This is a genomic window from Pseudomonas sp. GL_139_B (genome assembly GCF_057834475.1).
Genome location: NZ_CM174403.1, coordinates 177501 through 235171, shown reverse-complemented (window position 1 = coordinate 235171; position 57671 = coordinate 177501). Strand labels below are relative to the sequence as shown.

Genomic DNA, 57671 nt, shown 5'->3' with positions numbered 1-57671 from the left:
CGTTCGCCAATAATCGCGGTTTCACCGATTACCACACCCGTCCCGTGATCAATGAAGAAGCTGCGACCGATCTGCGCGCCAGGGTGAATGTCGATACCGGTGGCCGAGTGGGCGATTTCCGAACTGATCCGTGCCAACAGAGGTAAACCGGCTCGATACAAATGGTGGGCCAGACGATGGTGAATCACCGCCAGAATGCCTGGGTAGCAGAGCAACACCTCATCAACGCTGCGCGCCGCCGGGTCGCCGTGATAGGCCGCCAGCACATCGCTATCCAGCAACCTGCGCAGACCCGGCAAGGCGAGCGCGAAGTCCTGAATGATCTGAATGGTGTTGGCCTCGATCTCAGCGTCCGCCTGCTGACTGTGGCGAGCGGCATAGCGCAATTCGAGCCGTGCCTGCGCCAGCAGCGCGTTCAACGCCACATCAAGAGTGTGGCCGACGTAGAAGTTTTCACTCTCTTCGCGCAAATCCACCGGCCCCAGACGCATCGGGAACAACGCCCCGCAGAGCGCTTCAAGAATCTCCGCCATGGCCGCACGCGACGGTAATTCACGCCCGCCCTGCTCGGTACTGGCACGACCATTTTGTGCACGCCACTCGTCACGCGCCGTGCGCAGTTGGCTGACGATGGTCTGCAATTGCCAATGACTGGAACGCTCGATCACGGTAAAAAACTCCTCACGGGCGGCCGGACTGTCTGGCCGCGCTGACGGCGTTTACTTTACGGCAAGGTCTTGAGGCCGAATTAAGAACCAATTGTGCAGAGCTCAGAATCTTTGGCTATAAGCGATTGGCGGTTGCCCAGGCAAATGGGCGTGCCTATAGTCCTGACATCTTTCTGCGCCAGTACGGACCCATGATCAAACAACAGCTCGCTCGCTTTAACCGTCTCGATTTACTCGGCCACCCCACTGCCCTGGAAAAACTTGAACGTTTGTCGACCTGGCTGGGCCGCGATGTGTACGTCAAACGCGATGACCTGACGCCGCTGGCAATGGGCGGCAACAAGCTGCGCAAGCTTGAATACCTCGCCGCCGATGCACTGGCACAAGGTGCCGACACGCTCATCACGGCTGGCGCGCTCCAATCCAACCATGTGCGCCAAACAGCGGCCATTGCCGCCAAGCTGGGCCTGGATTGCGTTGCGCTGCTGGAAAACCCGTTAGGCACCGACGACGCCAACTATCTCGGCAACGGCAATCGCCTGTTGCTGGACCTGTTCGATGCCAAGGTCGAGCTGGTGGAAAACCTCGACAACGCCGACGAGCAATTGCAGGCCCTGGCCGAGCGCCTGCGCAATAACGGCAAGAAGCCGTACTTGGTGCCGATTGGTGGTTCGAATGCCTTGGGCGCGTTGGGTTATGTGCGCGCCGGGCTGGAACTGGCCGAGCAGATCAAGGACACCGGCCTGAAGTTTGCAGCCGTGGTCCTGGCATCGGGCAGCGCCGGCACCCACAGCGGTCTGGCGCTGGCGCTGAGTGAAACACTGCCGGATTTGCCAGTGATCGGCGTCACGGTTTCCCGTAGCGATGAAGATCAACGACCGAAAGTCCAGGGGCTCGCCGAACGTACGGCCGAACTGCTCGGCGTGCAGTTGCCGGCGAGTTTCAAAATTGAACTGTGGGACGAATATTTCGGGCCGCGTTATGGCGAGCCGAATGCCGGAACACTGGCGGCCGTGAAGCTACTGGCGAGTCAGGAAGGTTTGTTGCTGGACCCGGTCTACACCGGCAAAGCCATGGCCGGGTTGCTAGACGGGATCGGACGTGGGCGCTTCGATGAGGGGCCGATTATCTTCCTCCACACCGGTGGGGCGCCGGCGTTGTTTGCCTATAAAGACTTTCTGTAGCCGATCAACTATACGATTGGGGAATAACTAGAGCAATATTCAGTATTTTCCAATCTAAAGGCGTCGTCATATAGTCGCGCCGCAGGCGAATTTGCAGCGAGACGCATATGCTGCTTTAGGGCAGGATATCGCAGTCGTCGAAATCCCGAATTTGCCAACTTTCCTAAAGCGTCTTCAATAAGAAAACACAGGGGCTTGTCATGAATTTTTCCGCACTACGTCGAAACCTGCTGGTTGGTTCACTGGGCCTGGCGCTGAGCGCCGGTTTGCTGGGCCAGGCGGTTGCCGGTGAGCAACTGCAAAAAATCAAAGACGCTGGCGTGATCAACGTCGGCCTGGAAGGCACTTATCCACCGTTCAGCTACGTCGACGCCGACGGCAAACTGTCCGGCTTCGAAGTCGATCTCTCCGAAGCATTGGCTCAAAAGCTGGGCGTCAAAGCCAAGATTCAGCCTACCAAATGGGACGGAATCCTCGCCGCACTGGAATCCAAGCGCCTGGACATAGTGGTCAATCAGGTAACCATCTCCGACGAACGTAAGAAGAAGTATGACTTCTCCGAGCCGTACACCATCTCCGGGATTCAGGCACTGGTGCTCAAGGACAAGGAAGCCGCGCTGAACATCAAGAGCGCCGCTGACCTGGCCGGCAAGAAAGTCGGTGTAGGCCTGGGTACCAACTACGAACAGTGGGTCCGAGCCAACGTGCCGGGGGCTGACGTGCGCACCTACGACGATGATCCGACCAAGTTCGCTGACCTGAACAACGGCCGTACCGACGCCATCCTGATCGACCGCCTGGCTGCGCTTGAATACGCCAAGAAAGCACCGAAAACCGTCGCTGCCGGTCAAGCGTTCTCCCGCCAGGAAGCCGGTATTGCCCTGCGCAAAGGTGAGCCGGAACTGCTGGCAGCCGTGAACAAGGCCCTCGATGAGCTGCGTGCCGACGGCACCCTGAAAAAGCTTTCGGAAAAATACTTCAGCGCTGACGTCACTCAATAATGGAAGAAGCTTTCCAACTCGCACTGGATTCCGCGCCCTTTCTGCTCAAGGGCGCGTATTACACAGTGATCCTCAGCCTGGGCGGAATGTTCTTCGGCCTGGTGATGGGTTTCGGCCTGGCACTGATGCGCCTGTCGCGCTTCAAGCTGGTGAGCTGGATCGCCCGCATCTACGTGTCGTTCTTTCGCGGCACGCCGTTGCTGGTGCAACTGTTCGTGATCTATTACGGCTTGCCGCAACTGGGTATCGAACTTGATCCGCTGCCGGCGGCCCTGATCGGCTTCTCGCTGAACATGGCTGCCTACGCCTGCGAAATCCTCCGTGCCGCGATCAGTTCCATCGAGCGTGGCCAGTGGGAAGCTGCCGCAAGTATCGGCATGACCCGTGCGCAAACCCTGCGCCGGGCCATCATCCCGCAAGCGATGCGCACGGCCTTGCCGCCGCTGGGCAACAGCTTCATTTCGCTGGTCAAGGACACGGCGCTGGCCGCCACCATTCAGGTGCCGGAGCTGTTCCGTCAGGCGCAGTTGATTACCGCCCGGACTTTCGAAGTCTTCACCATGTATCTTGCCGCCGCGCTGATCTACTGGATTCTGGCCACGGTGCTGTCGCACCTGCAGAACACGTTGGAAGCGCGGGTCAATCGGCACGACCAGGAGTCCTGACCCCATGATTGTCGTGGAAAAACTGACAAAGCAGTTCAAGGGTCAAGTCGTGCTCAACGGCATCGATCTTGAAGTGAAGGAAGGCGAGGTCGTGGCAATCATCGGGCCCAGCGGCTCGGGGAAAACCACATTCCTGCGTTGCCTGAATTTTCTCGAAGAACCCACCAGCGGCCGGATCAAGGTCGGCGACATCGAGATCGATGGCAGCCGCCCGCTGAACCAGCAGCAAGGTCTGGTTCGACGCCTGCGCCAACACGTCGGCTTCGTGTTTCAGAACTTCAACCTGTTCCCCCACCGCACCGCCCTGGAAAACGTCATCGAAGGCCCGATCATCGTGAAGAAGATCCCGCACGCCGAAGCCGTTGCCCTGGGTAAAAAGCTCTTGGCCAAGGTCGGTCTGGCGGGCAAGGAAGATGCTTACCCGCGACGACTGTCCGGTGGTCAGCAACAGCGTGTGGCGATTGCCCGTGCGCTGGCGATGGAGCCGGAAGTGATCCTGTTCGATGAGCCAACCTCGGCGCTCGATCCGGAACTGGTCGGTGAAGTGTTGGCGACCATCCGCGGCCTGGCCGAGGAAAAGCGCACCATGGTCATCGTCACTCATGAAATGGGTTTTGCCCGGGACGTGGCCAATCGTGTGGTGTTTTTCGACAAGGGTGTGATCGTTGAACAAGGTGAATCAAAAGCGTTGTTTGCCAACCCGAAAGAAGAACGCACCAAACAGTTCCTCAGCAAGTTCTTGAACAACGCCCACTAAAATATCGCTTCACTACTTGTTAACTTCCATGGATGGAAGTGACAACTACCTCGCCAACAAAATCCCCTTATGCCTACTTTCAGCCCCCCTACTTTAAATAATTCAGTCCATGCCTTGTGCGGTACATATATATGTCCTGCAACAGATCTTTCTCGCCTAATATTTTCAAAACCCAACGCTCGACATGGAGCAAGCCTCAGCCATCAGCAGCGTGGTTGAGCGGTTAAAATCGTCGACATGTTCGACAGCGCGCAGCACCTTATTAACTTCAACCCGTAGGATTATTCTGAATAACAGGTGATCCAACACTTAACTAGCCAACTCTATTGACACCTATTCAAGCGCACTCTTATCTAGTCGCCAACAGGCGCCAACCTTTGCACTTCGGCTTTATTCAGCTTCCAAGTAACAAGCCGATTTGTTGCCGGGTAATGCGCGCCTTTGAACTTTCAGAAACGGAACTTCGCTGCAAGGCTTCAAGGAGAAAAACCATGACAAGCACTTCGAACACACCCGAACTTGCGGCCCCGACCCTGGCGCAATCGCACAAGGCCGGGGTCAACATGATCTCGGCGACTCATCTCATGATCGACGTGGCGCCCTACCCCGGCATGGACGCAGGCGACCTGATCGAACTGTTCTGGGACAACTGCTACGTTGCATCCCGCGTGCTGGGCGCCGACGACATCGGTGAAATGATCTGCCTGCGCGTGCCGGAAAGCTTCATTGCCAACGGCACTGCACGCATTCATTACAAGGTCATGCAGGTAGGGCAAGGGCCCGCGTTGTCACCGACGACGCGGGTCCAGATCAAGCTGGATTGCCCTGGTGGCCCGCTACCGGCCCAGTGTGGCGACGAAAATCAAAGCCTGGTGCCGGTGGGCCTCCCCGAATCCATCCGCCGCCAAGGGGTCAATCCGAACCAGATCAAGCGTGGCGTACCTCTGACCATCGAGCCTTATTTGAACATGGCCGTCGACGACGAAATCACCCTGCGCTGGGGCGATGTGCGCATGGACCTGCCTCGGCTCAAGGCAGACGAAGTGGGCCAGCCGATTCAGGTCTGGGTGCCCCCGGCAATCATTCTCGAAGCCGGCGAAGACCTGCGGCTGGAAGTGACGTATTGCATCCTCGACCGCGTGGGTAACAACTCGCGTTGGGCGCCGCCGCGCTGGCTGAAGATTGGCTGCGCGAATCCCTATCTGAAGGCGCGGCCGAAGGAGCTGCTGATGGCGGCCGAACCCCGTAAACGCTGAGATCTCTGTGACACTGGACGACTCGATCCTGTAGCAGCTGGCGAAGCCTGCTGCTACAGGGGTATGTGCCAGCTCATAAAATGGGTGTGCGACACCCCTTCTATGAATATTCCTAAAAGTTAGTTTATTAATTTTTTATACGCGTTTAGGGTATATGCACCGGACCACCGGACATTCTTGTTTTTATTCGTCGCAACCCACGCGACGATCCCATGAGATGTGAGGTAGGTATGGTCCGGAACACAATCACCCCAGTGCAGATCGCCAGGGCATTGCGTGCAGCCAAGGAGCGGCACTGATGTCCAGTCTGACAGATGCAATTGTCCACAGTGATCTGGACGTCGCCCCGTTGCTGTTGCCCGCACAGGTGTTGCGCAACGATGCTCAAGCCATCGAAGCCGCCCATGAACTGGCGCACGTCGCTCGTCTTCACGCGGCCAAACGTGACCGGCAGCGCAAGTTGCCATGGTCGGAAATCGAACAGTTCACCCGCAGCGGCTTAGGCAGCATTGCCATCCCGCGCGAATACGGCGGCCCACAGGTTTCATTCGTCACAGTCGCCGAGGTGTTCGCGATCATTTCCGCGGCAGACCCGGCATTGGGGCAGATCCCGCAGAACCAGTTCGGCATTCTCAACCTGGTGCTGGGCAGCGCCACTGAAGCGCAGAAAAAACAGCTATTCAATAGCGTGCTCAACGGCTGGCGCATCGGCAATGCGGGGCCCGAGCGCGGCACAAAAAACACCCTGGAACTCAAGGCGCGAATCACCGCTGACGGCGACGGTTTTGTCCTCAATGGGCAGAAGTTTTACTCCACCGGCGCGCTGTTCGCCCACTGGGTCGCAGTCAAGGCGCTGAACGATGACGGCAAGCAAGTGCTGGCCTTCGTCCGTCGAGGCACGCCGGGGTTGCGCATCGTTGATGACTGGTCGGGCTTCGGTCAGCGCACCACCGCCAGCGGCACTATTTTGCTCAACAACGTGCGGGTCGATGCCGAACTGGTGGTGGATAACTGGAAGATCAACCAGAAGCCGAACCTCCAGGGCGCCGTGTCGCAATTGATCCAAGCGGCAATCGACGCAGGGATCGCCCGGGGCGCCATCGACGACGCCATCGAGTTCGTGAAAACCCGCGCGCGTCCATGGATCGACGCCAAGGTCGAACGGGCCAGCGATGACCTGTACGTGATTGCGGATATCGGCAAGTTGAAAATCGAATTGCACGCTGCTGAAGCACTGCTGCGCAAGGCCGGGCAAGTACTGGATCAGGTCAACGCCGCTCCCGTCACCGCCGAGTCGGCCGCCCGCGCCTCGATTGCGGTGGCCGAAGCCAAAGTGCTGACCACCGAAATCTCGTTGCTGGCCAGTGAAAAACTCTTCGAACTCGCCGGCAGCCGCGCCACCCTCGCCGAATTCAACCTCGACCGCCATTGGCGCAACGCCCGCGTGCACACGCTGCACGACCCGGTGCGCTGGAAATATCACGCAGTCGGCACCTATCACCTCAACGGCACGCTGCCGGCGCGGCATTCCTGGATCTGACGACCAGTTCTCTGGAGAAACACATGACTTATTCCCACCACGTCGCGGTCATCACCAGCGACGAGCAAGCCCTGGTCGTCGCCAGTGATCTGGCCGAAGACTTCAAACGCGACAGCGCCCTGCGTGACCGCGAACGCCGTTTACCGCACCCGGAACTGGAGGTGTTTTCCCGCTCGGGCCTTTGGGGTATCAGCGTACCCAAGGAGTACGGCGGGGCCGGGGTGTCCAACGTGACGCTGGCCAAGGTGATCGCCTTGATTGCTCAGGCTGACGGTTCGCTTGGGCAAATCCCGCAGAACCATTTCTATGCCCTCGAAGTGCTGCGCGTGAACGGCAGCCATGAGCAAAAACAACGCCTGTATGCCGAAGTATTGGCCGGCCAACGCTTCGGCAATGCGCTCGCCGAACTCGGCACCAAAACCGCTCACGACCGCGTCACCAGCCTCAAGCGCGACGGCGACGGCTATCGCATCAACGGTCGCAAGTTCTACGCAACTGGCGCGATTTACGCGCAACGCATCCCCACTTCAGTGGTGGATGAAAACGGCGTGCAGCAACTGGCATTTGTACCGCGCGACAGCCAAGGCCTGACGGTTATCGACGACTGGAGCGGCTTTGGCCAGCGCACCACCGGCAGCGGTTCGGTAGTGTTCGAAGACGTGTATGTGGCAGCCGAGGACGTGATCCCATTCCAAAGCGCTTTCGAACGCCCGACCACCGTCGGCCCGCTGGCGCAGATTCTTCACGCGGCCATCGACACCGGTATCGCCCGTGCTGCGTATGAAGATGCGCTGCATTTTGTGCGCACCAAAACCCGGCCGTGGATCGACGCCACCCATGAAAAAGCCACCGACGACCCGCTGACGATCAAGAGTTTCGGTCACTTGAGCATTCGCCTGCACGCCACCGAAGCCCTGCTGGAACGCTCCGGCGAATTCCTCGACAAGGCTCAAGCCGATACCAACGCCGAGACTGTCGCCGCCGCCTCGATTGCGGTTGCCGAAGCCCGGGCCATCAGCACCGAGATTTCCCTCGCCGCCGGCAGCACACTGTTCGAACTGGCCGGCAGCCAGGCGACACTGATCGAACATGGCCTGGACCGGCACTGGCGCAACGCCCGCGTGCATACTCTGCACGACCCGGTGCGCTGGAAATACCACGCCGTGGGCAACTACTACCTGAACGATGAAAACCCTCCATTACGAGGGACCATCTGATGGCCGACGCGAAAAAGAAAATCCTGCTCAACGCGTTCAACATGAACTGCATCGGGCACATCAACCATGGCCTGTGGACGCATCCAAGGGACAATTCCACGCAGTACAAGACCCTCGAATACTGGACCGAACTGGCGCAACTGCTGGAGCGCGGGCTGTTCGACGGGTTGTTCATCGCCGACATCGTCGGCGTCTACGACGTCTACCAGAACTCGGTGGATGTGCCGCTGAAAGAGTCGATCCAGCTACCGGTCAACGACCCGCTGCTACTGGTGTCGGCCATGGCCGCCGTAACAAAAAACCTCGGCTTCGGCCTGACCGCCAACCTGACTTACGAACCGCCATACCTGTTCGCCCGGCGCATGTCGACGCTCGATCACCTGAGCCGTGGCCGGGTTGGCTGGAACATTGTCACCGGCTACCTCGACAGCGCCGCCAAGGCCATGGGCCTGAGCGAACAGGTCGAGCACGACCGTCGTTACGACCAGGCCGATGAGTACCTGGAAGTGCTCTACAAACTCTGGGAAGGCAGCTGGGAAAACGGCGCGGTACTCAACGACCGCGAGCAACGGATCTACGCCCAGCCGGAGAAAGTGCACAAGGTGGAGCACAAGGGTGAGTTCTATCAGGTCGAGGGTTATCACCTGTGCGAGCCGTCACCGCAGCGCACGCCGGTGTTGTTCCAGGCCGGCAGTTCCGATCGCGGTTTGTTGTTCGCCGGTCGGCATGCCGAGTGCGTGTTCATCAGCGGCCAGAACAAACCGTCGACCAAAATCCAGGTGGACAAGGTGCGCGCCAGCGCCGTCAAGGCCGGACGCAACCCCGAGGACATCAAGGTGTTCATGGGCCTGAACGTGATTGTCGGCGCCACTGAAGACTTGGCCTGGGCCAAGCACGCCGAGTACCTGAGCTATGCCAGTGCCGAGGCTGGCGTGGCGCATTTTTCGGCGTCTACCGGCATCGATTTTTCCGAATACGCCATCGACGAACCGATCCAGTACGTGAAGAGCAACGCGATCCAGTCGGCGACCAAAAACCTGCAAAACAACGACTGGACCCGGCGCAAATTGCTCGAACAACACGCCCTCGGTGGCCGCTATATCACGGTGGTCGGCTCGCCTGTGCAAGTGGCGGATGAGCTGGAATCGTGGATCGCCGAAACAGGGCTGGACGGCTTCAATCTGACACGGATTATCACGCCGGAAAGCTATGTGGATTTCATTGAGCTGGTGATTCCGGAGTTGCAGCGCCGAGGGTCGTACAAGACCGCTTATGACGAGGGCAGCTTGCGGGAGAAGCTGTTTCACGCAGAGGCGCATTTGCCCGAGCAACACACTGGTTCGGCGTTTCGACGCTAAAAGCATCGCGAGCAGGCTCGCTCCCACAGGGATTGTATGAACACCAAAAATCCACTGTGGGAGCGAGCCTGCTCGCGAAGACGCCGTACCTAACACCACAACTTTAATGCACTGACTGGAAACCTCATCATGACCAAGACCTACCTCTCTCACCCAGTCAAAGCACTGGCCCTGGCCCTCGGCCTGTTCAGCTCGGCGGTATTCGCCGCCGACGCGCCTTTGAAAATCGGCACCACTGCCGCCTTCGCCATCCCCCTGGAAGCCGCCGTCGAAGAAGCCAAAAAACAAGGCCTGCAAGTCGACCTGGTGGAGTTCAGCGACTGGATCGCCCCCAACGTGAGCCTCGCCGCCGGTGACATCGACGTGAACTATTTCCAGCACATCCCGTTTCTGGAAAACGCCAAGGCCGCTTCCGGTTTTGACCTCGTGCCGTTCGCGCCGGGGATCATCAATAACGTCGGCCTCTACTCGAAGAAATACAAAAGCTTCGACGAACTCCCACAAGGCGCCAGCGTCGCCATCGCCAACGACCCGATCAACAGCGGTCGCGGTCTGCAACTGCTGGCCAAGGCAGGAATGATCACGCTCAAGCCGGGTGTGGGTTACAAGGCCACCGAAGAAGACATCATCGCCAACCCGAAGAAGATAAAAATCCTCCAGGTCGAAGCCGTGCAACTGGTGCGCGCCTACGACGATGCTGATCTGGTCCAGGGCTACCCGGCCTACATCCGTCTGTCGAAGACCTTCGATGCTGGCTCTGCGCTACTTTTCGACGGTCTCGACCACAAGGAATATGTGATCCAGTTCGTGATCCAGCCGAAGAGCAAAACCGACCCGCGCCTGATCAAATTCGTCGACATTTATCAGCACTCGCCGGCCGTTCGCGCAGCCTTGGACAAGGCCCACGGCAAGCTCTATCAAGCCGGTTGGGAAAGCTGAGCATGACGGCCGCCACCCTACGGCGACTGGAGATTCCAGAGCCTCACAATGCTGAACAAACTGAACTGCACCCAGACCTGAACCGCGCTCACGTGCGCTTCATCGGTCTGGGCAAAACCTACGACGGCCAGCAAGGCCCGGTGGCAGCGTTGCATGGCATCGACCTGGCGATCCAGCGCGGCGAAGTGTTCGGCATCATCGGCCGCAGCGGTGCCGGCAAATCGTCGTTGATCCGCACCATCAACCGTCTGGAGCAACCCAGCACCGGGCGTGTGCTGATCGATCAGGTAGACATCGGTGAGTTCGATGAAGACCGTCTGGTGGCGCTGCGTCGGCGAATCGGCATGATCTTCCAGCACTTCAATCTGATGTCGGCCAAAACCGTTTGGCAGAACGTCGAGTTGCCGCTGAAAGTGGCCGGTGTGCCCAAGGACAAACGCGAGCAGAAGGTGCGTGAACTGCTGGAACTGGTAGGCCTGCAAGGCAAGCACAAGGCCTACCCGGCGCAGCTTTCCGGCGGGCAGAAACAGCGCGTCGGCATCGCCCGTGCGCTGGTGCATGACCCGGCGATTTTGCTGTGCGACGAAGCCACTTCAGCGCTGGACCCAGAGACCACTCAATCGATCCTCGGCCTGCTGCGCGAGATCAACCAGCGCCTGGGTCTGACCATCGTCCTGATCACCCACGAGATGGCGGTGATCCGCGATATTTGCGACCGTGTCGTGGTGCTCGAACACGGGAAAATCGTTGAGCAGGGACCGGTGTGGGAAGTGTTCGGCAACCCGCAGCATGAGGTCAGCAAAACACTGCTCGCGCCGCTGCAACACGCCCTGCCGGAAGAACTGCAAAGTCGCTTGCGTCCGCAATCGCCAAGCCCGGGTGCCGCGGTGGTGCTGCGTTTGCAGTTCACTGGCAGCGCCAACGATGAGCCGGATCTGGCGGCATTATTCGCCGCCCTCGGCGGACGGGTGAAGTTGCTGCAGGGTGGCGTCGAACGGATTCAGGGCCATGCGATGGGGCAATTGTTGTTGGCGGTGAGCAGTTCGCCGTTCGATGCCGAAGACCTGCGCCAACGCGCCAGCCAATGGGCACAACAGGTGGAGGTGCTGGGTTATGTGGTTTGATCGCTTGCTGCAAGGCTTCATCGACACCTTCCTGATGGTCGGCGTGTCGTCATTGATCGCGCTGCTGGTGGGCATTCCGCTGGCGGTGTTTCTGGTCACCAGCTCCAAGGGCGGCATCTACGAAGCTCCAACACTGAACCGCGCATTGGGTGCGTTCGTGAACCTGTTCCGCTCGATCCCGTTTTTGATTTTGATGGTGGCGCTGATTCCGTTTACCCGGCTCATTGTCGGTACAACGTATGGCGTCTGGGCGGCGGTCGTTCCACTGACCATCGCCGCGACTCCGTTCTTTGCGCGGATTGCCGAAGTCAGTCTGCGCGAGGTGGATTTCGGCCTGATCGAAGCCGCGCAAGCAATGGGCTGCCGGCGTTGGCACATTATTTGGCATGTGTTGCTGCCCGAGGCGCTGCCGGGGATTGTCGGGGGTTTCACGATTACGCTGGTGACGATGATCAACTCGTCGGCCATGGCCGGGGCGATTGGTGCCGGCGGATTGGGCGACATTGCCTATCGCTATGGTTATCAGCGCTTCGACAGCCAGATCATGCTGACGGTGATTGTGTTGCTGGTGGTGTTGGTGGCGGTGATTCAGCTCAGTGGGGATCGTTTGGCGCGGGGGCTCAACAAGCGTTGAGTGAGCATTTCGCCCTGCCAATCGGGAAGTTTTCGTACAGAAAAATCAGAGGTTCCGAAGGTCCGTTCCCTTTCCTTTGCAGGACGTTTCCTAGATCATTCTGCTCGCTTGCGCCTGCCAAATTCCATGGCTAGTCTCGGTCCGTCACTGCTCATCAGTGATCGGGTTTAGTCGCCCGGATATCGTTGGGCGCACAGCGTCACCTCTTCTCAGGTGTTTTTTATCACCTGAATTTTATGGTGGCTGTGCGCAGGGCACCCTTGGGTGCGCCGGTGTTGCCTGACGGCCGGTCGACTAACCTGTGTGCAGCCGCCACCCCTGTTCGTTTAGTCGCGATATCGGTTGGCTCCAACTAACGGTCAGGAGTTTTACCAATGAAGAAATCCGTACCCGATCCACCTCCCGAAACCTCAACCAACGAAACCGCCACTGAAGTCCCGCCCAGGGATCGATCAGCGCTCTACCGTGCCATTGATTTCTACCTCACTGGCGATCAACCCTCACCGCCCGATGAACTGCGCTTCTACAACGTCAGCAAAGACGTGAGTTTCGAAAACACCCAGCTCTATGTCGCCGATCTGCTGCGCTGTGCTTCGGTGACGGCGTATCAGTGTGGCGATCACCTCAAAGGGGCGGAGCGCGCCATGGTGTTTTCGGTCTGGCATTTGCTGGAGATTGCCAAGGCCATGGTTGATCGTTCGATTGATTGCCTGGGGATGAAGCAGGCCGAGTGATGGGTTGTCAGTGATACCGCTTTCGCGAGCAGGCTCGCTCCCACAGTGGATTTTTGTCGAACACACGTTTGGTGTTCACTGCAGATCAACTGTGGGAGCGAGCTTGCTCGCGATTGGCTGCGCAGCAGCCACCGGCATCATGGCGTATATTCGGCAAACCCCAATTGCCTGCGCAGCCGCCCATGAAACAGACCCCCGACGACCTCCAGCAGATCACCGCCACCACCCTGGGCCATTACAACTCGGTGGCTGAAAGTTTTCGTGAGGGCACTCGCGATCACAATGTCAGCCAGAACATCGATGCCCTGTTGCGGCATATTCAGGGCGCGGCACCGTTTGACATTCTCGACTTCGGCTGCGGTCCCGGCCGCGACCTGCAAACCTTCACGCGCATGGGCCATGCCGCCGTCGGCCTCGACGGGTCGGAAAAGTTTGCGCAGATGGCGCGTGAGGACAGTGGTTGCGAAGTCTGGCAGCAGGACTTCCTGAAGCTTGATTTACCGGCCGAGCGTTTCGACGGAATTTTCGCCAATGCGGTGCTGTTTCACATCCCGCGCCAGGAATTACCACGGGTGTTGAAGCAACTGCGCGGGGCGTTGAAACCGGGTGGGGTGTTGTTCAGTTCCAATCCGCGTGGGGAGAATCAGGAAGGCTGGAATGGGCCGCGGTATGGGGCGTATCACGATCTTGCGGCGTGGCAGCAACTGCTGACCGAGGCGGGGTTTGTGGAGTTGGAGCATTACTATCGGCCGGCGGGGCTGCCGCGGGAGCAGCAGCCTTGGTTGGCGAGTGTTTGGCGTAAGCCGGTGTAGTCAGTTCGGACGCCTTCGCGAGCAGGCTCGCTCCCACAGGGGTACGCGGTCACTGTGGGAGCGAGCCTGCTCGCGATGTGCGCGATGAGCGCGAAGCGCGCGCCTTTAAGCCGCCTCTTTCTTCGGCTCGCGAATCTTGTACCAGGCCACATACAGCGCCGGCAAAAACAGCAGCGTCAGCAAGGTAGCGATGACGATCCCTCCGATCATCGCGTAAGCCATCGGCCCCCAGAACACTTCCCGGGCAATCGGGATCATCCCCAGGCTCGCCGCCGCAGCCGTCAGCAAGATCGGACGGCGTCGATGTTCGGTGGCCTGTACCACCGCGTCCCACGGCGCATAGCCCTTCTTCTCGTACTCATCGATCTGTGTCACCAGAATCACCGAGTTACGAATGATGATGCCGATCAGCGCCAGAATCCCAAGGATCGCCACAAAGCCCATCGGCGTACCCGTCGGCACCAGCGCGAGCACCACACCGATGAGGCCCAACGGCGCGACGCTGGCCACGAGGAACAGCTTCTGCACGCTGTGCAGCTGGATCATCAGGAACGTTGCCATCAAGAACAGCATCAATGGCACCACCTTGGCAATCGGCCCTTGGGCCTTGCCACTTTCCTCCACCGTACCGCCGGTGGCGACTTTGTAGCCCGCCGGCAATTTGGCAGCGAAGGCGTCGATGGACGGCTTGAGGATTTTCACCAGGTCCGTCGGCTGGATCTCATCGCGTATCGCCGCCTTGATGGTGATGGTCGGCAGGCGATCGCGACGCCACACCAGCGGCTGCTCCAGTTCGTAGCGCACCGTGGCGAATGCCAGCAACGGAATCGAGGTGCCGCTCGGCGTGAGGATTTGCAGGTTTTGCAGGGTTTCCGGCGTACCACGCTCGGAGTCCACGGCACGACCGACCACGTTGATCAGATAGATGTCGTCGTCGACCTGGGTCACCGACTGGCCGCTGACGATGCCGTTCATCAGTTTTGCCACGTCTTCGGAAGACAGCCCTAACTGCCGCGCCTTGTCCTGGGCGATGTCGATGCGCAGCACTTTGCCCGGTTCGTTCCAGTCGTAGATGATTTCGCCAATGTGCGGGTTCTTGTCCAGCTCCGTGGCCAGGTCGATGGCGTGCCGGCGAACCTGGTCGATGTCTTTGCCGCTGACGCGGTACTGGATCGGGCGCCCTACCGGCGGGCCCATTTCCAGCGCCTGGACATAACCGCCGATGCCGACGAAGTCATTGCGCAACCGCTCGCGAAGCTTCTGCATCATGGCCTCACGGGTCTTGCCTTTGCTGACGATCACCAACTGCGCATAGAACGGGTTTTGCAGTTGCTGGTCCAGTGGCAGGTAGAAACGGATCGCGCCCTGACCGATGTAGGTGCTCCAGCGCACGATGTCCGGATCGTCCTTGAGCGTGGCTTCGAGGCGATCGACAGCCCGGCGGGTTTCGTCGATCGAGGCGTTTTGCGGCAGGTTCAGGTCCACCAGGATTTCCGGTCGATCGGAAGACGGAAAGAACTGGTTCTGCACGAAGCGCATGCTGAATAGCGCCAACGCAAAGCACAGCACGGTGATGCCGATGGCCCACCAGCGATTGCGCATGCACCACAGTAAGCCGCCATTGAAGGCTTTGCCGATGCGTCCGGGTTCACCTTCGTGAGGCTTCACGTTGGTGCTGAGGATGTGCACACCGATCACCGGTGCAAACAGCACCGCCACCACCCACGACACCAGCATTGCACAGGCAATCACCGCAAACAGGGTGTAGGTGTACTCACCCGCGGAGCTGGCGTTCAAACCGATCGGCACGAAACCCGCCACCGTCACCAGCGTACCGGTGAGCATCGGGAACGCCGTGGAGGTGTAGGCGAACGTGGCCGCTTGCTCCTTGGTCTCGCCCATTTCCAGGCGCGTGACCATCATTTCCACGGTGATCATCGCATCGTCCACCAGCAGGCCGAGGGCGATGATCAGCGCACCGAGGGAAATCCGCTGCATGGTGATGCCGCTGTATTCCATGAACACGAAGACCATCGCCAGCACCAACGGGATCGAGCACGCCACCACCAGCCCGGCGCGCACGCCAAGGCTGACGAAGCTGACCAGCAGCACAATCACCACCGCCTCGAACAATGCGCTGGTAAAGCCGCCGACGGCTTCCTCCACCACCACAGCCTGGTCGGAGACGTTGTAAATGCCGACGCCCACCGGCAGGTCGGCGGTCAGTTGGTTGATCCGCTCATGCAAGGCCTTGCCGAAGGCCTGGACGTTGCCACCCGTCTGCATGGCAATCGCCAGGCCGATGGCCGGTTTGCCGTTGTAGCGGAATTCCGGCGAGGCCGGATCGACGTAGCCACGGCTGATGTCGGCAATGTCGGCCAGACGATAATAGCGGTCGTTGAGCTTGAGGTTGACCTCGGCCAGGTCTTTCTCCGATGCGAACTTCCCTGAAGTGCGCACCGAAATCCGCTCCGGCCCGGCCTCGATCACCCCCGCGGGGGTCACGGCGTTCTGGCTTTGCAGGCTCTGCACCACCTGACGCTCATCGATGCCCAGCGCGGCGAGTTTGCGCGTGGAGAAGTTCAGGTACAGCACTTCGTCCTGCTGGCCGACCATTTCAATCTTGCCCAGACCCGGCACACCGCGAATTTCCATGCGGGCCTGTTCCACGTAGTCGCGCAACTGACGCAAGGTCAGGCCGTCGGCAGTAAAGGCATAGATCGATCCGAAGACGTCACCAAACTCGTCGTTGAACGACGGCCCCTGTATGCCTTGCGGGAACTGGTATTTGATGTCGTTGATTTTCTTGCGTACCTGGTACCAGATCTCCGGAATGTCCTTGGAACTGGTGGTGTCGCGCAGGTACACGTACACCGTGGACTCGCCCGGCCGCGTGTAGCTTTTCACGTAGTCGAGGGAATCAAGCTCTTCGAGTTTTTTCTCGATCCGGTCAGTGATCTGCTTGAGGGTTTCCTCCTGGGTCGCCCCCGGCCATTTGCTCTGGATCACCATGGTTTTGATGGTGAACGAAGGGTCTTCTTCGCGCCCCAGGTTGAAATACGAGAACACACCCATCAGCAACGCGACGAACATCAGATACCAGACGAACGACTGATGCTTGAGGGCCCATTCGGAGAGGTTGAAAGGCCCTTTCATTGACTGTCCTCGTCAAATTTCACTGGTTGCCCCGGTTTGAGGCTGTTTACGCCGGCCGTGATTACGCGCTCGCCGTTCTTGACGCCGCCGGCCAGCACCACGGTGCTGTCGGTACGGCTGATGACCTTGACGTCCCTGGGTGCCACGGTCTTTTTCTGTGTATCAATCACCCAGATGCGGGGTTTGCCGTCGACCTCCTGCAACGAAGTGATAGGCAGTTCGATGCGCGGCTTGATCGCCGAACTCAGGGTGACGCTGATCGCGGTGCCCAAACGAAAGCCTTCTGGCGTTTCAGCGAGGGTCAGGCGCGCGCGACGGGTGCGCGTGGCACTCTGCGCTTGGGGTTCGATTTCGCGGATGATCGCGGTGGTGTTGGTGTTCGGGTCGAGTTGGGCGGCGACCTGAAACACCACATCCTCGGGCAGTTGATCGACCAGGGTATCGGGCAGGTCGATTACCGCTTCCTTGATGTCCGGTTGCGCCAGGGTCACCACTTGCTGGCCGGCGGTCACCACTTGCCCGGCCTCGGCGCTCCATGCAGTGACCACGGCTTTGTGGTCGGAACGCAGCTCGGTATACGTCAACTGATCCTGGGCTTGGCTGACCGTCGCCTGGGCTTGATCGAGGGAGGCCTGTGTGGTTTTCAGATCGGTCAGGGCGGCGTCCAGCTGCGCCTGCGCGCCCACTCCGCGATCAAACAGGGCCTGCTGGCGCGACGCACTGGCTTTGGCATTGATCAGTTGCGCGAAGATTTTCGCCAGATCGCCCTGAGCCGAACGCAACTGGTTTTGTTGATCGGAAGGGTCAAGCGTGGCCAGCAGCGTGCCCTTCGTGACCTCGGTCCCGACATCCACGTTACGACTGGCGATTCGCCCACCCACGCGAAACCCGGTATTGCTTTCGTAGCGTGCCTGGATGCTGCCGGCAAACCGGCCCAGATCCTCTTCGTTCAAGGCCTTGACCTTGACTGACAGCACCGGGCGTACCGGCTCCGGCGGTGGCTCGTTTTTCGAGCAGGCGCTCAGCACCAGCCCAAGGGACAATCCAAGGGGCAATGCCCAAAAAGGCTTCATGGCTTGGCTCCCCAACTCAGATCCTTATAAGTATTTTCGGCAATTTCGACTTCCATGCCCGGGTGCAACAACTGCCCTCCGGCGACGATGACTTTGTCGCCCTCCTGCAGGCCTTGGCTGATAATGACCCTGCCCGTCAGATAGCGTAAAACAGTGACCGAGTGCAACTGGGCCTGGCCCTTGTCGTCGACCAGCCAGACAGCGGGCTCGCTGATGTTTTTGGTCAGGGCCGACCATGGCAGCTCAATCGCCGACTTGCCCGAGCCTCTGGCCGTGGCGCTCACCACCGAACCCAGCTGCATGCCGTCGGGCAGGCTGTTGAGGCCAACCTTGACTTGCACAGTGCCGGACTGAGCGGACACTGACGGGGTCACTTCGCGCACGGTGCCAGTAGTTTTGATGGAGGGGTTGTCGAGCAGACTGAGGACAATGGTCTGATCCGCCGGCTTCTCGGCCAGCAACGATTCGTAAACATTGAACACCGCATCCCGATCGCCATCGCGAGCCAGACTGAAAACCGGCATTGTCGCTTGCACAACCTGGCCGACTTCTGCCTGACGCGCAGTAATGATGCCGGGAGCATCGGCGATCAGTGCGGTGTAGCTCAGTTGATCGCGGGCATTGGCCAACTGCGCCTGAGCAGCGGTCAACGCGCTCTGACTGCTGCGCAAGGCTGCTTGCGCCGAGTCATATTCGCTCTGGCTGGTATAGCCCTTGGGCAGGAGTTTTTGCTGGCGCACGAACGCCGCGGCATTCTGTTTGACCAGTGCCTGTTGGGCAGCCACCTGGGCCTGTGCCGAATCGACATTGGTCTGCAAATCCTTGGGATCGAGCCGCGCCAGCACTTGCTTGGCGGTCACCCGATCACCGACATCCACAGTACGCTGGATGATCTTGCCGCCGACGCGGAACGACAGCTCGGTCTGGACCCGAGCCTGAATGTCACCCGTCAGCGTCACCGAGGCCGCGTAATCCGCCGGTTTGACTACTTGTACGAATACCCTTGGCAGGTATTCCTGAATCGGTTTTTTCTCGTCGCACGCCGTCAGCAGGGTTGCGACACTCAAGGCCATGATGACTTTCAATCCGGGAACCGCCATGCAAACTCCTTGGCCTTTTTTTTGGACAACACGACAGAGAGCTTAGAACAGAGTTCTAACCTTGCACCCCCACTTATTAAGTAAAAAATTGTAATGAATCCAATTGAAAAGGCCTGCCTTAGACCGCTGCATGTACCTGACAATACCCCCGTTTGATCCCGCCCAAGGACCCCACATGCTCCATACCCTCGCGGTGGCCAATTACCGCTCGATCAATAAATTGGTGATCCCGCTGGGTCGGCTGAACCTGATTACCGGCCCGAATGGCAGCGGCAAATCCAACCTTTACCGCGCCCTGCGCCTGCTGGCGGAAACCGCTCAGGGCGGCGTGGTCAATGCGCTGGCCCGCGAAGGCGGGCTGAATTCGACCTTCTGGGCGGGGCCGGAAAACATTACCCGGCGCATGCGCAATGGTGAAGTCCCGGTCGAGGCATCGGTGAGACATGGCGTCAAACGACTACGGCTGGGATTTGCCGGTGCAGATTTCAGCTACTCGATCAGCCTCGGGCTGCCCGATTCCAACGGCCACTTCATGCTGCCCGAACACCCTCACCCTATTCCGTCGCGTTTCGGCCTCGACCCGCAAATCAAGCGAGAATGCGTCTGGGCCGGGCCGATCTATCGTCCAGCCAGTCTGTTGGTGGATCGCAATGGCCCGATGATCCGCGCTCAAGCCAATCGCAGCTGGGATGTACTGGCCCAACACACGCCGAATTTCGACAGCCTGTTCGATCAGGTCGGCAGTTTGCGTTCTTCGCCGGAGGTTCTGGAGCTACGTGAGTTCATCCGTCGCTGGCGCTTCTACGATCACTTTCGTAGCGACGCCGACGCCCCCGTGCGCCAACCACAACTCGGCACCCGCACGCCCGTGTTGCACCACGACGGTCGCGACCTGGCGGCAGCGTTGCAGACCATTATCGAAATCGGCGACCCCGAGGCATTGCGAGCCGCGATCAGCGACGCCTTTCCCGGTGCGAGACTTCACATCGAACCGCTGGCCGGCGGACGGTTTTCCATCGAGTTTTATCAGGACGGGTTGTTGCGGCCGTTATCGGCGGCGGAATTGTCGGATGGCACGCTGCGCTATTTGCTGCTGATCGCCGCGCTGCTGACACCACGACCGCCGACGCTGATGGTGCTAAACGAACCGGAAACCAGCCTGCATCCGGACCTGTTGCCAGCGTTGGCGCGCTTGATTATCCGGGCCTCGGAGCAGTGTCAGGTGTGGGTGGTGTCTCATGCCCGCCGATTGATTTCGGCGTTGCAGGAAGACCCGCAATGCAACTGCATCGTGCTGGAGAAAAACCTCGGCCAGACCGGGATTGTCGGGCAGCGGATGCTGGATGAGCCGGCGTGGAACTGGCCGGACTAGCCCTGAACCGCAGTTCGATATTGCCTTCTTCACCGCCTGCGCAATCGGTGCTTCGGCGCCCATTCTTGGTCAGCCAGATGTCCGCCGTTGTACCGGTGGTGGCGATGGTGGTGGTGCGCGTCGCCAGGTCATTGAGGTCCTTCACCGTGCTGGCCTGGGGGACCAACGCTTGCACCGCGACCTTGAGGTTCGGGTTGGTGATCTCCACCGCTTCCTGGTCCGCCACAGCACGGGCGAAGGCCATTTCGTGGGTAACGATCAACAGGGTCATGTCATCGCGGGCCAGGCCCTGTATGACTTCCAGCACCACCTTGACCATTTCCGGGTCGAGGGCGGCCGTGACTTCATCGAAAAGCATGACCTGAGGGTTCATGCACAGGGAACGGACGATAGCGATGCGTTGCTGCTGGCCACCGCAGAGCTGACGCGGGAACGCATCGCGCTTGTCCGATGATGAAATGTGCGCACAAAAAAAAACGCCGACGCTTTATCAGCCGTCGGCGTTTGAAACCTTGAAAGGTTTTGATGCTGCGTCGAATCAGAACGCGGGCAGGACCGCGCCGCTGTACTTCTTCTCGATGAAGGCTTTCACTTCTGGACTGGTCAATGCCTTGGCCAGTTTCTGGATGGCAACGCTGTCCTTGTTGTCTGGACGAGCCACCAGGAAGTTCACGTAAGGCGAATCTGCACCTTCGATGACCAGCGCGTCTTTAGCCGGGTTCAGACCCGCTTCCAGCGCGTAGTTGGTGTTGATCATGTCCAGGTCGACTTGATCCAGCACACGCGGGAGCATGGCCGATTCCAGTTCCTTGAACTTGAAGTTGTGCGGGTTCTTGGCGATGTCTTTCGGAGTCGCCAAAGCGTTTTTCGGGTCTTTCAACTCGATCAGGCCAGCCTTCTGCAGCAGGATCAGGGCACGACCGCTGTTGCTGCCTTCGTTAGGGATGGCAATGGTTGCGCCATCTTTGAGCTCAGCCAGGGATTTGACTTTCTTCGAGTAGCCGCCGAACGGTTCGACGTGCACGCCGACCACGGTCACCAGGTTAGTGCCTTTACCTTCGTTGAAGCTTTTCAGGTATGGCAGGGTCTGGAAGTAGTTGGCGTCCAGACGCTTCTGATCAACCTGTACGTTTGGCTGTACGTAGTCGGTGAAGACTTTGATTTCCAGGTCCACGCCTTCTTTGGCGAGGGCTGGTTTGATCAGTTCGAGAATTTCGGCGTGTGGGATCGGGGTCGCCGCAACCACCAGTTTCTCGCCAGCCTGGGCCAGGCCCGCGGTCAGGGCAGCCGCCAGTGCGGTGAACAACAGAACCTTTTTCATGCAGTGTCCTTATCGAAAATCACGGTCGTCGTCGACGACGGCTTCAAATACAAGTGCCAGTGATGTGCTATCGCTGACGTGACGCGGACAATACCGGGATTTTTTATTCCCGAATAATATCTTTTATTCACTTTCATATTCCATTTTGCTCATACAGCTCTAACTCGCACTTTCCGTGGGAGCTGGCTTGCCAGCGATGGCGTTCTTTCAGAAAGCCGTGTGAACCGCATCGCGAGCAAGCTTGCTCCTACAAGAGCCCGGTGTTTTTCAAGAGCTGTTTCAAGGCTTCTTTATCGGCGGCAGTGCCGCTGCCGAGAATCCGCTTGAGCTGCTGTTCAATTTTCCCTAACCCCTCATCAGGCAAATTCAGATGCTCGGGCAAAATCTCGTCGCCGGTGCTCACCAGCAATGCAAAGTGAATGACGTTTTCCAGCTCGCGGGTGTTTCCCGGCCAACTGTGCCGCTCCAGCACAAGCTGCGCGGCCTCACTGATCAACGGCACCGGCAGGTCGAGGCGATGGCTGTAGATGCCGAGGAAGTACTCGGCCAGCGACAGAATATCGCCCACGCGGTCACGCAATGCCGGCAGCTCAAGCTGACCTTCACTGAGGTAGTGATAAAGCCGCTCATGAAATTTACCGGCGGCCACGGCTTGGGCCAGATCAATGCTGGTGGCGGCGACCAGACGCACGTCCACCGGGCTCGGTTGGTGCGCGCCAACACGGGTCACCTCATGGTTTTCCAGCGCCGCGAGCAGCTTGATCTGAATTGGCAGGGGTAAATCACCGATCTCATCCAGATAGAGCGTCCCGCCATTCGCTGAACCGAACCACCCGGCGCGACTGCTCGCCGATCCGCTGAAGCTGCCAGCGGCATAACCGAACAATTCGGCATCGGCGTAAGTCGGACTTATCGCCCCGCAATTGACCGAAACGAACAATCCACCACGATCACTGGCGCGATGGATATGGCGCGCCAGCAATTCCTTGCCGGTGCCGGTTTCGCCGCGGATGAGCACCGAGATCGAACGCGGTGCCAGTTGCTCCAGGTCCTGCCGCAACTGACGCGAGCGCGGATCGACAAACACCAGCGCCTTGGCGCGGATACTCAGGGGGCTCTTTTCTGCATCGGGGAAGGTCAGCAGTGGCTGACCGAAGTGTTCAAGGCTCATGGCAGACTCCCGCCAAAGACCGCCGGGAGACGGGTTGGCGTTTAAAAAAAACAAAAGGTTCAAGCGCGTCGCAGGGCGTTATGTTCCATGCGGTTCTGCAAGCGATAGAGGTAGGCAAAACCCTGCTCCCAACGTTGGTGGCCGGACTTGACGTTGATATGCCCGGCCCCCGACAAAATCCCCGCCTCGGCCCCCCAGTTGCGCGCGAACTCAAGGGCTCGCGGCGCACTCACGGCGCTGTCGTTGTCGGAGCTGACGATCTGGCTCGGGAACGGCAGCAAGTCAGTTGGAATCGGTGCAAAATTACGCAACGCCGGCGCACACGCCGGGCGCTCGACATCCGCTGGCGCGACCAGCAAGGCCCCGCGTACTTGACGCAGAAACTGTACGGGTGCCGTAGCGGCCCAATGGGCGACAGTGATGCAACCCAAGCTATGCGCGATCAGGATCACCGGCGTGTTATCGGCGGCAATCGCCTCGGCCAGCGCCGCAACCCAGTCTTCACGACGCGGTGTCAGCCAGTCCGCCTGCTCCACCCGCGCGCTGTTCGGCAGGTTGTTCTGCCAGTGGCTTTGCCAATGATCGTCTGGCGATCCTTGCCAGCCCGGCACAATCAGGTAGCGAATTGATTCGTTGCGCATGGGGGCGCTCTCCTGCTGCGTGTCTGTTCCTGGTCGAGTATAGGGAGGAGAGTTATATTCGTTAAGGAATAAGAAGCTATTTATTAAGACCAATAAAGAATATAAGACCTATCCCATATCTTTAGCCGATAGGCACTTTTTTCAGGGCAAAAAAAAGGACCGCACCCTGCCAAGGAGACGGCCCCGGAAACTCAAACTCTGTGAAGCGATGATTGATTGAAACGATTATCTAATAAAGGAATATTTAATTACTTTATTAGATCAAAAAAACATATGAAAATTAGCGGCACGCTGACCGCCCAGCCTCTCCCTGCTTGTGCTTTAACGTATCGCCTCATTAGGTCAAATTGATGACGAGCGCCTTTGTCATCGCTTATTTCGAGATTGAGCTTCCGATTTCATCGATCACACCTGAGCGGCACGAACCTCCCGAGGTTGCGCAGCGTCTTTGCGAACAAACCGGTTGGCCCGGCCAAACGTGCCGAAATCATTGAACCGCACGCCCATCTCGCGCATCACTTTGTGCGCCACCGGCACGGTCATCTGGCGGATATAAAACGGTTCCTTCACCACAAAGTGATGGATGCCGTGACTGCTGCCGAAGTTGAAACAGAACGCCTGCAAAGGCCACAGCCACCAGGCGTTCAGCACCTGGCACTGCTGCATCACGTTACCCAATTCCACGTCACCGTAGTAATGCATGTTCGAGCTGATGAAGTGCAGGCAGAACGTACGCAACACGTTCGGGCCGATGATCACCACCGCCGCGATGTCGATCACCTGCATCACCGACAAAGTCGTTGCCGACCACTCGATTGGCGCGCCCATCAAAGTCGCGATGCCATTAGCCGCATGGAAGCTGAGGAACATGTACCACGCGCCCCAATGCACCAGCGCCAGCGGCGCATAGACCTTCAGTGTGCGCTGGATGATGCTGAACTTCTGCGCCCAGGTCTTGGCCCGCAGCATGCGAATGAACGACGACATGATGTTGTCGCCAATCATCAACAGTCGCGCAAAACTCCAAGGTTCGCCGTTGGTGATCGCCCGTTCTTCCATGTCGGCTTCAGTGCCCGAAACCTTGTGGTGATTGAGATGCAGATGGCGGCGGATCCATGGATTGATCGTGCTAGGCCGCGCCAGCCATACCAGCCCCATCATCAGGTTGTGCGGCACGCGCTGTTTACGAAAGTACATGCTGTGTATCAAGTCGTGTTCCAGCTCGTGGGTCAACGAGGCGAAAAACGCGTTGAGCAACAAACACACCCACCAGGCCATGTACCCGGCCATGTACAGCGCCGCCGAACCGATCATCCCGGCCAGGGCGAAGGCTAGAATACCTGCGCCGAGGACGTCCTGATGGTTGAGAATCGGGTAACGTTTGCGCAATTCAACGCCCTTGGCCAGCACCACTTCACGAATATGTGCTGATCGTTGTGCTGCATTCAGTCGTTGGGGACTTGCAGAAGTACCGTGCATGCTTCCATCCTCTGGTTATTGATGTTTGCATCCTGCCTTGCGACCCTTCACAAGGTGGTAGCCATGAACGCCAACCTGTTGACCGGAAGCGCCAATCAGCATGACTGAACCGACCTCCCTCGCCAGCTGGACCCGCGCCCTGCGCAAACAACTCGATGCCCTGGGCCTCGACAGCACCGCCCTGTGCCATCAGGCCGGACTTGATCCGCAATTGATGGACGACCCGAACGCCCGTTACCCGTTGTCGGGCACCACGCGCCTGTGGGAAATCGCCGTGCAGGTCAGTGGCGATCCGGCGATAGGCCTGCGCGTGTCGCGTTTCGTCAGCCCCACCACGTTTCATGCGCTCGGTTATGCGCTGGTGGCCAGCGGCAGTTTGCGCGAAGTGTTCGAGCGTATCGTGCGGTATCACCAGGTGGTCAGCGACGCCCTGGAACTGGAGCTGACCCGCACTGAGGATCGCTACCGCTTTCGTCTGAAAATCCCTGCCGGCAACCCGGCGCCAGCGTTCGAAGCCATCGACGCCTTCACGGCGATCTACGTGCGCACCTGCCGCAATCGCCTCGGTCGCGACTATGCACCGCTGGCGGTGTACCTGCGCCGACCGGAACCGGCCGATGCGCATCAATGGCACAAAGTTTTCCGCTCACCGGTGTATTTTTCGGCCGACGAAGACCGCATGGAGTTTTCTCTGGTGGATTTCGACAGCCACTTGGATGACGCCAATCCGGAACTGGCCGAACACAACGAAACCGTGCTCAAACGCACCCTGGCACAATTGAAACCGCTGACCTGGGAGCGCAAAGTCCGTGACGCCATCGAAGAGCAATTGCCCGAAGGCGAACCCAGCGCCGAACTCATCGCCAAAGCCCTGCACCTGAGCTTGCGCAGCCTGCAACGGCACTTGGCGGACGAAGGTTGTCGGTTCGATACGCTGCTCAATGAAAGCCGCGAAAACCTGGCGCTGCTACACCTGCGTGATCCGCATTGCTCGTTGAGTGAAGTCAGTTACCTGCTGGGGTTTGCCGATACCAGCAGCTTCAGCCGCGCGTTCAAACGCTGGACCGGGATGACGCCGGGGCAGTTTCGAGATGGGTTGCGCTGATCAATTTTTCACGAGACTGCGCGCGACGCCTGATGCCCACTGTTCCATCATCGCTTCGCCAACTGTCGCAAAGACGCTGCGGTCTTTTACGTAAGCAGCCATCTCGGTCATTGCCACCTCCATCCCGTGGGCGACCTGCTGCAACAGCTCATTACAACGGCCCTCCGTCAGGTTGCAGGCCGAACGGCCAAATCGCATCAGCATTTTGTACTTGGGCCATGCTTTTGAACCGCCTAACAGCAACGCCATGCTGTCGGACTTTATGTAAACCGAAGTGGTGACGATGTCGTAGGCCGGAGCGAGGCTGATATGCGCATCCATGCCGCAATGTTCATACAGCACGCCGAAGTTTTTAAGGTGAGCGTCGCCATTCTTCAAGGCTGACGAGAGCGCAACGATCTTGAAAAAAGACTCAAGCGCCTGATTGAGCAATGGCGGAGAGATGAATTCTTTAATCTGCCTCGCGGCACCTTCGTATGAACCATCGTATTTGGCTTTCGACGGCCAGGCATTCAGTACGCAAAAATCCTCGAATCCCAAATAACCTTGCTCATTCAGATCGAAGCGTTCGACTACCAGGAATTTGCCATGCTCGCTGAGCTCGAACTTCGGCACCTCAAGCCCTGAATGTAGCGCTGCTCGCATGCAGAAATACTCGTTGGCTGCGAGTTCAGGGTATTCCTCTGCACGAAAGGATTTGACCAGGTGCGTCGCGCCTCGATGAGTCAGCCGATCGACAGTTGTCGCGCTGTCACGCACCAACACTTTCGGCTGCACGCCGGAAACGCCTGAATATTGGCCGTAAATGTGCAGTAGATCATCGAACAAACCTTGCGCGCCGTCGTGAACCAGGAGGTCCGCGAGACTGGTTTCTGGTGGACGGTCGCTCGTCTCTTGCGCGCCAGCAATTCCCACTCGACCAAGCTGGTACGGGCCAACGATCGACAGCATCGCAAAATCATCGAAGCCCCTGACCGCTTTGCTGAAACGACGAACCAACTCATCGCGCAGAGCCCCCTCTGGCAGGTTCATTTCGAATATCGGCGGTACACCTTGCTCCCACGTATAACTCTCGAGGCGAGCCGGCATGGTCAACGAAACCGAGTTTTCCTCCTGTGCATTTTCGGCGTAGGTAAAAACTGAATCACCACGAGACTGACCACGACCCAAGGTACCGACTGCGGTTGCGGACACACTGATGTGAAGCCGTTCCTTTTCCTGCGGCTCACCCATGGAAGTTGACCTTTTTCAGTGAGTCTAACGTTGGACGCTTCGACTGACGGGGCACGGCAGTGAGCTCGTACCCGAACCCGTTGAGGATCGCCTCAACCTTGCGCAGGCCGATTTCAGAAATGGTGTTGTTTTCGATACCTGAAATTGTGGAACGACTCATGCCGTACTGCTGTGCCAGTGCCTGCTGGGAAAGCTTTTGCTCTTTTCGGAGCGAGCGGATTAGTTCACCAAGGTTTTCCATTTTGCCATCCTGCATCGTATACCGTGCAAAATCCAACTAACTGTGGATATGCATTGTATTTAGTGCAGTTTTAAGGTGAAGTCCAGCTCATTTTTTAACCAGCCGTCCGAGGCGTCACCGCCCACGATCCCGCCGCAACAACTTGCGCACCCGCATCACCAGTTCGCTCACCGCAAACGGCTTGAGCAAATAATCATCTTCATGCAGTTCAAGCCCGCGCAGACGATCCTCAATGCCGTCCTTGGTGGTGAGGAACAGCACGGGCGTGTCGCCGAGCTTGCGAATCTGCTGCTGCAATTGCCAGCCGTTGAGCCCTGGCAGCATCACGTCGAGGATGATCAGTTCGTATTCGCCGGACTCGATGAAGCGCCGGCCGTCCATGCCGTTGAGCGCTACATCCACCGAATAGCTCGCCTCGTTCAGGCCGCTGGCCAGAAGTTTGGCGGTCTCCGGTTCGTCTTCTACTAGCAGTACACGCATGGCACACCTCGATTATCGTCGTCACAGGCTAGGCGCCTTCGTCGACAAAGCCCACCCATAACGTTGCGTTTCAAAAAATTGCCAGTGCTCGTAATCGCCCGGCGTCGACAATTTCGATCTCGCCATACTTGAGATTGAGAATCCCCTGGCCCTGCAAGTCCTTGAGTATTTGATTAGTCGTCTGGCGTGACAGCGACAGCAGCGACGCCAATTGCTCCTGCGGCAATTGCAGCACCCGGCGTGGCGGATCGATTTCGCCGTAGCCTGCGGCGATCATCAGCAAACGATGGGCGAGGCGTGCCGGGGCGGGCATCAGACTCAGCTGTTCGAGATTGATGAAGGTCAGGCGCAACTTGTGGGTCATCAGCAACGCCAGTTGCCGCCAGTACACCGGTTGTTCGTTGAGCAATTTCAGCAGCGCCGCTTGCGGAATCTGCAACAGGGTGCACGTCCCCACGGCGAAGGCGTCGTGGGTACGCGCCTGGCCGTCAAACAGACAGATTTCGCCGAACCAGTGCGGCGGTTCTACCAGACTCAGCAACGCTTCCTTGCCCTGTTCACTGACCGCGCCGATGCGTACCGAGCCTTCAAGCACCGCGTACAACCCGCACGGCGGATCGCCGCGTTTGAACAGCAATTGCCCCGACGACAAACGCCGAATCCTAGCCGCAGCCAGCAGACTATCCTGAAAGGGAACAGGTAGATGACTGAACCATTGCCCCGTCATCAGGCGCGAACGCCAGGCCTGCATATCCATGGAAACTCCTAGAGATTGCCGCCTGTCCGACAGAGCCAAAAGTGAACCCTGGGCATGATCAATCACCCTACAGGAGGAATAACAATGAAAAGCCTCGTTGACCATCTCAGTCAATACGCTGCCTACCACCGCGATCCGCGCAACATCGCCAGCCACTTTATCGGTATTCCGTTGATTATGGTGGCTGTCGCGGTGTTGCTGTCGCGGCCGCAATGGGCGGGCGGCTGGCTGTCACCGGCGGTGTTGGTGTCGCTGGTGTCGGCGTGGTTTTACCTGCGCCTGGAATTACGCCTCGGGGTACTGATGAGCGTATTGCTGGGACTGTCCGTTTGGGCGGGGCAAACACTGGCGCAGCAAAGCACGCTGGTCTGGCTGTCGAGCGGTATCGGGATGTTTGTAGTGGGCTGGGTGATTCAGTTTGTCGGGCATTACTACGAAGGGCGTAAGCCAGCGTTTGTTGATGATGTGAGCGGGCTGATTGTCGGGCCGTTGTTTGTTGTGGTGGAGTTGATGTTTTTGCTGGGGTTGCGGCATGACCTGAAAGGGCAGATCGAGGCGCGGGCTGGGGGTGTACGAATCAATCCGAATCGCGCTGCAGCATAAGACGCCTTCGCGAGCAGGCTCGCTCCCACATTAGATCTATGGCGCACATAGAACCCCTGTGGGAGCGAGCCTGCTCGCGATGCTTTTGCTTTAGATGTTGGCCAGTTTTTGCCAGACCTTGGGCTTGAAGAACAAGGTTTCACCCTTCGCCAGCCCGATCAGGCTGTCGTGATCCTTCACCACTTCCGCTTCGATCAATTCGCTCTGTCCTTCGACCTTCAACGTCACCCGAGTCGTTGCACCCAATGGACGAATATCGCGCACTTCAGCCGCGTGATGATCTTCCAGTTCATGCCGCGACAGCGACACTTCGTGTGGACGGAACAGCACGTGGTTGTCCTCCCCCAGATGCAGTCGATTGGAATCACCGAGGAAGTGATACACAAAATCGCTGGCCGGGTTTTCGTAGACGTCGCCCGGTGAGCCGATCTGCTCGATCACACCCTTGTTCATCACCACAATTCGGTCGGCGACTTCCATCGCCTCTTCCTGGTCGTGGGTCACGAATACCGAGGTCAGGTTGATGTCTTCGTGCAGTCGCGCCAGCCAGCGACGCAGCTCTTTACGGACCTTGGCGTCGAGGGCGCCGAAGGGTTCGTCGAGTAGCAGGACTTTCGGTTCCACCGCCAAGGCGCGAGCCAACGCGATGCGCTGGCGCTGGCCACCGGAGAGTTGTTCCGGATAGCGATCCGACAGCCAGTCCAGCTGCACCATGTTCAACAATTCGTGGACTTTCTCGGCGATCCGGCTTTCGCTTGGGCGCTGGTTTTTCGGCTTCATGCGCAGGCCGAAGGCGACGTTATCGAACACAGTCATGTGGCGAAACAACGCGTAGTGCTGGAACACAAAGCCGACGTTGCGATCACGCACGTCGTGGCCGGATACGTCTTCACCGTGGAACACGATGTTGCCCTGATCCGGAGTTTCCAGACCGGCGATAATCCGCAACAGCGTGGTTTTACCGCAGCCCGAGGGGCCGAGCAGCGCCACGAGTTCGCCGCTTTGAATGTCCAGGCTGATGTTGTCCAGCGCCTTGAACGCGTTGAAATTCTTGCTGACGTTACGCACTTCGATCGACATGAAATCATTCCTCCGCGGCGCTGGCGCGCAGGCGGTTAATACGGTTTTCGCTCCACTGCTTCAGCAGCAGGATGAAGAGCGCCAGGATCAGCAACAGGCTCGCCACGGCGAACGCGGCCACGTGGTTGTATTCGTTGTAGAGGATCTCGACGTGCAACGGCAAGGTGTTGGTCACCCCGCGAATGTGCCCGGAAACCACCGACACCGCACCGAATTCACCCATCGCCCGCGCGGTACACAGCACCACGCCGTAGATCAGGCCCCATTTGATATTGGGAACGGTGACGTGCCAGAACATCTGCCAGCCATTGGCGCCAAGCAGGCGCGCGGCCTCTTCTTCTTGCGTGCCTTGCTCCTGCATCAACGGGATCAGTTCGCGCGCCACGAACGGCACTGTGACGAAAATCGTCGCCAGCACGATGCCCGGCAAGGCGAAGATGATCTGGATGTCGTGATCCTGCAGCCACGGCCCGAAGAAGCCCTGGGCGCCGAACATCAGCACATAGACCAGACCGGCGATCACCGGCGATACCGAGAACGGCAAGTCGATCAACGTGACCAGCATGCTCTTGCCGCGGAACGAGTACTTACTCACGCACCAAGCGGCGCTGACGCCGAACACCAGGTTCAGCGGCACCGAGATCAGCACGGCGAACACCGTTAGTTTCAGCGCGGACAGCGCATCCGGCTCGAAGATCGCGGTGAAGAACGCACCGAGGCCAAGCTTCAGGCCCTGAGACACCACGATGAACAGCGGCAACAGCAGAAACAGAGCAAAAATCAGCCAGCCAAGGCCGATCAGGATTCTTCGCGAGGTGGCACTGCCACGGCGCGCAGCGTTGGCCGAAGAGGCGGCCGCAATAGACGATTGGGACATGGTTCGCGCCTCCTTATGGGGTTTCGATACGACGTTGCAGCAAATTGATCAGCAGCAACAGGACGAAGGAAACCACCAGCATCAGTACACCAATGGAGGTAGCGCCGGTGTAATCGTACTGGTCGAGTTTGACCATGATCAGCAGCGGCAGGATCTCGGTTTTCATCGGCATGTTGCCGGCGATGAAAATCACCGAACCGTACTCGCCGACCCCGCGGGCAAAGGCCAACGCGAACCCCGTCAGCCACGCCGGGAGCAACGCGGGCACCAGAATGTAACGGAAAACCTGCAACGGTTTTGCCCCGAGACACGCCGCCGCTTCCTCCACTTCACGCGGGATATCAGCTAATACTGGCTGTACCGTACGTACTACGAATGGAAGTGTCACAAAAGTGAGGGCAAGGGTAATGCCGAGCGGGGTGTACGCGATCTTGAAACCCAGGTCCGCTGCAAACTGCCCCACCAAACCGGTGGGGGTATACAACGCAGTCAGCGCAATACCCGCCACCGCAGTGGGCAATGCGAAGGGCAAGTCGATCATTGCGTCGATGACTTTGCGTCCGGGGAAGGTGTAGCGCACCAGCACCCAGGCAAGCAGCGTGCCGATGATCCCGTTGATGACCGCAGCATAGAGCGCGGTGCCGAAGCTTAGCTTCATCGCCGCCAGCACCCGCGGCGCCGAGATAATTGCCCAGAACTGATCCCAGGTGAGTTGGGCGGCATGGACGAACATCGCCGCCAGTGGAATAAGCACAATCAGGCTGAGGTACACCAAGGTGTAGCCCAGCGTCAGCCCGAAGCCGGGTATGACGGGGGAAATACGACGCGACATAAAAGTCCTTGGTTGAGAACGCGCAAAGCCCCGACGGTTAAATCGGGGCTCGTTGATGGCTATTTAAGATTACTGCGCCTGGTAAATCTGGTCGAACACGCCACCGTCATTGAAGAATTTCGGTTGCGCGGTTTTCCAGCCGCCGAAGTTCTTGTCGATGGTCACAAGGTCCAGGGTCGGAAACTGCTTGGCGTACTTCGCGGCGACGTCCTTGTCACGTGGACGATAGAAGTTTTTCGCCGCAATTTCCTGGCCGGCCGGGCTGTACAGGTACTTGAGATACGCATCGGCGATCTGCTCGTTGCCCTTTTTCTCGGCGTTCTTGTCAACCACGGCCACCGGTGGCTCGGCAAGGATCGACAGAGAAGGCACGACGATTTCGAACTTGTCGGCACCGCCGTCTTCTTTCAGCGCCAGGAAGGCTTCGTTTTCCCAGGCCAGCAACACGTCTCCCTGACCGTTGTTGACGAAGGTAATGGTCGAACCGCGAGCGCCGGTGTCCAGCACTGGCACGTGCTTGAACAGCGTTTGTACGTATTCCTTGGCCTTGGCTTCGTCACCGCCGTTGGCTTTCAGGCCATAAGCCCAGGCCGCGAGGAAGTTCCAGCGTGCACCGCCGGAGGTCTTCGGGTTCGGGGTGATGACTGCCACATCGTTCTTGATCAGGTCGCCCCAGTCCTTGATGCCTTTAGGGTTGCCCTTGCGCACCAGGAACACGATGGTCGAGGTGTAAGGCGTGCTCGCATCCGGTAGACGCGTCTGCCAGTCGGCCGGCAAGGTCTTCCCGAGCTTGGCGATTTCGTCGATGTCGCCGGCCAGGGCCAGGGTCACAACGTCGGCGCGCAGACCGTCGATCACCGCGCGGGCCTGTTTGCCCGAACCACCGTGGGATTGCTGGATTTTTACGGTGTCACCGGCGTGATCCTTCTGCCAGAGCTTGATGAATTCGGCGTTGTAGTCCTGATACAGCTCACGCGTCGGGTCGTATGACACATTAAGAAGTTCGTAATCCTTGGCAACCGCGGAACCCGCAAAAAGTGCACTGGCCAGGGCGGCCAAAGCGAAATAACGAATCGACGACATGGTGAAAGCTCCTGGAATTCTGATTGTGGTGGCTTTTTTATGGGGCGCTGGTATCGGGTTGCCGGTTGCTTAGCTCGGCTTGTTGCCTGGGTTCTGCAGACGAAATTTCTCTTTGCGTTCGATCTGCACGACCTGGGCGTTATGCACAGTGATCTCCACAGCCCCAAAGCGCAGATCGCGCAATGCGCTCTGGATCTCACGCAAAATGGTTGCTTCGTCCTGGCCATCAACACTACGTAGGGATGCGCTCATGGTGCTGCTCCTTCAACTGAGAGGTTGCCTGGCAGTGGCGGCACTGCTTGCGGCGTGAAACCAATAGTAGAGAGGTGCAGATATTCTTAAAAAGACTATTTAAGAATGTTTATATAACCAGAAAGTATTTTTGGTAGGACATGGGCTTACAGCGGATGTGCTGTGGATCGCGCACTTACCGAATAACCGGCGCACGCATCCAATCCAGTTGCTCAGCCGGCACCGGTCGCCCAAACCAGTAGCCTTGCCCCAGATCGCAGTCATGCTCCAGCAGGAATCCGGCCTGCTCAAGCTGCTCGATTCCCTCGGCATGCACCTGCATTCCCATGCTCTGCGCCAAGGCAATGATCACCCGCACAATGGCCACGTCATCCTCATCACAGGGCAAACCGGCAACAAACCCCTGGTCGATCTTGAGCTTCTGCACTGGCAATCGCTTGAGGCGCAGCAATGACGAATAGCCAGTGCCGAAATCGTCGATGGCCAACCGCACGCCCAACTCACGCAGGCGATGCATCTGCTCCAGCGACTCCTCCGGATCATCCATCACTGCGCTTTCAGTGACTTCCAGTTCCAGATACTTCGGGTCAAGGCCCGTCGCATCAAGCACCCGAGCGACCTGCTGATACAGCTCACGCCGGGCAAACAGTCGCGATGAAACATTCACCGCGACAAACGATAACGCCACGCCCGCCGCTTGCCACTGGCACATTTGCTCACAGGCTTGCCTCAAGACCCACGCATCGATCTCGGCAATCAGCCCGGTACGCTCGGCGACGGGGATAAATTCTGCCGGCGACACCAGCCCGCGCTGCGGATGCGCCCAACGCACCAACGCTTCCACACCTATCAGACGGCTGGTCTTGAGGTCATGCACGGGTTGGTAATGGACGCGCAACTCCTGCTGCTGCAGGGCGCGACGCAATTCAAATGCTATTTCCACGCGCTGTTGGGCATGGGCCGTCAATTCTTCGGTGTAAAGCGCGTAGCCATCGCGCCCGGCACTCTTGGCCTTGAACAACGCTGAGTCGGCGTTGCGCAACATTTGCTCGGCACTCAGGGCATCACTGGGAAATTGACTGATACCGACACTGGCGTTGATAAAAAGTCGATGCCCATCAATATAGAGGGGCTCGCGCAGACCATCGATGACCCGCTGAGCCAGCGTCGCCGCCTGCGCCACTTGCGGACAGCTTTCGGCGAGTACCGCAAACTCGTCACCGCCCAGACGCGCCAGCGTGATTCCTGGACCGAACAGGGCTTTCAAGAGCTCGGCCACGGCTTTTAGCAACTGATCTCCCACGGTGTGCCCAAGACTGTCGTTGATCATCTTGAAGTGATCGAGGTCGATCATCAGCAACGCGCAACTCCGTTTGTGGAGTTGCGCCGACGCCAGCGCCTGTTCGACACGATCGGTGAACAACAGCCGGTTAGGCAAATCGGTCAATGGATCGTGGTGAGCCAGATGCTTGAGCTCATGCTCGGAGTTTTTGATCGCACTGATATCGGAAAACACCGCCACGTAATGACTGTGCCGCCCCTGATCGTCATAAATGATGCGGATGGTTTGCCATTGCGGGTAGATTTCGCCGCTTTTGCGGCGGTTCCAGATTTCCCCGCTCCACTCGCCAGTGCTGTGGAGGGCTGCAAACATCGACTGGTAAAACGACGGTGGATGATGACCGGATTTGAACAGACTGGGTTGTTGGCCCAGCACTTCATCCTGCTGATAACCGGTGATCGCCATGAAGGCCCGGTTCACATGGACAATCCGCCCATTTCGATCGGTGACCAGAACGCCCTCACGCGTGCAGTCGAACACGGCAGCCGCCTGGCGCAAACGTTCCCGGTCGGCATGCCGCTCGCGCAGTTTGGCGTCCAGCCCCAGGCACTGGAACAGCCGAGCCCGGGCAACGAAGATCAAACCGGCGCTGAGCACTACCCAGAAATAACCGTTGATCAGTTGCCATCGTAATAGCTCGGCAGAGCTATCGAAGAAACTGTTCAATAAATAGCCGCTGAACACCATCCAAGCGACTGAAAACAACAGGTAGAGCAGCGCTGCAAGTAAGGCATTGCGATAGGTGGCAGACATTCGGCCGTCCATGTCCCTACGAAAGGTTGGAATTATAGGTTAATGACACATCCAGCCACTCTTATCCGAAACGGCGACTGGTTTTATCCGTGGGCTTAGTGATAATGCAACGGCTGTTTTTTCTTTATCGAGGGCCCTACAGCCTATGTGGTACGAAGGTTTACTCGGCTTGTCGCCTTGGTCACTGGTGGCAGTCACCCTGCTGATGACCCATGTCACGATCATTGGCGTCACGGTCTATTTGCATCGTTACTCAGCCCATCGCTCGCTGGAGCTCAATGCCGGCCTGAAACATTTCTTCCGCTTCTGGCTGTGGCTGACCACGGCACAGAACACCCGCGAGTGGACCGCTATCCACCGCAAGCATCACGCCAAGTGCGAAACCGTCGATGATCCGCACAGCCCTGTCATCAAGGGACTTTCCACTGTTCTGCGCAAAGGCGCCGAGCTGTACCGCGCGGAAGCGGAAAACCCGGAAACCCTGCGTATCTACGGCAAGAACTGCCCTGAAGACTGGATCGAACGTAACCTCTACAGCCGATTCCCGCTGTTGGGCATCGCGATCATGGGCATCATCGACTTGCTGCTATTCGGCACCATCGGTATCACCATCTGGGCCATCCAGATGATGTGGATCCCGGTGTGGGCCGCTGGCGTGGTCAATGGCCTTGGCCATGCCGTCGGCTACCGCAACTTTGAATGTCGCGATGCTGCAACCAATCTGGTGCCCTGGGGCATCCTGATCGGCGGTGAAGAACTGCATAACAACCATCACACCTACCCTAACTCGGCAAAATTGTCGGTGAAGAAGTGGGAGTTCGACCTCGGTTGGGCCTGGATCCAGATCTTCAGTTTTTTCCGTCTGGCCAAGGTCCAGCGGGTTGCACCGATTGCCCACCGGGTTGAAGGCAAAGGTAACCTGGACATGGACACCGCCATGGCAATCCTCAACAACCGCTTTCAGATCATGGCCCAGTACCGCAAATTGGTGATTGCGCCACTGGTCAAACAAGAACTGGAAAAGGTCGATCACTCGGTCCGTCATCAATTTCACCGCGCCAAGCGCCTGCTCTCGCGGGAAACCAGCCTGCTGGACGAAAAACACCACGTTCGCATCCAGGCTATGCTCGAGCACAGTCAGGCGCTGAAGGTAATTTACGAGAAACGCCTGGCCTTGCAGCAGATCTGGGTCAAGACCAGCTCAAATGGTCACGACATGCTCGCCGCTATCAAGGACTGGGTACACGAAGCCGAAGCCAGCGGAATTCAATCCCTGCGCGACTTCGCCGACCAGTTGAAAACCTACTCCCTGCGTCCTTCCGCAGTCTGACGCCGTTGATCGGTGCGCCACGCTAGCGGGCGCACCCTTCGGAACTTAGCTCCAAACCCCCAAATCCCCTATCTCAAAGACACGTCGCCACGCCGGTGGGCTTCGTTTTCGCCGCCTTCGAGCCTCGAGCGGCGCACACCCTTTGAGATTTGCCCCGATGGTCTCCAAACACCTGCAAGACTCATCCTCTCATCTGTTATCCGACACCATTCAAACCTTGATGGCACTGATGCGTGCTCAAAGCGAAGTGGCGCCTGAGTGAACGTGAACAGCTGTTCAGCTGTTCAGCTCGTTGCTGGTGAGCGTCAACGCGGTGCTTGGGGCATTCAATTGGGAAACCCGTCAGGTGCTCTACGTCAGTCCGGCCTATGAGCGGATTTTCGGCCGATCCACTGGCAGTTTGCTGTCCGACTACAACGAATGGCGCGACAGCATTTACCCCGACAACCTGGACTATGCCGAGCGCAGCCTGGAATGCGCGCAACACGAGTTTGCACAAGCACGTAAACAAAGTGCGCCACTGGCATTCATGTTGCTGAACATCGATGACTTCAAAGTGATTAACGACACGTACGGCCACCCGCAAGGTGACACAGTACTGCAACAGAACGCGGAGAGCTGTCGCAGCGCATTGCGGCGTGGGGGTGTTCGGCCGCATCGGCGGTGAAGAGATTGCGGAGGTATTTCTCGGCTGCGCGCCTGACACGGCCATGCAAGTGGCTGAGCGTCTGCAACGGCAGATTCAGCAATTGAGCTTCCGCCATGACGACCAGACCTTCGGTATTACCGTCAGCAAGGGTTTGACCAGCCTCACCGACGAGCCTCGACAGCCTGTTTGCACGCGCGGATGCGGCAGAAAAGATGGCGGCGTGAGAACCGAAAACAATGTCCAAAATTACTGGACCAGATCAGGCTCACTCCTTGTATGTTGACCCTGATTCCAACGAGAGAGGTTACGCTCAAGGATTCATACAACAGCAAGTGCGTTTCTGGGGGAGGCCGATCACTCCTGAAGGCAGGATTTGCTCCTGACCTTGTCTGTAGAGAGGCCCCCCCGCCTCATTGCCCACCACGAAGAGTATCGAGAAGCCGACAAGTCGGACTTCGCATTACAAGGTTGCGGTGGCATGAAGTTCGAGGTCGGGGGAACCGGAAGCAATCTTACCGAAAGTCAGGGAAGTGAAAAGCATGAATACTCATGTCGGCATAGACATTGGTGCCCGTACGTCTGCGATGGGATGGCGACAGAACGGTAAGACATCAGGCCAGTGGGAGATTCAGCACACGTCGAAGGGGCGTAAGGCTGCCGTGACCAAGATGTTGGGCCTCAAACCGCTGAGCGTGATCATGGAGGCCACCGGCATTTACTACCTGGACCTTGCGCTGGAGCTACACGCCGCCGGTTTGCCGGTCTCGGTGATTAATCCCAAAAGCTTCCACAACTTTGCCAAGCTGATGCTGCAAAACAGCAAGACTGATCAGATTGATGCCCAATTGCTGGCCGAATACGGTGAGCGCATGGCGCCTAGACTGTGGGTCCCGCCGACTGCAGATCAACTAATGCTGCGTGCGCTTGGTCGCCATATCAACCGGCTGATTGGTCATCGGACCAGAGCCAAGAATGAGCTGCACGCGCTACAAGCGACACAAACGAGTGTCGAGCTACTGATCGAGGATGAGAAAGATGCGATTGCAGCGCTGGACACACGGATTGATCGTTTGAAGAAGGCGGCACGCGAGGCCATCGCCAAATGCCCGGATCTGAGTTTGCAGTTTCGCTGCATGATGGCTGCTCCCGGCGTGGGAGAAGCCTCGGCTATCGCCGCACTGGCTGAGCTGACGACCTTGCCTGTGACGCTCAAGTCGGCACAGGTCAGCCGTTATGCAGGGCTCGACGTCAGGCTGACCCAGTCAGGCACCAGTGTGAACCGACCAAGTCGAATGTCCAAATGCGGTAACGCGTATTTGCGTGCAGCGATGTTCATGCCGGCGATGACGGCAATTCGCTGTGATGAGAATGTGAAGGCCTTTTACGAGGCGCTGCTAGCTCGCGGCAAGAAGAAAATGCAGGCCATTGGAGCGGTGATGCGCAAATACCTGACCGGGTTATGGGCATGCATGCGTTCTGGAGAAGAATTTAATACGGCCAAGCTTTTTAGCGAAAAACATCTCGCGAAAGCTTGACCGTGAACAGAGTATCTACAGGGGCGTGTGCAAGTCCTATTTTTTGCGTAATCGCATGAGCTCCGGCAAGCCGATCTTGAGCAACCGCGCTGTTCGGCTTTTCGCCAACGCTTCAACGTCGTCGTGGGTCGTCAGGCGCGCCAATTGCGCAGCCATGCTCATCACTAGCGCCTCACGTGAGTAAACCCCACCACCGAGCTGATAGACCGCCGCAATCAGCTCTCGCAGCTCCAGCGGCAGACGCCAACGAGTGCGCAGCGCCGAACCGTAGGCAGCACCGAACTCTGCGAGCGCATCACCCACCTCTTCCCACTCATCCAGCTCACCTCCAGCCTGCTTCCACTCCTGCAAACAGCGCAGCAAAGCCAGGTCGCCAAGACGATGCAGCATGCCTGCGCAGTAACAGCGCTCTTGGTCTAGATCCAGCAAACGCGCCAGTGTGCGGGCGTACTCGGCGGTGTGCAGCGACAGCTCCCAATAACGCTCGGCATAATCCGCCAGTAGTGGATCTTCTAGCCGAGCACTACGCTTGAGCGCCAACCCCAGAATCAGGTTCATGCTTTGCCCGGAACCCAAACGATGCAAGGCCTGAGACAGGGTCTGCACGGGGTCGCCAATGTGATGCCCCGCGCTGTTCGCGGCGGCGACCAGCACAGCAGTAATCTGCGGATCGGTGCGAATTTCGTCTTCCAGCCGCTTCAGATCAAGACCGCTGGGATTGAGGCTACGTTGAACCGCGATCTGCACGTCAGTCATCAACGGCGCACCATCTGTCAGTTCGCGACGACGTTCCAAATACACCGATAACGTCATGCCCGGCGCCAACGTCGGCACCTCGCAGGACACTTCTTCACCCGCGTTCAGCAGCAAGTCCTGCAAACGCTGGGTCAGGTTTCCCATATTCAGGGGTTTGGTCAGGTACGCCGTGGGCGCCAGAGGTAAAGCCTCGCGCACGCTGGCACTGTCGTTGCGACTGCTCATCAGAATGAAAGGCAGCGGTGGATTGCGCCTGCGTTGACGCACGTTACGCAAAACATTCAAGCCATCGACACCGGGCAACTCCCAGTCGACGATCGCCAAGTCGTAAGGAACCTCCGCCAGTCTGTCTATTGCCTCCTGGCCATCGGCGCACAGGTCCAGCCGTGCGTCGCAGCGCACACTCAACAACACCTGCTTGAGCAAGTCTCGGGACCAGGGGTCGGCCTCGGCAATCAGCACTCTCGGTGCAGCGGGTAAATCAACGACAGTCATGCAGCACGCTCCCTCGCAATGCTTGAACCTTAACCAACACTGGCGAATCGATACAGAACAATTGGCCTCAATGTGCTTCAAGAGACGTAAAAAAACCCGCCGAAGCGGGTTTTTTGTCGATCAGCTCACAAATCAATCAGAGCTCGGAGAAGCACTCTTCGATGATCGCCAGGCCTTTGTCCAGTTGCTCGTCCGGCGAAGTCAGCGGTACCAAGACACGCAGAACGTTGCCATAGGTGCCGCAGGACAGCAGGATCAGGCCCTTGTCGCGAGCCTTCGCCACAACCGACGCTACCGCAGCAGCGTTTGGCTTGTGGCTGTCGCCGCTTTCAAACAGCTCGACAGCGATCATCGCGCCCAGGGCACGGACTTCGCCAATCACTGGGTACTTGGCCTGGATAGCCTTGAGGCCAGTGACCAGACGCTCACCGACGGCCTTGCAGCGGTCCAGCAGGTGCTCTTCTTCGAACACTTCCATCACGGCCAGGGCAGCGGCGCAAGCAATCGGGCTACCGGCGTAAGTGCCGCCCAGGCCGCCTGGAGCGATGGCGTCCATGTATTCGGCCTTGCCGCACACACCGGCCAACGGGAAGCCGCCAGCGATGGATTTGGCAAAGGTGGTCAGGTCGGCGGACACGCCCATCTGTTCCATGGCAAAGAAGGTGCCGGTACGGCCAGCGCCGGTTTGCACTTCGTCAGCGATCAACAGGATGCCGTGCTGGTCGCACAGGGCGCGCAGACGCTTCATGAACTCTTTAGGCGCGACGTAGAAACCGCCTTCGCCCTGAACCGGTTCGATGATGATGGCAGCGATGTCACGCGGCTCAGCGTCGTTCTTGAAGATGCGTTCGATGCTGGCGATCGAGTCGTCGACGCTCACACCGTGCAGTTCATTCGGGTACAGCGCGCGGAATACACCGCCGGGCATCAGGCCCATGCCGGCCGAGTAAGGAACGACTTTACCGGTCAGGCCCAGAGTCATCATGGTGCGACCGTGGTAAGCGCCGGTGAAGGCGATCACGCCGGCGCGGCCAGTGGCGGCACGAGCGATTTTCACGGCGTTTTCTACCGCTTCGGAACCCGTGGTGACCAGCAAGGTTTTCTTCTCGAAATCACCTGGCACCTTGGCGTTGATTTTTTCGCACACTTCTACGTACGGTTCGTAAGCCAATACCTGGAAGCAAGTGTGGGTCAGCTTGTTCAGCTGCTCGGTCACGGCAGCGATGATTTTCGGGTGCACGTGACCGGTGTTCAGCACAGCGATACCGCCGGCGAAGTCGATGAACTCGCGACCTTCAACGTCAGTCACGGTGGCGTTCTTTGCGGACTCGGCGAAGATCGGGTGAATCTGGCCAACACCACGTGGTACAGCGGCTTCGCGGCGTTTCATCAGGGATGCGTTAGTCTTGCTCATAAAGTCCTCATTCGCCGCTCATCGGGCGGCGTGGCTCAAGGAAAATGCAGCGGGGAGGCAACTACGGCAGCATGCGATGATCGACTGCCACAGCTTTCCCGGCCACAGAGAAAATTCCGGTTGAAGCACGCAAAGGGACAGCGCTCTCGTGCCCTTTGCGTTTGAAGCAAAATGCCTAGCCGGGCTTAGATGCCCAGGCAGAGGTATTTGATTTCCAGGTAATCTTCGATGCCGTACTTGGAGCCTTCACGGCCCAGGCCCGACGCCTTGATGCCACCGAATGGCGCGACTTCGTTGGAGATCAACCCAGTGTTGACGCCGACCATGCCGTATTCCAGGGCTTCAGCCACACGGAACACACGGCCCAGGTCACGAGCATAGAAGTACGAGGCCAGACCGAACTCGGTGTCGTTGGACATCGCGATCACTTCGGCTTCGTCTTTGAAGCGGAACAGCGGTGCCAATGGACCGAAGGTTTCTTCCTTGGCCACGGCAGCGTTCTTTGGAACGTTGGTCAGAATGGTTGGCTCAAAGAAGTTGCCTTCCATAACCTTGCCACCGGCCAGAACGGTTGCGCCTTTGCTGATCGCGTCAGCAATGTGCTCTTGAACCTTGGCCACGGCTTTTTCGTCGATCAGCGGGCCCGTGGTAGTGCCTTCTTCCAGACCGTTGCCGATCTTGAGTTTGGCCACAGCTACTTTCAGCTTCTCGGCGAACGCGTCGTAGACCGAATCCTGAATGTACAGGCGGTTGGCGCAGACGCAGGTCTGGCCGTTGTTGCGGTACTTGGAAATGATCGCGCCTTCTACGGCCTTATCCAGGTCCGCGTCGTCGAACACGATGAACGGCGCGTTGCCGCCCAGTTCCAGGGACACTTTCTTGATGTCCTTCGCGCATTCAGCCATCAACTGGCGACCGATTTCGGTCGAGCCGGTGAAGGACAGTTTGCGAACGATCGGGTTGCTGGTCAGCTCGCTGCCGATGTCGCCGGCGCTGCCGGAAACAACGCTGAACACGCCTTTCGGGATACCAGCACGTTGAGCCAGTTCAGCCAGGGCGAACGCGGAGAACGGAGTTTGCGAAGCAGGCTTGAGCACCATGGTGCAACCGGCAGCCAGGGCTGGGCCGGCTTTACGGGTGATCATCGCGGCCGGGAAGTTCCACGGAGTAATGGCAGCGGTCACGCCGATTGGCTGCTTGATCACGATCAGGCGCTTGTCTGGCTGGTGGCCCGGAATCACGTCACCGTAGACGCGCTTGGCTTCTTCGGCGAACCATTCGATGAAGGATGCGGCGTAAACGATTTCGCCCTTGGCTTCGGCCAATGGCTTGCCCTGCTCGAGGGTCATCAGGCGAGCCAGGTCGTCCTGGTTTTCGATGATCAGCTCGAACCAGCGACGCAGCTTGTTCGCGCGGTCCTTGGCGGTCAGTGCACGCCAGGCCGGCAGCGCTTTGTCAGCGGCTTCGATCGCACGACGGGTTTCGACAGCGCCCATTTTGGGCACAGTGCCCAGAATTTCGCCCGTTGCCGGGTTGTTCACTTTGATCGTCTGACCATTGTCTGCATCGACCCACGCGCCATCGATGAAGGCTTGTTGGCGGAACAACTGGGTGTCTTTAAGCTGCATGTCGGCTTTCCTTAACAGCACCGCGGCAGGCGCGGAGCAAATTATGATTGTAGAAAGGCGCCCTATAGGCTGCCGTCAGGGAAATCATTCACTGGGCTGAAGCACATAAATAGCGCACTGATTGATACCGTACGGTTCAGCACCCAGACAAGAGCGTTTGAAATCTCAAACGAATCCTAGGATCAAAGGGGCTAAAGGACAATAGGCTGTTCGAAAAAAAGAACGAAAACGCCGCATTTGCGTTATTTTTCGGATCAACGTAGCAAGCACCTGTTACAGCTTCGAAAAGCGCAGGCAATTCAGCAGCATGGACGCCTGCAATGCATATGAGTATTATGGCGCCCGCATTGCACCAGTAGCTCAGCTGGATAGAGTACTGCCCTCCGAAGGCAGGGGTCGTGGGTTCGAATCCCGCCTGGTGCACCAAACTGAAAGAAAAACCTCACGTCACACGTGGGGTGGCTAGTCTGACCGAAAAGCCCCACAGGTTTACACTTGTGGGGCTTTTCTTTGCAGCCCACACAATCCGTTCAGCGCAGCCTTCAACCACTGGTAGCTGACGTACTCTTGCTCCAGCCGTAAGCCAGTACGGATTCGGTTATCTCTCAGCTCGTCGAACAGAGCCCTTTCTTTTTCGGTGAGATTAGGCAAGTCATTTAAGACTTGTTCCGGCTCTTCTCCCCATAGGTCCTCATGGGCTATGAGCGTCCTGCGATCCATCAGAAATGACTCAACATGATCAAACCGGCGGCGAAGCCGATCAAGAATGGCGAAGCCATGCGTGTCAATATCCCCCCAATAATGAATCGTACAGCGTGCAAGCCAACCAGCCCGCCCCAGTGCTTCCCAACCATAACCACCTCCGAAGATCACAATGGAGTTCGATACGGGCGGGAAAGCCAGAAAGTTGGTTTCGTTCTCAGTAATGAACACATGCCCCACAGATAAGTCCAGCCTGGCGAAACTGTCAGAGTCCAGCGTAATGTCGGGCAGTATCGAGCCTGATAAAAAAGCGATCCGATCATCAAGCACCCGAAAACGGATTCGCACCGGTTTATCGAGAAAGCCATAACGGGCAGTAAATTTCCCGACACCCGTTTGATCAAGGGCGATGGCCGCCTCTGGCAGCACCAAATCGAATAGCTCACAGAGCAATACCCTGTGCCCTTCGATGAATTTGCTGTGAATACCGGGAATGTCCACCTGCCTCAGATAGATACCGGGACGTGGATGCTCGGTAATCCAGGCCACAATTTTCAGAAAACAAGGCCATTGCGCAGCGAGCTCGATAGCCTGTAATGGGCGCGCACGCAGCCACTTGACCAGTAAAGGTTGTTCTTGCCGCGTAAGAGCAAGCACCTCGATAAAGCGCCTCAAGTCTTCGCTTTTGCCAATCAGCATGGTCGCAGCATCGAGAGTGTCCACCCAGACAGCATCCGGCAGACGTTGGGCACCGAGAACCCGATGATTCACCTCGCGCCATTCAATACGGACATAGGGAATGGCAGTGATGCCGGCGATCCATGACCTGACCGAGTCGAACTGTCCGCTTAACTCCGCAGAGCCTGGTACTTTCAGTGTTAGGCGCCGCGGCATCCATGTTTCACCAATAATCAGGGGACGCAGCAGATCACCACGCCCCCAAAGACGTCGAAGTTGGTCCTTCAAATCGTTGGCTGTTGTCCAGCTCATGATGAGAAATCTGCCTTATTCAACCGATACTCCTCAATAGAAAGGTTGCGCAGTTTGGAGGCCCGACCACCGTCATTCTGAACGAACCCCACACTGGAGACGAAAGGTTCGATGATATGGATTTTCTGCAAAGGCGTGACGATGAGCAATTGCAAGTTGAGTTGCTGAAAGAGCTTCAAACCGTACTGTGCAGACTCATCAGAACCACGACCAAAGGCTTCGTCGATAACCACGAAGCGGAACGAGCGCGAACGCACGGCTCCCCACTCCAAACCGAACTGATAGGCAAGGCTTGCCGCCAGGATGGTGTAGGCAAGCTTTTCCTTTTGACCTCCAGACTTGCCGCCAGAATCGGAGTAATGCTCATGCTCACGGTCGTCCTCGCGCCAACGTTCGCTGGCAGCAAACAGAAACCAGTTGCGCACGTCAGTGACTTTGGCGGTCCAACGCCGATCCTGCTCTGAAAGCCCCTCTCGACCACGAAAACGGTCGATGATGGTTTTGACCTGCAAAAATTTAACCTCTGAGTACTGGGCGTCGTCGGAACCGGTTAATGCTCCTTCGGTGCAGGCGCGCAATTCAGTCTGAAAATCTCGGATCTCGGCATCCGGACTGACCTGCGACTCAAGCACGATATAGCGCCCTGGGTTGTAGTCGATCTGCCCCAATGACTCGTTGATTCTTGCAATGCGTTCTTTGATGGTTTCGCGTTCGCGCGCAAGCTGGCCGTTGAAATTAGCAATTTCGTTTATCGTATTTACGTTGAGCAGTTCCTTGAAACGCAGCTCAAAGCGCGGCAGATCGTCTCGGTTCAATTGGTCGAGCAGCTCACGATATTCAGGAGCCGCGCTCAAGTCGGCATCAAACTCGCTGGTCTCAAGTTTGTAGGCATCCTTGAAGGCCGCCATTGCCTTGATGATCTTATCTCTAAGCCGTTCCAGCACCTTTGCTTCGGCATCTATCTTTTCCTGCAGCGCCTTGCGTACCTCGCTCTCGCGGTTATCACAGGATTCAACCGAAAGCTGGTGCTCTCCCAGCACCTCCATACGCAACTCATCTAACCGAGAACGTGTCTCAGCCAGAATATCGGTCAGCAAATTGCTCGTTTCGACGTGCAATGCCGCAGCGGACTCGCGTTTCGACTCGACACTACCGAGCTCCTTATCCACATTCGACAAGTCATCTTCGGTGATACGCAACCCAGCTTGTACCTTTTCAAGCTGGGCACTTAGTTGCAGCAAGGTGTCACTGGCAGATTCCAATTGTGCCTTTTCATCTTGTAATCGCGCGACGGCGGCGGCACAGCCAGCCCAGTCGAGATCCCGGTAATCATTGAATTCGTTGAGTGCGGCCAATGCTTCCAGTTTCTGACGCCATTGCCCTCGAAGCTTCTCTCCCCCGGCAATGTCTGAGCCGATTTTGCCCAACCGCAGTTCAAGGGTGTCTTTCGTAGCCTCAAGCGCGGCTATTTTGGCCGAATTGCTCCAACCCAGGACGTAGCGACTACGGTCATCCAGCCGATGACGGTCGTCTTTTTCATGACGTTCGCCGGAGGTCTTTATCTGACCGGACTTGGAGATTGCTTGGGGATTCCATGACCATCCGGACACCCATTCCACCAACATCCGGACACTGATTCCACGCTGATCCGGACACTCATTCCACGAGCATTCGGACACCGATTCCACGGCTATCCGGACACTTTAAGGCAGGCAGCGACGCAGGGTTTTTCACTACCATCGACCTCTTTTCTCGAAGCAAAGAGGTCGCCGTGGAGCGTATATCCATGCGTAAAATCCGAGAGGTACTACGCCTTAAGTTCGACACCGGCCTGTCCGTGCGCAAGATCGCCAGAAGCTTATCCATTGGCCATTCGAGTGCAGGAGACTACCTTTGCCGGTTCGCTGCCAGTGGGCTTCAGTGGCCCATCGATATCTCTGATGCGGAGCTGAACCGACGCTTGTTTCCACCGGCAGTACCTGCGCCAAGTGATCAACGTCCGATGCCTGACTGGGCATGGGCGCACGCCGAGCTGCGCCGCCCCGGCGTGACTTTGGCTTTGCTCTGGCAGGAATACCGCCTCAGCCATCCGCAAGGTTTTCAATACAGCTGGTACTGCGAGCACTACCGCCTTTGGGCCGCCAAGATCGATGTGGTCATGCGTCAGGAGCACCGCGCGGGCGAAAAGCTGTTCGTCGATTACGCCGGCCAGACCGTGCCGATCATTGACGGGCGCACCGGCGAAATCCGCCAAGCGCAGGTCTTCGTCGCCGTGCTGGGCGCCTCCAGTTACACCTTTGCCGAGGCCACCTGGTCGCAGAAACTCCCCGACTGGCTGGGCTCGCACGCTCGATGTTTTGCTTTTTTCGGCGGTACATCACAGATCCTGGTGCCCGACAATCTGCGCAGCGGCGTCACCAAAGCCCACCGCTACGAACCGGACATCAACCCCAGCTACCGCGACTTGGCCGAGCACTACGGCGTTGCCGTGTTGCCCGCGCGCTCGCGTAAACCCAAGGACAAAGCCAAGGTCGAAGTGGGTGTGCAGGTGGTCGAGCGCTGGATCCTCGCGGCGCTGCGCAATCGCCAGTTTTTCTCCTTGGGCGAACTCAACACGGCCATCGGTGTGTTGCTCGAACGTCTTAACCAACGGCCCTTCAAAAAGCTGCCCGGCTCACGCCGCTCGGCCTTCGAGACCATCGACCAACCGGCGCTACAACCGCTGCCGGAGCACCCTTACGTCTACGCCGAATGGAAAAAAGTGCGCGTCCACATCGACTACCACGTCGAGGTCGACGGCCATTACTACTCGGTGCCGTACCAACTGGTGAAGCGCCAGCTCGAAGTGCGCCTGACCGCGCAGACCGTCGAGTGCTTCCACGCCAACCAACGCGTGGCCAGCCACCGGCGCTCGCCACACAAAGGCCGTCACACCACCCAGATCGAGCACATGCCCAAGAGTCACCGCGAACACGCCGAGTGGACACCGCAACGGCTGATCCGCTGGGCAGAGCAGACCGGGCCGAACACTGCCGGCGTCATCGCCTACATCCTCGAACGCCGAATCCATCCGCAGCACGGCTTCCGCGCCTGTCTGGGCATCCTGCGGCTGGGTAAACATCACGGCGAAGCGCGGCTGGAGGCCGCTTGCCAGCGTGCGCTGGCACTGGGCGCATGCAGTTACAAGAGCCTCGAATCGATCCTGCGCCAAGGCCTGGAAAAGCTACCGCTGGCCCAACAAAACCTGCCGCTGTTGCCCGATGAACACATCAACCTGCGTGGCCCAGGCTATTACCACTGACCTGAAAAAGGAGCATCGAAATGCTACCCAACCCGACTCTGGACAAGCTGCAAACCCTGCGGCTGCACGGCATGATCAAAGCGCTAGGCGAGCAACACGCGACGCCCGACATCAACGACCTCAGCTTCGATGAGCGCCTGGGCCTGATGGTCGACCGCGAGCTGACAGAGCGTGAAAACGCGCGCTTGACCACCCGCCTCAAAGCAGCCCGACTGCGTCACAACGCCTGCTTGGAGGACATCGACTACCGCAGCCCGCGTGGCCTGGACAAATCCCTGATCCTGCAACTGGGCAGCGGCCAATGGCTGCGCGATGGCCTGAACCTGATCATCGGCGGCCCGACTGGCGTAGGCAAAACGTGGCTCGCCTGTGCGCTGGCCCACAAGGCCTGCCGGGACGGCTACAGCGTGCGCTACCTGCGCCTGCCGCGTCTGATGGAAGAACTGGGCCTGGCGCACGGTGATGGTCGCTTCGCCAAACTGATGGCGGGCTATGCCAAGACTGACCTATTGATCTTGGACGACTGGGGTCTCGCGACGTTTACCGCGCCGCAACGGCGCGACATGTTGGAACTGCTGGACGACCGCTACGGGAACCGCTCAACACTGGTGACCAGCCAAATGCCGGTGGACAAATGGCATGCACTGATCGGCGATCCAACCTTGGGCGATGCGATCCTCGACCGGTTAGTGCACAACGCTTATCGGATCGAACTGAAGGGCGAATCGCTGCGCAGACGCGCGACGAAATTGACGGCAGAAGGGACTTCAGACTAACAATACAAACCTGCGTCGCTACGCTCCGACTGCCTGTCCGAATGAGCGTGGAACGAGTGTCCGGATGTTGGTGGGCTGAGTGTCCGGATGGCGTGGAATCCGCAGATTGCTCGCGTTTCTCGGCGAAATTGCTCTGATGTCTCACAGCAGGCGTAGTTGAAGCGATAAGCGAGTTCGCGCTCCAACCAGTGGTAAAAAGCCGAATCGGGTTTGACGCTTAGCTTCCTGACCAATGATTCCAAGTGTAGATCTGGCGTATCGGCCTGACGCGGCGACCGTACCCGAAAGTACACCAGACGCCCCGCCAAATGAGTTCGATCGACCCAAGCCGCCACCTGAGCGTATTGCTCGTCCGGGACCAATAGGGCCAGACCGAAGTTATGCAGGACACGTTCAATCGCACCTTCCCAGCCAAGATGTTCTTCTCGAACCTGAATCAGTTCGCCAATAAACGGCATGGCATCTTCATCGAGACCCAGCGCATCGCACATGGATGCACGCATATTGATCTGAGCCGACGGGATGTTGCTGCGCCTTGCCTTGAGGCTGTTGATCTCCCGGACCAACAGTTCATGCTCACGCCTGCCTTCACGCAGCGATACGCCCCATTCGGTGACCTGATTCTGTAGCTCGGCTTCCTGCTGACTGATCTCTTCGCGGTGAGCCAATGTGCGCTGTCTCAGCCGAGTGAATTCATTTTCATCATTGCCAGGGGACTCGCCCAATGTGGCAAGCAGTTGTGCATAACGCTGTGCACGCTGTTGCCGCCGACCACGTTCACTTTCCTGCTCGCGTATTTCAGCAGCCAACTCCTCCAGCCGGGCACCACCGTGAGCTGCCACCGCGCGCTTGAGCGACTCCACCTCCTTACGCTGCCCGTCACGCTGTTCAGTACCACGCTCTTTTTTCTTGGCTAACCGTGCCAGATCCTCAGCCAATAATTGCAAGCGCTTATCCAACAACCTGAGCTTGATCTCCGAGAACCATGGCTTAAGAGCCTCGCGGCAGTCACGCAAGCTTTGATGTTCTGTCGCCTGCGCTCGGTGTCGGTCACAATCAGCCACCAGAGGTACAAGCAACTCCACCTGTTGCTTAGCCTTGAGCACGGCCTCATGGGCACGGCTCAGGTCATCGAAATGACTGATCAGGGCACCGATACGTTGCGCTGCGTCGAACGGCTCAAGCATATGACTACGTACGAAATCGGTAAGATTGCCTACCGACTTCATCGACACTGTTTGATGGAAGAGTTCCATCGCCTGATCATTGTCGATACCAAGGCGACGCCGAAACCAGGCCCCGTACTTGGGAAAACTGTCCTCGATATCGGCGCCTAGTGTTCGCAACCTTTTACGTAGCTGTGCGAAGTCCGAATCGAAGTTGGCAAAGTCCTTGGCGATCGACAGGTCTCTCTCGGCGCCAATAAAGAAGCGAGCTGGCTGCCCCTGCGCCTCCTTCATCCAGAATACCTGGGCCAAGGTGACCGTCTGGTCATACCCGGCGTTGCGGAAGACGCCAAGAATCACCGAATAGTTATTGTGATTACGCAGGGCAACAGGCTTGGCCGTGCCCGTCACCTCGTTGCGCTCGGACTTGTAATGCCCAAGCACATACGAGCGAAGTGTTCGCTCCTTGTTGTCAGCACCGGCGGCCTTGTTATAGGCGATACGATGGGCAGGCACCAGCAACGTGGTAATCGCATCCACTAAGGTGGATTTTCCGGAGCCGATATCACCTGTGAGCAAACTGTTTTTGCTACCGGGCGATAATGTCCACACCTTGTCATCAAAAGTGCCCCAGTTGAACACTTCCAGCCGCTGCAGACGAAAGCCTGACAATGTGTCATCGCCGACGAAGTCCAACCCTAATATTTGCGGTTCATTCATTGCGTATCTCCTGATATATACAGCTGCCTACAGACGCACTTCCATGCCCGTCTGCGCTCCCGCCTTTCTAATCCTTGTCACCCTCCCGTCCACTATCGATCTCACCCGCGAGTCGGGCTTGATATTGCGCCAGCCGAGCATCGAATTCCGCCAGCCATTGCGCATCGACGAAGGCTTTGAGGATGCGCCGTACCTCATAGCTGACCGGTCCGTTTACCGCCTTAAGGCGACGCAAAAAACCTAACTCGACAATTTTGGTGATGTGAGTTTCGATCTGGTCGATAAGCTTCGCTTCGTTACTGCTGTCAGGCAGGAACACTCGTACCAGCTCGATAATGTCGTCACGCGCCAGAACTAACCGTGTATCGCCGCCACTGGCATCGAACTCGGCAAGTTTCTTGCGAAGCAGGGCCAACAACAGGCTGACAGGGAAAGACAAGGGACGACGTGCAATCAGTCGGGGGATCTTCAGGGCAACGTCTTCTTCAGAGAATTCGGCGCGGCTCTTGAGGAAAGCGTAGCCCTCAGCTTCATCGAGCATCAGGTCCAGGCCCAAGACGACTACGTAGTCACGAACTCGAGCCTGCAACTCGAGAAGCGCCCCCCACAAACGCTCATCCCCTTCTCGGTAAATAACCCCCTTCAGCAGCGAAACCACCAGTGTCGGAAGGTCGATCTGAGCAGAGTCTATGGGAGCGCCAAGAGCGGCTTGCTCTTCGTTCATTCTCACCTCACAAAAATAATGCGTGGCAGCAGAGCCTGCTTGCTCACCAACGTGCCATCGCTGGCCATCGCATCCCAATCAATAAACTCCGACGTAGTTTCATCCACTACCGTTTTGAACGACCCACTGCCTAGCTGGAGATAGGCAACCAACTCAGCCAAACCCTGCTGTAACGGCTGTAACTCAGTCAGCTCACGCAGTGTGATTTGTGAACGGTCCTGCAATGTGTGACGGATGTGGCTTGCCAACCGCACAAAATCAACCACTCTTTGAGAATACAGCGCACCTGCATCCACATCCTCTTCCCCAGCCTGCAAAGCGATATCAGCAAATACCGGTTTGAGGGCTGGCGTATACAGGGGTCGTTCCATGGGCAGCTCAATGTCGGCAGCCAGTCCAGCGATGTCCATGACCGCGCCCAGAGGTGGGTTATCACGCGCATTCAAGGCTTTGGCTTCAATACCATGCAGGATGTCCATGATCCGACGGTTCTCCAGCCAAACCTGATCATCCAGAAATCGTCGCAGTTGTTGTGAAAGTTGCGCGACCGTTCGCTGCGTGTGCTCACCCGCCTCAAGCCAATCGTAATGCACTCGTCGAGTGCGGATGTCCGGCTTCAACTCGGCTACGGGTGCCAACGCCAGCACGCGATCAAGCAGCTCAGTTAACTCCTCCTGACGACGACTAGACATCAGGAAACCCCAAAAGGCTCTGAAGCTACGTCCTTGATCAGAGTCCGAGATTGCATCGCGCTCGCCCATGATTTCTTCCAAAAGGGCGCCCTTGGCTCCATCCCACAGAGCTATCCGCTCACGTACGCGGCGGTCAAGCAGACGGAAGTTATGCTCGACCTCACGAAAATCGGAGAGTAATTCTCGCGCCAATTGAGTGAACTGCTGAAAGCGATCCTTCAACGCCGTGTCGTCCAACAACGGGATATTGCCTGCCAGGATTTGGGCAATTTCTGCATCGAGCTCATCACGCCGCTTCTGCAAATCGGTAATGCGCTTGCCAGGATCAACCTCGCTGCCTTCACTCATTTGCTTTAGCAGCTCGAACAAGGTCAACAAGCGTGACTCCGTCCCGACGAAGCCGCGCTCAGTCAGCGTATCCAGCCAGGTAATGGCTTTCTCGGTGGAGGGTGTCAGATCAAACTGCGGCTCGTCGGACCCCTGACGATAGAACTTGCGCAACCAACCCTTCTCGGGGCTGGCCCATTCGTTAAGGTAGTACATTGCCGGTTTTGGAAAGGCATCGTCGTCCAGCCGTCTGCGCAATACGTACAGCTCATCCTCCAACGCTTCAGCCAAGTCAGTAGCGGAGATGACACGTACATTGGTGACTACAAACACTCGATGCAGAAAGCTGGCCACCAGCGGCGCATGGTCTGAACGCAATAACCGCCACGCTGGATGGTGGGTGCGCATGGCATCAAGGGTGGCGTAATCGATCACGGATTGATTTCCGGGCAGCTGCTGGTATCCCGACAATGTCGCCACTCTGCAGAATTTGCCAGCGCTGAATTGTTTCACCATCCTTACGGATAGCTACTGATGGTGCACCGATCTTGGCAGGCCTTTCGTCCCTCGCAATACAAAAGCCCTTCATTAAGAAGCGCCGGAGCCGCTGCCACGGGAGCGTTACTTCCAAAAGTTTCAGTACCGATGCAAAACTGACCCACTTGGGCAAAATGCAGCTTTTGCGAGCTGCCTGCAGATTCCACGACACTTGGACACTCAGCCCACGATCATTTTGACACTCATTCCACGCTCACTTGGACAGGCAGTCGGAGCGCAGCGACGCAGGTTCGCATTGTTAGTCTGAAGTCCCAGTTGCAGTCAATTTCGTTGCGCGCCTGCGCATCGATTCGCCCTTCAGTTCGATGCGGTAAGCGTTGTGCACCAGCCGGTCGAGGATCGCATCGCCCAAGGTCGGATCACCAATTAGCGCATGCCATTTATCCACCGGCATCTGGCTGGTCACCAGCGTCGAGCGGTTTCCGTAACGGTCGTCCAGCAGTTCCAGCATGTCGCGCCGTTGCGCGGCGGTAAACGGTGCAAGGCCCCAGTCGTCCGGGATCAACAGATCGGTCTTGGCATAACCCGCCATGAGTTTGGCGAAGCGACCGTCGCCGTGGGCCAGGCCCAGTTCTTCCATCAAGCGCGGCAGGCGCAGATAACGCACGCTGTAACCGTCGCGGCAGGCCTTGTGCGCTAGCGCGCAGGCGAGCCAGGTTTTGCCTACGCCAGTTGGGCCGCCGATGATCAGGTTCAGGCCGTCGCGCAGCCACTGGCCGCTGCCCAGTTGCAGGATCAGAGATTTGTCCAGGCCGCGCGGGCTGCGGTAGTCGATGTCTTCCAGGCAGGCGTTATGGCGCAGTCGTGCGGCTTTGAGGCGAGTAGTCAGGCGGGCGTCTTCGCGCTCGGTCAGCTCGCGGTCGACCATCAGACCGAGGCGTTCGTCGAAGCTGAGATCGTTGATGTCAGGCGTTGCGTGCTGTTCGCCAAGCGCCTTGATCATGCCGTGCAGGCGCAGGGTTTGTAGCTTGTCGAGTGTCGGGTTGGGCAGCATTTTGGTGCTCCTTTTTCAGGTCAGTGGTAGTAGCCAGGGCCGCGCAGGTTGATGTGTTCTTCGGGCAGTAACGGCAGGTTTTGCTGGGCAAGCGGTAGCCGCTCCAAGCCTTGGCGCAGGATCGATTCCAGGCTTTTGTAGCTGCACGCGCCCAGTGCCAGCGCGCGCTGGCAAGCGGCTTCCAGCCGCTCTTCGCCGTGCTGTTTGCCCAGGCGCAGGATCCCCAGGCAGGCGCGGAAGCCGTGCTGCGGATGGATTCGGCGTTCGAGGATGTAGGCGATGACACCAGCGGTGTTCGGCCCGGTCTGTTCAGCCCAGTGGATCAGTCGCTGCGGCGTCCATTCGGCATGTTCGCGGTGACTTTTGGGCATGTGCTCGGTTTGGGTGGTGTGGCGGCCTTTGTGCGGCGAGCGCAGATGGCTGGCCACCCGCTGGTTGGCGTGGAAGCACTCGACGGTCTTAGCGGTTAGCCGCACTTCGAGTTGGTGCTTCACCAGCTGGTACGGCACCGAGTAGTAATGGCCGTCGACCTCGACGTGGTAGTCGATGTGCACCCGCACCTTTTTCCATTCGGCGTAGACATACGGATGTTCTGGTAGCGGTTGCAGTGCGGGTTGGTCGATGGTCTCGAAGGCCGAGCGGCGTGAGCCGGGCAGCTTCTTGAAGGGCTTCTGATTGAGGCGATCCAGCAGCAGCGCGCAGCGTGTGGGCAAGCTTGCGCCCTTCGAGATCTACCTACGCCTGCGCGTAAAAGCCGCTCGACCCTATTGGAGTCCAGCCATCTTGCTGTTGAGGGAGATCCGCGAGCAGGGTTACGAAGGTGGATACTCCTTCCTCACCAGTTTTCTGCTGACCATGAAAGGTGTATTCGCCGGCCCCTTACCAAGCGAAACTCCGGAAAAGGGATAGTCATTGGGCTATCCCTTTTTCGCCTTGTCACTTTCCTGCGGACAAAACAAAACCCCTACCTGCATACGCAGATAGGGGTTTTGGAATTTAATCTTGACGATGACCTACTCTCACATGGGGAAACCCCACACTACCATCGGCGATGCATCGTTTCACTGCTGAGTTCGGGATGGGATCAGGTGGTTCCAATGCTCTATGGTCGTCAAGAAATTCGGTAGCCAGTTCGTGCTCTCTTGCGAGATCACGCTCCAGCGAATGGGTATGCAATAGATTTGTGCGTTGCTTTCGAACTTTCGGTTCTTTCGTCTTCACACACCGCAATCTGGCCTTTCGACGCAAATTGCTTGGGTGTTATATGGTCAAGCCTCACGGGCAATTAGTATTGGTTAGCTCAACGCCTCACAGCGCTTACACACCCAACCTATCAACGTCGTAGTCTTCGACGGCCCTTCAGGGGACTCAAGGTCCCAGTGAGATCTCATCTTGAGGCTAGTTTCCCGCTTAGATGCTTTCAGCGGTTATCTATTCCGAACATAGCTACCCGGCAATGCCACTGGCGTGACAACCGGAACACCAGAGGTTCGTCCACTCCGGTCCTCTCGTACTAGGAGCAGCCCCTCTCAAATCTCAAACGTCCACGGCAGATAGGGACCGAACTGTCTCACGACGTTCTAAACCCAGCTCGCGTACCACTTTAAATGGCGAACAGCCATACCCTTGGGACCGGCTTCAGCCCCAGGATGTGATGAGCCGACATCGAGGTGCCAAACACCGCCGTCGATATGAACTCTTGGGCGGTATCAGCCTGTTATCCCCGGAGTACCTTTTATCCGTTGAGCGATGGCCCTTCCATACAGAACCACCGGATCACTAAGACCTACTTTCGTACCTGCTCGACGTGTCTGTCTCGCAGTCAAGCGCGCTTTTGCCTTTATACTCTACGACCGATTTCCGACCGGTCTGAGCGCACCTTCGTACTCCTCCGTTACTCTTTAGGAGGAGACCGCCCCAGTCAAACTACCCACCATACACTGTCCTCGATCCGGATAACGGACCTGAGTTAGAACCTCAAAGTTGCCAGGGTGGTATTTCAAGGTTGGCTCCACGCGAACTGGCGTCCACGCTTCAAAGCCTCCCACCTATCCTACACAAGCAAATTCAAAGTCCAGTGCAAAGCTATAGTAAAGGTTCACGGGGTCTTTCCGTCTAGCCGCGGATACACTGCATCTTCACAGCGATTTCAATTTCACTGAGTCTCGGGTGGAGACAGCGCCGCCATCGTTACGCCATTCGTGCAGGTCGGAACTTACCCGACAAGGAATTTCGCTACCTTAGGACCGTTATAGTTACGGCCGCCGTTTACCGGGGCTTCGATCAAGAGCTTCGCGTTAGCTAACCCCATCAATTAACCTTCCGGCACCGGGCAGGCGTCACACCCTATACGTCCACTTTCGTGTTTGCAGAGTGCTGTGTTTTTAATAAACAGTCGCAGCGGCCTGGTATCTTCGACCGGCATGGGCTTACGCAGTAAATGCTTCACCCTCACCGGCGCACCTTCTCCCGAAGTTACGGTGCCATTTTGCCTAGTTCCTTCACCCGAGTTCTCTCAAGCGCCTTGGTATTCTCTACCCAACCACCTGTGTCGGTTTGGGGTACGGTTCCTGGTTACCTGAAGCTTAGAAGCTTTTCTTGGAAGCATGGCATCAACCACTTCGTGTTCTAAAAGAACACTCGTCATCAGCTCTCGGCCTTAGAATCCCGGATTTACCTAAGATTCCAGCCTACCACCTTAAACTTGGACAACCAACGCCAAGCTGGCCTAGCCTTCTCCGTCCCTCCATCGCAATAACCAGAAGTACAGGAATATTAACCTGTTTTCCATCGACTACGCTTTTCAGCCTCGCCTTAGGGACCGACTAACCCTGCGTCGATTAACGTTGCGCAGGAAACCTTGGTCTTTCGGCGTGGGTGTTTTTCACACCCATTGTCGTTACTCATGTCAGCATTCGCACTTCTGATACCTCCAGCAAGCTTCTCAACTCACCTTCACAGGCTTACAGAACGCTCCTCTACCGCATCACCTAAGTGATACCCGTAGCTTCGGTGTATGGTTTGAGCCCCGTTACATCTTCCGCGCAGGCCGACTCGACTAGTGAGCTATTACG

General features: G+C 57.8%; 47 protein-coding genes, 1 tRNA gene, 2 rRNA genes and 3 pseudogenes (2 of these 53 cut by a window edge). 22 read left to right on the top strand and 31 right to left on the bottom strand.

Going from position 1 to position 57671, the window contains the following annotated elements:
* A protein-coding gene (gene epsC / locus AC3ISI_RS01050) for a serine O-acetyltransferase EpsC (RefSeq protein ID WP_489335079.1) crosses the window boundary here: on the bottom strand, positions 1-668 show its 5' portion. 259 nt of this gene lie to the left of the window's left edge; only the first 668 of its 927 coding nucleotides appear in the window; the start codon lies at positions 666-668; its stop codon lies off the left edge, out of view.
* A gap of 191 nt (positions 669-859) precedes the next feature.
* Between epsC and AC3ISI_RS01045 the strand changes: the two genes are divergently transcribed.
* The 13 genes from AC3ISI_RS01045 to AC3ISI_RS00985 all read left to right on the top strand — a co-directional run bounded on the left by AC3ISI_RS01045 (position 860) and on the right by AC3ISI_RS00985 (position 13889).
* The gene (locus AC3ISI_RS01045; RefSeq protein WP_489335078.1) at positions 860-1852 is read left to right on the top strand and encodes a D-cysteine desulfhydrase; all 993 of its coding nucleotides are present in this window, start codon (positions 860-862) and stop codon (positions 1850-1852) included.
* A gap of 200 nt (positions 1853-2052) precedes the next feature.
* On the top strand, positions 2053-2853 hold the full coding sequence (tcyJ, locus tag AC3ISI_RS01040) for a cystine ABC transporter substrate-binding protein (protein WP_489335076.1): 801 nt from the start codon (positions 2053-2055) through the stop codon (positions 2851-2853).
* Positions 2853-3518: a cystine ABC transporter permease gene (tcyL, locus tag AC3ISI_RS01035; RefSeq protein ID WP_489335075.1), complete on the top strand. Its 666-nt coding sequence runs from the start codon at positions 2853-2855 to the stop codon at positions 3516-3518. Before tcyJ ends, tcyL begins: the two co-directional genes overlap by 1 nt.
* A 4-nt stretch (positions 3519-3522) precedes the next feature.
* The gene (tcyN, locus tag AC3ISI_RS01030; protein WP_489335074.1) at positions 3523-4275 is read left to right on the top strand and encodes an L-cystine ABC transporter ATP-binding protein TcyN; all 753 of its coding nucleotides are present in this window, start codon (positions 3523-3525) and stop codon (positions 4273-4275) included.
* 491 nt (positions 4276-4766) lie between these two features.
* Complete coding sequence (locus AC3ISI_RS01025; protein ID WP_489335073.1) at positions 4767-5531, top strand: hypothetical protein; 765 nt, start codon at positions 4767-4769, stop codon at positions 5529-5531.
* Positions 5532-5829: 298 nt separating this feature from the next.
* Complete coding sequence (locus AC3ISI_RS01020; RefSeq protein ID WP_489335072.1) at positions 5830-7071, top strand: SfnB family sulfur acquisition oxidoreductase; 1242 nt, start codon at positions 5830-5832, stop codon at positions 7069-7071.
* A 23-nt stretch (positions 7072-7094) separates the two neighbouring features.
* Positions 7095-8288 carry an SfnB family sulfur acquisition oxidoreductase gene (locus AC3ISI_RS01015; protein ID WP_489335071.1) on the top strand — a complete coding sequence of 398 codons (1194 nt, stop codon included), beginning with the start codon at positions 7095-7097 and terminating at the stop codon, positions 8286-8288.
* Entirely contained in the window at positions 8288-9646 is a 1359-nt protein-coding gene (locus AC3ISI_RS01010) for an LLM class flavin-dependent oxidoreductase (RefSeq protein WP_489335070.1), read from the top strand. Before AC3ISI_RS01015 ends, AC3ISI_RS01010 begins: the two co-directional genes overlap by 1 nt.
* 129 nt (positions 9647-9775) lie before the next feature.
* Positions 9776-10585, top strand: coding sequence for a MetQ/NlpA family ABC transporter substrate-binding protein (locus tag AC3ISI_RS01005; RefSeq protein ID WP_489335069.1), 810 nt, complete (start codon positions 9776-9778; stop codon positions 10583-10585).
* Positions 10586-10587: 2 nt separating this feature from the next.
* Complete coding sequence (locus AC3ISI_RS01000) at positions 10588-11709, top strand: methionine ABC transporter ATP-binding protein (protein WP_489335068.1); 1122 nt, start codon at positions 10588-10590, stop codon at positions 11707-11709.
* Entirely contained in the window at positions 11699-12343 is a 645-nt protein-coding gene (locus tag AC3ISI_RS00995; protein ID WP_489335067.1) for a methionine ABC transporter permease, read from the top strand. The genes AC3ISI_RS01000 and AC3ISI_RS00995 overlap by 11 nt, the downstream gene beginning before the upstream one ends.
* A 374-nt stretch (positions 12344-12717) precedes the next feature.
* The gene (locus tag AC3ISI_RS00990) at positions 12718-13077 is read left to right on the top strand and encodes a DUF6124 family protein (protein ID WP_489335066.1); all 360 of its coding nucleotides are present in this window, start codon (positions 12718-12720) and stop codon (positions 13075-13077) included.
* Between the two features lie 182 nt (positions 13078-13259).
* On the top strand, positions 13260-13889 hold the full coding sequence (locus AC3ISI_RS00985) for a class I SAM-dependent methyltransferase (RefSeq protein ID WP_489335065.1): 630 nt from the start codon (positions 13260-13262) through the stop codon (positions 13887-13889).
* Positions 13890-13994: 105 nt separating this feature from the next.
* Here AC3ISI_RS00985 and AC3ISI_RS00980 read toward each other — a convergent pair whose 3' ends face one another.
* From AC3ISI_RS00980 to AC3ISI_RS00970, 3 genes are read right to left on the bottom strand one after another with little or no spacing between them, the layout of a single operon-like run.
* Positions 13995-17045: an efflux RND transporter permease subunit gene (locus AC3ISI_RS00980; RefSeq protein ID WP_489335064.1), complete on the bottom strand. Its 3051-nt coding sequence runs from the start codon at positions 17043-17045 to the stop codon at positions 13995-13997.
* Positions 17042-18118, bottom strand: coding sequence for an efflux RND transporter periplasmic adaptor subunit (locus AC3ISI_RS00975; RefSeq protein ID WP_489335063.1), 1077 nt, complete (start codon positions 18116-18118; stop codon positions 17042-17044). Before AC3ISI_RS00975 ends, AC3ISI_RS00980 begins: the two co-directional genes overlap by 4 nt.
* Positions 18115-19218: an efflux RND transporter periplasmic adaptor subunit gene (locus tag AC3ISI_RS00970; protein ID WP_489335062.1), complete on the bottom strand. Its 1104-nt coding sequence runs from the start codon at positions 19216-19218 to the stop codon at positions 18115-18117. Before AC3ISI_RS00970 ends, AC3ISI_RS00975 begins: the two co-directional genes overlap by 4 nt.
* A gap of 175 nt (positions 19219-19393) precedes the next feature.
* Between AC3ISI_RS00970 and AC3ISI_RS00965 the strand changes: the two genes are divergently transcribed.
* Positions 19394-20590 carry an AAA family ATPase gene (locus AC3ISI_RS00965; protein WP_489335061.1) on the top strand — a complete coding sequence of 399 codons (1197 nt, stop codon included), beginning with the start codon at positions 19394-19396 and terminating at the stop codon, positions 20588-20590.
* Between the two features lie 214 nt (positions 20591-20804).
* Here AC3ISI_RS00965 and AC3ISI_RS00960 read toward each other — a convergent pair.
* The 5 genes and pseudogenes from AC3ISI_RS00960 to AC3ISI_RS00940 form a co-directional block, all read right to left on the bottom strand.
* Positions 20805-21050, bottom strand: a pseudogene (locus AC3ISI_RS00960) (ATP-binding cassette domain-containing protein); the annotation flags it as partial.
* Between the two features lie 78 nt (positions 21051-21128).
* Positions 21129-21911: a MetQ/NlpA family ABC transporter substrate-binding protein gene (locus AC3ISI_RS00955; RefSeq protein WP_489335060.1), complete on the bottom strand. Its 783-nt coding sequence runs from the start codon at positions 21909-21911 to the stop codon at positions 21129-21131.
* 247 nt (positions 21912-22158) lie between these two features.
* Positions 22159-23082 (bottom strand): sigma 54-interacting transcriptional regulator, encoded by a 924-nt coding sequence (locus tag AC3ISI_RS00950; protein WP_489335059.1) that lies wholly within the window; start codon positions 23080-23082, stop codon positions 22159-22161.
* Positions 23083-23141: 59 nt separating this feature from the next.
* On the bottom strand, positions 23142-23723 hold the full coding sequence (locus tag AC3ISI_RS00945) for an alpha/beta hydrolase (protein ID WP_489335058.1): 582 nt from the start codon (positions 23721-23723) through the stop codon (positions 23142-23144).
* Between the two features lie 405 nt (positions 23724-24128).
* Positions 24129-25202, bottom strand: a complete 1074-nt coding sequence (locus AC3ISI_RS00940; RefSeq protein WP_489335057.1) for a fatty acid desaturase — start codon at positions 25200-25202, stop codon at positions 24129-24131.
* 100 nt (positions 25203-25302) lie between these two features.
* On the opposite strand from AC3ISI_RS00940, the gene AC3ISI_RS00935 reads away from it, so the two are divergent.
* Positions 25303-26307 (top strand): AraC family transcriptional regulator, encoded by a 1005-nt coding sequence (locus AC3ISI_RS00935; protein ID WP_489335056.1) that lies wholly within the window; start codon positions 25303-25305, stop codon positions 26305-26307.
* Here the strand turns inward: AC3ISI_RS00935 and AC3ISI_RS00930 are convergent, their stop codons facing one another.
* The 4 genes from AC3ISI_RS00930 to AC3ISI_RS00915 form a co-directional block, all read right to left on the bottom strand.
* On the bottom strand, positions 26308-27540 hold the full coding sequence (locus tag AC3ISI_RS00930; RefSeq protein WP_489335055.1) for a type II toxin-antitoxin system HipA family toxin: 1233 nt from the start codon (positions 27538-27540) through the stop codon (positions 26308-26310). It lies immediately after the preceding gene.
* Entirely contained in the window at positions 27533-27781 is a 249-nt protein-coding gene (locus AC3ISI_RS00925) for a helix-turn-helix domain-containing protein (RefSeq protein ID WP_452628906.1), read from the bottom strand. Before AC3ISI_RS00925 ends, AC3ISI_RS00930 begins: the two co-directional genes overlap by 8 nt.
* A gap of 114 nt (positions 27782-27895) precedes the next feature.
* Positions 27896-28261 (bottom strand): response regulator, encoded by a 366-nt coding sequence (locus AC3ISI_RS00920; RefSeq protein WP_489335054.1) that lies wholly within the window; start codon positions 28259-28261, stop codon positions 27896-27898.
* Positions 28262-28331: 70 nt separating this feature from the next.
* Positions 28332-29018 carry a Crp/Fnr family transcriptional regulator gene (locus tag AC3ISI_RS00915; RefSeq protein WP_489335053.1) on the bottom strand — a complete coding sequence of 229 codons (687 nt, stop codon included), beginning with the start codon at positions 29016-29018 and terminating at the stop codon, positions 28332-28334.
* An 84-nt stretch (positions 29019-29102) separates the two neighbouring features.
* Here AC3ISI_RS00915 and AC3ISI_RS00910 point away from each other — a divergent pair, with 84 nt between their 5' ends.
* On the top strand, positions 29103-29621 hold the full coding sequence (locus tag AC3ISI_RS00910; protein ID WP_489335052.1) for an Mpo1 family 2-hydroxy fatty acid dioxygenase: 519 nt from the start codon (positions 29103-29105) through the stop codon (positions 29619-29621).
* A 90-nt stretch (positions 29622-29711) separates the two neighbouring features.
* Here the strand turns inward: AC3ISI_RS00910 and AC3ISI_RS00905 are convergent, their stop codons facing one another.
* The 6 genes from AC3ISI_RS00905 to dibA all read right to left on the bottom strand — a co-directional run bounded on the left by AC3ISI_RS00905 (position 29712) and on the right by dibA (position 35840).
* Positions 29712-30701: a sulfate/molybdate ABC transporter ATP-binding protein gene (locus AC3ISI_RS00905; protein ID WP_489335051.1), complete on the bottom strand. Its 990-nt coding sequence runs from the start codon at positions 30699-30701 to the stop codon at positions 29712-29714.
* A gap of 4 nt (positions 30702-30705) precedes the next feature.
* Positions 30706-31578: a sulfate ABC transporter permease subunit CysW gene (cysW, locus tag AC3ISI_RS00900; RefSeq protein ID WP_489335050.1), complete on the bottom strand. Its 873-nt coding sequence runs from the start codon at positions 31576-31578 to the stop codon at positions 30706-30708.
* Between the two features lie 13 nt (positions 31579-31591).
* Positions 31592-32410: a sulfate ABC transporter permease subunit CysT gene (cysT, locus tag AC3ISI_RS00895; protein ID WP_489335049.1), complete on the bottom strand. Its 819-nt coding sequence runs from the start codon at positions 32408-32410 to the stop codon at positions 31592-31594.
* A gap of 69 nt (positions 32411-32479) precedes the next feature.
* The gene (locus AC3ISI_RS00890) at positions 32480-33493 is read right to left on the bottom strand and encodes a sulfate ABC transporter substrate-binding protein (protein WP_489335048.1); all 1014 of its coding nucleotides are present in this window, start codon (positions 33491-33493) and stop codon (positions 32480-32482) included.
* Positions 33494-33562: 69 nt separating this feature from the next.
* Positions 33563-33745 (bottom strand): sulfur starvation response protein OscA, encoded by a 183-nt coding sequence (gene oscA, locus AC3ISI_RS00885; protein WP_007941032.1) that lies wholly within the window; start codon positions 33743-33745, stop codon positions 33563-33565.
* A 175-nt stretch (positions 33746-33920) separates the two neighbouring features.
* Positions 33921-35840, bottom strand: coding sequence for a phosphodiesterase DibA (gene dibA, locus AC3ISI_RS00880; protein WP_489335047.1), 1920 nt, complete (start codon positions 35838-35840; stop codon positions 33921-33923).
* Positions 35841-35985: 145 nt separating this feature from the next.
* Between dibA and desA the strand changes: the two genes are divergently transcribed.
* From desA to AC3ISI_RS00865, 3 genes and pseudogenes are all read left to right on the top strand, one after another.
* The gene (gene desA / locus AC3ISI_RS00875; protein ID WP_489335046.1) at positions 35986-37170 is read left to right on the top strand and encodes a delta-9 fatty acid desaturase DesA; all 1185 of its coding nucleotides are present in this window, start codon (positions 35986-35988) and stop codon (positions 37168-37170) included.
* Between the two features lie 157 nt (positions 37171-37327).
* Positions 37328-38043: pseudogene (locus AC3ISI_RS00870) on the top strand (sensor domain-containing diguanylate cyclase).
* A gap of 315 nt (positions 38044-38358) precedes the next feature.
* Positions 38359-39354: an IS110 family RNA-guided transposase gene (locus tag AC3ISI_RS00865; RefSeq protein WP_489333713.1), complete on the top strand. Its 996-nt coding sequence runs from the start codon at positions 38359-38361 to the stop codon at positions 39352-39354.
* 36 nt (positions 39355-39390) lie between these two features.
* On the opposite strand, the gene AC3ISI_RS00860 is transcribed toward AC3ISI_RS00865, so the two are convergent.
* From AC3ISI_RS00860 to gabD, 3 genes are all read right to left on the bottom strand, one after another.
* Entirely contained in the window at positions 39391-40605 is a 1215-nt protein-coding gene (locus tag AC3ISI_RS00860) for an HDOD domain-containing protein (RefSeq protein WP_489335045.1), read from the bottom strand.
* A gap of 136 nt (positions 40606-40741) precedes the next feature.
* The gene (gene gabT / locus AC3ISI_RS00855; protein WP_489335043.1) at positions 40742-42019 is read right to left on the bottom strand and encodes a 4-aminobutyrate--2-oxoglutarate transaminase; all 1278 of its coding nucleotides are present in this window, start codon (positions 42017-42019) and stop codon (positions 40742-40744) included.
* Between the two features lie 185 nt (positions 42020-42204).
* Complete coding sequence (gene gabD / locus AC3ISI_RS00850; RefSeq protein ID WP_489335042.1) at positions 42205-43647, bottom strand: NADP-dependent succinate-semialdehyde dehydrogenase; 1443 nt, start codon at positions 43645-43647, stop codon at positions 42205-42207.
* A 349-nt stretch (positions 43648-43996) separates the two neighbouring features.
* Between gabD and AC3ISI_RS00845 the strand changes: the two genes are divergently transcribed.
* A tRNA-Arg gene (locus AC3ISI_RS00845) sits at positions 43997-44073 on the top strand.
* 63 nt (positions 44074-44136) lie between these two features.
* Here the strand turns inward: AC3ISI_RS00845 and AC3ISI_RS00840 are convergent.
* Together AC3ISI_RS00840 and AC3ISI_RS00835 are read right to left on the bottom strand one after the other, a co-directional pair.
* A complete protein-coding gene (locus tag AC3ISI_RS00840) occupies positions 44137-45339 on the bottom strand; it encodes a DUF3322 domain-containing protein (protein WP_489335040.1) in 1203 nt (400 codons plus the stop codon).
* The gene (locus AC3ISI_RS00835; RefSeq protein WP_489335039.1) at positions 45336-46964 is read right to left on the bottom strand and encodes an ATP-binding protein; all 1629 of its coding nucleotides are present in this window, start codon (positions 46962-46964) and stop codon (positions 45336-45338) included. The genes AC3ISI_RS00840 and AC3ISI_RS00835 overlap by 4 nt, the downstream gene beginning before the upstream one ends.
* A gap of 161 nt (positions 46965-47125) precedes the next feature.
* On the opposite strand from AC3ISI_RS00835, the gene istA reads away from it, so the two are divergent.
* Both istA and istB (AC3ISI_RS00825) read left to right on the top strand, forming a co-directional pair.
* A complete protein-coding gene (istA, locus tag AC3ISI_RS00830) occupies positions 47126-48640 on the top strand; it encodes an IS21 family transposase (RefSeq protein WP_489333116.1) in 1515 nt (504 codons plus the stop codon).
* A 20-nt stretch (positions 48641-48660) separates the two neighbouring features.
* The gene (istB, locus tag AC3ISI_RS00825) at positions 48661-49416 is read left to right on the top strand and encodes an IS21-like element ISPre4 family helper ATPase IstB (RefSeq protein WP_489333115.1); all 756 of its coding nucleotides are present in this window, start codon (positions 48661-48663) and stop codon (positions 49414-49416) included.
* On the opposite strand, the gene AC3ISI_RS00820 is transcribed toward istB (AC3ISI_RS00825), so the two are convergent.
* The 7 genes and pseudogenes from AC3ISI_RS00820 to AC3ISI_RS00790 all read right to left on the bottom strand — a co-directional run.
* Positions 49413-51302: an ATP-binding protein gene (locus AC3ISI_RS00820; RefSeq protein ID WP_489335038.1), complete on the bottom strand. Its 1890-nt coding sequence runs from the start codon at positions 51300-51302 to the stop codon at positions 49413-49415. The genes istB (AC3ISI_RS00825) and AC3ISI_RS00820 overlap by 4 nt on opposite strands.
* 67 nt (positions 51303-51369) lie before the next feature.
* The gene (locus AC3ISI_RS00815; RefSeq protein ID WP_489335037.1) at positions 51370-52026 is read right to left on the bottom strand and encodes a DUF4194 domain-containing protein; all 657 of its coding nucleotides are present in this window, start codon (positions 52024-52026) and stop codon (positions 51370-51372) included.
* A 2-nt stretch (positions 52027-52028) separates the two neighbouring features.
* On the bottom strand, positions 52029-53480 hold the full coding sequence (locus tag AC3ISI_RS00810) for a DUF3375 domain-containing protein (protein WP_489335036.1): 1452 nt from the start codon (positions 53478-53480) through the stop codon (positions 52029-52031).
* 361 nt (positions 53481-53841) lie between these two features.
* Positions 53842-54597 (bottom strand): IS21-like element ISPsy14 family helper ATPase IstB, encoded by a 756-nt coding sequence (istB, locus tag AC3ISI_RS00805; protein WP_489335035.1) that lies wholly within the window; start codon positions 54595-54597, stop codon positions 53842-53844.
* 20 nt (positions 54598-54617) lie between these two features.
* Positions 54618-55310: pseudogene (locus AC3ISI_RS00800) on the bottom strand (Mu transposase domain-containing protein); the annotation flags it as partial.
* Positions 55311-55597: 287 nt separating this feature from the next.
* Positions 55598-55713: ribosomal RNA gene (gene rrf, locus AC3ISI_RS00795) — 5S ribosomal RNA — on the bottom strand.
* A 148-nt stretch (positions 55714-55861) separates the two neighbouring features.
* Positions 55862-57671: ribosomal RNA gene (locus tag AC3ISI_RS00790) — 23S ribosomal RNA — on the bottom strand (it continues 1082 nt past the right edge of the window).

Bases quoted from the DNA above. Each gene is read 5' to 3' on its own strand.
- AC3ISI_RS01045 (WP_489335078.1), top strand. From the start codon at position 860: ATGATCAAACAACAGCTCGCTCGCTTTAACCGTCTCGATTTACTCGGC.
- tcyJ (WP_489335076.1), top strand. From the start codon at position 2,053: ATGAATTTTTCCGCACTACGTCGAAACCTGCTGGTTGGTTCACTGGGC.
- tcyL (WP_489335075.1), top strand. From the start codon at position 2,853: ATGGAAGAAGCTTTCCAACTCGCACTGGATTCCGCGCCCTTTCTGCTC.
- tcyN (WP_489335074.1), top strand. From the start codon at position 3,523: ATGATTGTCGTGGAAAAACTGACAAAGCAGTTCAAGGGTCAAGTCGTG.
- AC3ISI_RS01025 (WP_489335073.1), top strand. From the start codon at position 4,767: ATGACAAGCACTTCGAACACACCCGAACTTGCGGCCCCGACCCTGGCG.
- AC3ISI_RS01020 (WP_489335072.1), top strand. From the start codon at position 5,830: ATGTCCAGTCTGACAGATGCAATTGTCCACAGTGATCTGGACGTCGCC.
- AC3ISI_RS01015 (WP_489335071.1), top strand. From the start codon at position 7,095: ATGACTTATTCCCACCACGTCGCGGTCATCACCAGCGACGAGCAAGCC.
- AC3ISI_RS01010 (WP_489335070.1), top strand. From the start codon at position 8,288: ATGGCCGACGCGAAAAAGAAAATCCTGCTCAACGCGTTCAACATGAAC.
- AC3ISI_RS01005 (WP_489335069.1), top strand. From the start codon at position 9,776: ATGACCAAGACCTACCTCTCTCACCCAGTCAAAGCACTGGCCCTGGCC.
- AC3ISI_RS01000 (WP_489335068.1), top strand. From the start codon at position 10,588: ATGACGGCCGCCACCCTACGGCGACTGGAGATTCCAGAGCCTCACAAT.
- AC3ISI_RS00995 (WP_489335067.1), top strand. From the start codon at position 11,699: ATGTGGTTTGATCGCTTGCTGCAAGGCTTCATCGACACCTTCCTGATG.
- AC3ISI_RS00990 (WP_489335066.1), top strand. From the start codon at position 12,718: ATGAAGAAATCCGTACCCGATCCACCTCCCGAAACCTCAACCAACGAA.
- AC3ISI_RS00985 (WP_489335065.1), top strand. From the start codon at position 13,260: ATGAAACAGACCCCCGACGACCTCCAGCAGATCACCGCCACCACCCTG.
- AC3ISI_RS00980 (WP_489335064.1), bottom strand. From the start codon at position 17,045: ATGAAAGGGCCTTTCAACCTCTCCGAATGGGCCCTCAAGCATCAGTCG.
- AC3ISI_RS00975 (WP_489335063.1), bottom strand. From the start codon at position 18,118: ATGAAGCCTTTTTGGGCATTGCCCCTTGGATTGTCCCTTGGGCTGGTG.
- AC3ISI_RS00970 (WP_489335062.1), bottom strand. From the start codon at position 19,218: ATGGCGGTTCCCGGATTGAAAGTCATCATGGCCTTGAGTGTCGCAACC.
- AC3ISI_RS00965 (WP_489335061.1), top strand. From the start codon at position 19,394: ATGCTCCATACCCTCGCGGTGGCCAATTACCGCTCGATCAATAAATTG.
- AC3ISI_RS00955 (WP_489335060.1), bottom strand. From the start codon at position 21,911: ATGAAAAAGGTTCTGTTGTTCACCGCACTGGCGGCTGCCCTGACCGCG.
- AC3ISI_RS00950 (WP_489335059.1), bottom strand. From the start codon at position 23,082: ATGAGCCTTGAACACTTCGGTCAGCCACTGCTGACCTTCCCCGATGCA.
- AC3ISI_RS00945 (WP_489335058.1), bottom strand. From the start codon at position 23,723: ATGCGCAACGAATCAATTCGCTACCTGATTGTGCCGGGCTGGCAAGGA.
- AC3ISI_RS00940 (WP_489335057.1), bottom strand. From the start codon at position 25,202: ATGCACGGTACTTCTGCAAGTCCCCAACGACTGAATGCAGCACAACGA.
- AC3ISI_RS00935 (WP_489335056.1), top strand. From the start codon at position 25,303: ATGACTGAACCGACCTCCCTCGCCAGCTGGACCCGCGCCCTGCGCAAA.
- AC3ISI_RS00930 (WP_489335055.1), bottom strand. From the start codon at position 27,540: ATGGGTGAGCCGCAGGAAAAGGAACGGCTTCACATCAGTGTGTCCGCA.
- AC3ISI_RS00925 (WP_452628906.1), bottom strand. From the start codon at position 27,781: ATGGAAAACCTTGGTGAACTAATCCGCTCGCTCCGAAAAGAGCAAAAG.
- AC3ISI_RS00920 (WP_489335054.1), bottom strand. From the start codon at position 28,261: ATGCGTGTACTGCTAGTAGAAGACGAACCGGAGACCGCCAAACTTCTG.
- AC3ISI_RS00915 (WP_489335053.1), bottom strand. From the start codon at position 29,018: ATGGATATGCAGGCCTGGCGTTCGCGCCTGATGACGGGGCAATGGTTC.
- AC3ISI_RS00910 (WP_489335052.1), top strand. From the start codon at position 29,103: ATGAAAAGCCTCGTTGACCATCTCAGTCAATACGCTGCCTACCACCGC.
- AC3ISI_RS00905 (WP_489335051.1), bottom strand. From the start codon at position 30,701: ATGTCGATCGAAGTGCGTAACGTCAGCAAGAATTTCAACGCGTTCAAG.
- cysW (WP_489335050.1), bottom strand. From the start codon at position 31,578: ATGTCCCAATCGTCTATTGCGGCCGCCTCTTCGGCCAACGCTGCGCGC.
- cysT (WP_489335049.1), bottom strand. From the start codon at position 32,410: ATGTCGCGTCGTATTTCCCCCGTCATACCCGGCTTCGGGCTGACGCTG.
- AC3ISI_RS00890 (WP_489335048.1), bottom strand. From the start codon at position 33,493: ATGTCGTCGATTCGTTATTTCGCTTTGGCCGCCCTGGCCAGTGCACTT.
- oscA (WP_007941032.1), bottom strand. From the start codon at position 33,745: ATGAGCGCATCCCTACGTAGTGTTGATGGCCAGGACGAAGCAACCATT.
- dibA (WP_489335047.1), bottom strand. From the start codon at position 35,840: ATGTCTGCCACCTATCGCAATGCCTTACTTGCAGCGCTGCTCTACCTG.
- desA (WP_489335046.1), top strand. From the start codon at position 35,986: ATGTGGTACGAAGGTTTACTCGGCTTGTCGCCTTGGTCACTGGTGGCA.
- AC3ISI_RS00865 (WP_489333713.1), top strand. From the start codon at position 38,359: ATGAATACTCATGTCGGCATAGACATTGGTGCCCGTACGTCTGCGATG.
- AC3ISI_RS00860 (WP_489335045.1), bottom strand. From the start codon at position 40,605: ATGACTGTCGTTGATTTACCCGCTGCACCGAGAGTGCTGATTGCCGAG.
- gabT (WP_489335043.1), bottom strand. From the start codon at position 42,019: ATGAGCAAGACTAACGCATCCCTGATGAAACGCCGCGAAGCCGCTGTA.
- gabD (WP_489335042.1), bottom strand. From the start codon at position 43,647: ATGCAGCTTAAAGACACCCAGTTGTTCCGCCAACAAGCCTTCATCGAT.
- AC3ISI_RS00840 (WP_489335040.1), bottom strand. From the start codon at position 45,339: ATGAGCTGGACAACAGCCAACGATTTGAAGGACCAACTTCGACGTCTT.
- AC3ISI_RS00835 (WP_489335039.1), bottom strand. From the start codon at position 46,964: ATGTTGGTGGAATGGGTGTCCGGATGGTCATGGAATCCCCAAGCAATC.
- istA (WP_489333116.1), top strand. From the start codon at position 47,126: ATGCGTAAAATCCGAGAGGTACTACGCCTTAAGTTCGACACCGGCCTG.
- istB (WP_489333115.1), top strand. From the start codon at position 48,661: ATGCTACCCAACCCGACTCTGGACAAGCTGCAAACCCTGCGGCTGCAC.
- AC3ISI_RS00820 (WP_489335038.1), bottom strand. From the start codon at position 51,302: ATGAATGAACCGCAAATATTAGGGTTGGACTTCGTCGGCGATGACACA.
- AC3ISI_RS00815 (WP_489335037.1), bottom strand. From the start codon at position 52,026: ATGAACGAAGAGCAAGCCGCTCTTGGCGCTCCCATAGACTCTGCTCAG.
- istB (WP_489335035.1), bottom strand. From the start codon at position 54,597: ATGCTGCCCAACCCGACACTCGACAAGCTACAAACCCTGCGCCTGCAC.